This is a genomic window from Starkeya nomas, from assembly GCF_902703545.1.
Classification (GTDB): Bacteria; Pseudomonadota; Alphaproteobacteria; order Rhizobiales; family Xanthobacteraceae; genus Ancylobacter; species Ancylobacter moscoviensis.
In genome coordinates, this window is sequence record NZ_CACSAS010000001.1 from 371166 (window position 1) to 427372 (window position 56207).

49 protein-coding genes (1 of these 49 only partly in view) are annotated in these 56207 nt (G+C 68.8%); 25 read left to right on the top strand and 24 right to left on the bottom strand.

All coding sequences use genetic code 11. The features are described from left to right. Positions 1 to 55 precede the first annotated feature (55 nt). From STARVERO_RS01870 to STARVERO_RS01880, 3 genes are all read left to right on the top strand, one after another. Entirely contained in the window at positions 56 to 613 is a 558-nt protein-coding gene (locus STARVERO_RS01870; RefSeq protein ID WP_244616494.1) for an amino acid ABC transporter permease, read from the top strand. 16 nt (positions 614 to 629) lie between these two features. Further along, positions 630 to 1442: an amino acid ABC transporter ATP-binding protein gene (locus tag STARVERO_RS01875; RefSeq protein WP_144343934.1), complete on the top strand. Its 813-nt coding sequence runs from the start codon at positions 630 to 632 to the stop codon at positions 1440 to 1442. Between the two features lie 117 nt (positions 1443 to 1559). Beyond that, entirely contained in the window at positions 1560 to 2417 is an 858-nt protein-coding gene (locus STARVERO_RS01880) for a transporter substrate-binding domain-containing protein (protein ID WP_186291992.1), read from the top strand. Between the two features lie 90 nt (positions 2418 to 2507). Here the strand turns inward: STARVERO_RS01880 and hutC are convergent, their stop codons facing one another. After that, positions 2508 to 3254 (bottom strand): histidine utilization repressor, encoded by a 747-nt coding sequence (gene hutC / locus STARVERO_RS01885; protein WP_244616496.1) that lies wholly within the window; start codon positions 3252 to 3254, stop codon positions 2508 to 2510. A gap of 136 nt (positions 3255 to 3390) precedes the next feature. Beyond that, positions 3391 to 4290, bottom strand: a complete 900-nt coding sequence (locus tag STARVERO_RS01890; protein ID WP_159597717.1) for a LysR family transcriptional regulator — start codon at positions 4288 to 4290, stop codon at positions 3391 to 3393. Positions 4291 to 4388: 98 nt separating this feature from the next. Between STARVERO_RS01890 and STARVERO_RS01895 the strand changes: the two genes are divergently transcribed. After that, complete coding sequence (locus STARVERO_RS01895; protein ID WP_159597718.1) at positions 4389 to 5138, top strand: sulfite exporter TauE/SafE family protein; 750 nt, start codon at positions 4389 to 4391, stop codon at positions 5136 to 5138. A 32-nt stretch (positions 5139 to 5170) separates the two neighbouring features. Here the strand turns inward: STARVERO_RS01895 and STARVERO_RS01900 are convergent, their stop codons facing one another. Beyond that, complete coding sequence (locus STARVERO_RS01900; protein ID WP_244616497.1) at positions 5171 to 6151, bottom strand: LacI family DNA-binding transcriptional regulator; 981 nt, start codon at positions 6149 to 6151, stop codon at positions 5171 to 5173. Between the two features lie 184 nt (positions 6152 to 6335). Between STARVERO_RS01900 and STARVERO_RS01905 the strand changes: the two genes are divergently transcribed. The 6 genes from STARVERO_RS01905 (at position 6336) to STARVERO_RS01930 (ending at position 13120) form a co-directional block, all read left to right on the top strand. After that, positions 6336 to 7394, top strand: coding sequence for a sugar phosphate isomerase/epimerase family protein (locus tag STARVERO_RS01905; RefSeq protein WP_159597720.1), 1059 nt, complete (start codon positions 6336 to 6338; stop codon positions 7392 to 7394). Positions 7395 to 7402: 8 nt separating this feature from the next. Next, the gene (locus STARVERO_RS01910) at positions 7403 to 8542 is read left to right on the top strand and encodes a Gfo/Idh/MocA family protein (protein ID WP_244616499.1); all 1140 of its coding nucleotides are present in this window, start codon (positions 7403 to 7405) and stop codon (positions 8540 to 8542) included. Continuing rightward, positions 8539 to 10068, top strand: coding sequence for a sugar ABC transporter ATP-binding protein (locus tag STARVERO_RS01915; RefSeq protein ID WP_159597721.1), 1530 nt, complete (start codon positions 8539 to 8541; stop codon positions 10066 to 10068). Before STARVERO_RS01910 ends, STARVERO_RS01915 begins: the two co-directional genes overlap by 4 nt. Beyond that, complete coding sequence (locus STARVERO_RS01920; protein WP_159597722.1) at positions 10061 to 11062, top strand: ABC transporter permease; 1002 nt, start codon at positions 10061 to 10063, stop codon at positions 11060 to 11062. The genes STARVERO_RS01915 and STARVERO_RS01920 overlap by 8 nt, the downstream gene beginning before the upstream one ends. Before the next feature lie 26 nt (positions 11063 to 11088). Continuing rightward, positions 11089 to 12048: an ABC transporter substrate-binding protein gene (locus STARVERO_RS01925; RefSeq protein WP_159597723.1), complete on the top strand. Its 960-nt coding sequence runs from the start codon at positions 11089 to 11091 to the stop codon at positions 12046 to 12048. Positions 12049 to 12235: 187 nt separating this feature from the next. After that, positions 12236 to 13120: a glutaminase gene (locus tag STARVERO_RS01930; protein ID WP_418655062.1), complete on the top strand. Its 885-nt coding sequence runs from the start codon at positions 12236 to 12238 to the stop codon at positions 13118 to 13120. A gap of 116 nt (positions 13121 to 13236) precedes the next feature. On the opposite strand, the gene STARVERO_RS01935 is transcribed toward STARVERO_RS01930, so the two are convergent. After that, positions 13237 to 13422, bottom strand: coding sequence for a DUF2735 domain-containing protein (locus STARVERO_RS01935; RefSeq protein ID WP_159597724.1), 186 nt, complete (start codon positions 13420 to 13422; stop codon positions 13237 to 13239). A 451-nt stretch (positions 13423 to 13873) separates the two neighbouring features. On the opposite strand from STARVERO_RS01935, the gene STARVERO_RS01940 reads away from it, so the two are divergent. Next, the gene (locus STARVERO_RS01940; RefSeq protein ID WP_144343945.1) at positions 13874 to 14908 is read left to right on the top strand and encodes a glutamine synthetase beta-grasp domain-containing protein; all 1035 of its coding nucleotides are present in this window, start codon (positions 13874 to 13876) and stop codon (positions 14906 to 14908) included. A 312-nt stretch (positions 14909 to 15220) separates the two neighbouring features. Here the strand turns inward: STARVERO_RS01940 and STARVERO_RS01945 are convergent, their stop codons facing one another. From STARVERO_RS01945 to STARVERO_RS01960, 4 genes are all read right to left on the bottom strand, one after another. Beyond that, the gene (locus STARVERO_RS01945) at positions 15221 to 16654 is read right to left on the bottom strand and encodes a phospholipase D-like domain-containing protein (RefSeq protein ID WP_159597725.1); all 1434 of its coding nucleotides are present in this window, start codon (positions 16652 to 16654) and stop codon (positions 15221 to 15223) included. Positions 16655 to 16926: 272 nt separating this feature from the next. Continuing rightward, a complete protein-coding gene (gene lon / locus STARVERO_RS01950; RefSeq protein ID WP_159597726.1) occupies positions 16927 to 19380 on the bottom strand; it encodes an endopeptidase La in 2454 nt (817 codons plus the stop codon). A gap of 18 nt (positions 19381 to 19398) precedes the next feature. Beyond that, a complete protein-coding gene (locus tag STARVERO_RS01955; RefSeq protein ID WP_144343948.1) occupies positions 19399 to 19818 on the bottom strand; it encodes an Hsp20/alpha crystallin family protein in 420 nt (139 codons plus the stop codon). 129 nt (positions 19819 to 19947) lie between these two features. After that, the gene (locus STARVERO_RS01960; RefSeq protein WP_159601524.1) at positions 19948 to 21774 is read right to left on the bottom strand and encodes a heavy metal translocating P-type ATPase; all 1827 of its coding nucleotides are present in this window, start codon (positions 21772 to 21774) and stop codon (positions 19948 to 19950) included. 423 nt (positions 21775 to 22197) lie between these two features. On the opposite strand from STARVERO_RS01960, the gene STARVERO_RS01965 reads away from it, so the two are divergent. Further along, positions 22198 to 23229, top strand: coding sequence for a DUF2778 domain-containing protein (locus STARVERO_RS01965; protein WP_144343949.1), 1032 nt, complete (start codon positions 22198 to 22200; stop codon positions 23227 to 23229). A gap of 44 nt (positions 23230 to 23273) precedes the next feature. On the opposite strand, the gene STARVERO_RS01970 is transcribed toward STARVERO_RS01965, so the two are convergent. Beyond that, positions 23274 to 24233, bottom strand: a complete 960-nt coding sequence (locus STARVERO_RS01970; protein ID WP_159597727.1) for a LysR family transcriptional regulator — start codon at positions 24231 to 24233, stop codon at positions 23274 to 23276. Between the two features lie 181 nt (positions 24234 to 24414). Between STARVERO_RS01970 and STARVERO_RS01975 the strand changes: the two genes are divergently transcribed. The 8 genes from STARVERO_RS01975 to rpe all read left to right on the top strand — a co-directional run bounded on the left by STARVERO_RS01975 (position 24415) and on the right by rpe (position 33447). After that, the gene (locus tag STARVERO_RS01975) at positions 24415 to 25440 is read left to right on the top strand and encodes a class 1 fructose-bisphosphatase (protein ID WP_159597728.1); all 1026 of its coding nucleotides are present in this window, start codon (positions 24415 to 24417) and stop codon (positions 25438 to 25440) included. An 11-nt stretch (positions 25441 to 25451) separates the two neighbouring features. Further along, positions 25452 to 26327, top strand: coding sequence for a phosphoribulokinase (locus STARVERO_RS01980; protein ID WP_144343952.1), 876 nt, complete (start codon positions 25452 to 25454; stop codon positions 26325 to 26327). A gap of 14 nt (positions 26328 to 26341) precedes the next feature. Further along, positions 26342 to 28363 (top strand): transketolase, encoded by a 2022-nt coding sequence (gene tkt / locus STARVERO_RS01985; protein ID WP_159597729.1) that lies wholly within the window; start codon positions 26342 to 26344, stop codon positions 28361 to 28363. Between the two features lie 16 nt (positions 28364 to 28379). Further along, positions 28380 to 29465 carry a class II fructose-bisphosphate aldolase gene (gene fba, locus STARVERO_RS01990; protein ID WP_144343954.1) on the top strand — a complete coding sequence of 362 codons (1086 nt, stop codon included), beginning with the start codon at positions 28380 to 28382 and terminating at the stop codon, positions 29463 to 29465. Positions 29466 to 29553: 88 nt separating this feature from the next. After that, positions 29554 to 31023, top strand: a complete 1470-nt coding sequence (locus STARVERO_RS01995) for a form I ribulose bisphosphate carboxylase large subunit (RefSeq protein ID WP_159597730.1) — start codon at positions 29554 to 29556, stop codon at positions 31021 to 31023. Positions 31024 to 31178: 155 nt separating this feature from the next. Further along, positions 31179 to 31598 carry a ribulose bisphosphate carboxylase small subunit gene (locus STARVERO_RS02000; RefSeq protein ID WP_159597731.1) on the top strand — a complete coding sequence of 140 codons (420 nt, stop codon included), beginning with the start codon at positions 31179 to 31181 and terminating at the stop codon, positions 31596 to 31598. Between the two features lie 152 nt (positions 31599 to 31750). Then, positions 31751 to 32704 (top strand): CbbX protein, encoded by a 954-nt coding sequence (cbbX, locus tag STARVERO_RS02005; protein WP_159597732.1) that lies wholly within the window; start codon positions 31751 to 31753, stop codon positions 32702 to 32704. 62 nt (positions 32705 to 32766) lie between these two features. Continuing rightward, positions 32767 to 33447 (top strand): ribulose-phosphate 3-epimerase, encoded by a 681-nt coding sequence (rpe, locus tag STARVERO_RS02010; RefSeq protein ID WP_159597733.1) that lies wholly within the window; start codon positions 32767 to 32769, stop codon positions 33445 to 33447. 7 nt (positions 33448 to 33454) lie between these two features. Here rpe and STARVERO_RS02015 read toward each other — a convergent pair whose 3' ends face one another. After that, positions 33455 to 34318 carry a hypothetical protein gene (locus tag STARVERO_RS02015; RefSeq protein ID WP_159597734.1) on the bottom strand — a complete coding sequence of 288 codons (864 nt, stop codon included), beginning with the start codon at positions 34316 to 34318 and terminating at the stop codon, positions 33455 to 33457. Between the two features lie 368 nt (positions 34319 to 34686). Between STARVERO_RS02015 and STARVERO_RS02020 the strand changes: the two genes are divergently transcribed. Then, complete coding sequence (locus tag STARVERO_RS02020; protein ID WP_159597735.1) at positions 34687 to 35577, top strand: nickel/cobalt efflux transporter; 891 nt, start codon at positions 34687 to 34689, stop codon at positions 35575 to 35577. A gap of 26 nt (positions 35578 to 35603) precedes the next feature. On the opposite strand, the gene STARVERO_RS02025 is transcribed toward STARVERO_RS02020, so the two are convergent. Beyond that, the gene (locus STARVERO_RS02025) at positions 35604 to 36272 is read right to left on the bottom strand and encodes a DedA family protein (RefSeq protein ID WP_159597736.1); all 669 of its coding nucleotides are present in this window, start codon (positions 36270 to 36272) and stop codon (positions 35604 to 35606) included. A 162-nt stretch (positions 36273 to 36434) separates the two neighbouring features. Between STARVERO_RS02025 and STARVERO_RS02030 the strand changes: the two genes are divergently transcribed. The 3 genes from STARVERO_RS02030 (at position 36435) to STARVERO_RS02040 (ending at position 38807) form a co-directional block, all read left to right on the top strand. Beyond that, positions 36435 to 36704, top strand: coding sequence for a metal/formaldehyde-sensitive transcriptional repressor (locus STARVERO_RS02030; RefSeq protein ID WP_144343962.1), 270 nt, complete (start codon positions 36435 to 36437; stop codon positions 36702 to 36704). 102 nt (positions 36705 to 36806) lie between these two features. Further along, the gene (locus STARVERO_RS02035) at positions 36807 to 37787 is read left to right on the top strand and encodes an HlyD family secretion protein (protein ID WP_159597737.1); all 981 of its coding nucleotides are present in this window, start codon (positions 36807 to 36809) and stop codon (positions 37785 to 37787) included. Positions 37788 to 37790: 3 nt separating this feature from the next. Then, positions 37791 to 38807: an FUSC family protein gene (locus tag STARVERO_RS02040; RefSeq protein ID WP_159597738.1), complete on the top strand. Its 1017-nt coding sequence runs from the start codon at positions 37791 to 37793 to the stop codon at positions 38805 to 38807. Here the strand turns inward: STARVERO_RS02040 and STARVERO_RS02045 are convergent, their stop codons facing one another. The 4 genes from STARVERO_RS02045 to STARVERO_RS02060 form a co-directional block, all read right to left on the bottom strand. Beyond that, a complete protein-coding gene (locus STARVERO_RS02045; protein ID WP_159597739.1) occupies positions 38808 to 39143 on the bottom strand; it encodes a (2Fe-2S) ferredoxin domain-containing protein in 336 nt (111 codons plus the stop codon). A 152-nt stretch (positions 39144 to 39295) separates the two neighbouring features. Continuing rightward, a complete protein-coding gene (locus tag STARVERO_RS02050) occupies positions 39296 to 42475 on the bottom strand; it encodes an efflux RND transporter permease subunit (RefSeq protein WP_159597740.1) in 3180 nt (1059 codons plus the stop codon). Positions 42476 to 42517: 42 nt separating this feature from the next. Beyond that, the gene (locus tag STARVERO_RS02055) at positions 42518 to 43828 is read right to left on the bottom strand and encodes an efflux RND transporter periplasmic adaptor subunit (protein WP_144343967.1); all 1311 of its coding nucleotides are present in this window, start codon (positions 43826 to 43828) and stop codon (positions 42518 to 42520) included. A gap of 16 nt (positions 43829 to 43844) precedes the next feature. Then, positions 43845 to 44681 (bottom strand): alpha/beta hydrolase, encoded by an 837-nt coding sequence (locus tag STARVERO_RS02060; protein ID WP_186291993.1) that lies wholly within the window; start codon positions 44679 to 44681, stop codon positions 43845 to 43847. Between the two features lie 149 nt (positions 44682 to 44830). On the opposite strand from STARVERO_RS02060, the gene STARVERO_RS02065 reads away from it, so the two are divergent. Continuing rightward, on the top strand, positions 44831 to 45763 hold the full coding sequence (locus STARVERO_RS02065) for a LysR family transcriptional regulator (RefSeq protein WP_144343968.1): 933 nt from the start codon (positions 44831 to 44833) through the stop codon (positions 45761 to 45763). On the opposite strand, the gene STARVERO_RS02070 is transcribed toward STARVERO_RS02065, so the two are convergent. From STARVERO_RS02070 to STARVERO_RS02110, 9 genes are all read right to left on the bottom strand, one after another. Further along, positions 45760 to 46488: an amino acid ABC transporter ATP-binding protein gene (locus STARVERO_RS02070; protein ID WP_144343969.1), complete on the bottom strand. Its 729-nt coding sequence runs from the start codon at positions 46486 to 46488 to the stop codon at positions 45760 to 45762. The two genes, STARVERO_RS02065 and STARVERO_RS02070, sit on opposite strands and share 4 nt — an antisense overlap. Next, positions 46466 to 47125 (bottom strand): amino acid ABC transporter permease, encoded by a 660-nt coding sequence (locus tag STARVERO_RS02075; protein WP_144343970.1) that lies wholly within the window; start codon positions 47123 to 47125, stop codon positions 46466 to 46468. The genes STARVERO_RS02070 and STARVERO_RS02075 overlap by 23 nt, the downstream gene beginning before the upstream one ends. Before the next feature lie 10 nt (positions 47126 to 47135). Continuing rightward, entirely contained in the window at positions 47136 to 47807 is a 672-nt protein-coding gene (locus tag STARVERO_RS02080; RefSeq protein ID WP_159597741.1) for an amino acid ABC transporter permease, read from the bottom strand. Positions 47808 to 47894: 87 nt separating this feature from the next. Further along, positions 47895 to 48683: a transporter substrate-binding domain-containing protein gene (locus STARVERO_RS02085; protein WP_159597742.1), complete on the bottom strand. Its 789-nt coding sequence runs from the start codon at positions 48681 to 48683 to the stop codon at positions 47895 to 47897. A 4-nt stretch (positions 48684 to 48687) separates the two neighbouring features. Then, a complete protein-coding gene (locus STARVERO_RS02090; protein ID WP_159597743.1) occupies positions 48688 to 49437 on the bottom strand; it encodes a GntR family transcriptional regulator in 750 nt (249 codons plus the stop codon). A gap of 292 nt (positions 49438 to 49729) precedes the next feature. Beyond that, complete coding sequence (scpA, locus tag STARVERO_RS02095) at positions 49730 to 51898, bottom strand: methylmalonyl-CoA mutase (RefSeq protein ID WP_159597744.1); 2169 nt, start codon at positions 51896 to 51898, stop codon at positions 49730 to 49732. Beyond that, positions 51895 to 53769: a methylmalonyl-CoA mutase family protein gene (locus STARVERO_RS02100; RefSeq protein WP_159597745.1), complete on the bottom strand. Its 1875-nt coding sequence runs from the start codon at positions 53767 to 53769 to the stop codon at positions 51895 to 51897. The genes scpA and STARVERO_RS02100 overlap by 4 nt, the downstream gene beginning before the upstream one ends. Positions 53770 to 53793: 24 nt before the next feature. Then, on the bottom strand, positions 53794 to 55809 hold the full coding sequence (locus STARVERO_RS02105) for an acetyl-CoA carboxylase biotin carboxylase subunit (RefSeq protein ID WP_159597746.1): 2016 nt from the start codon (positions 55807 to 55809) through the stop codon (positions 53794 to 53796). 9 nt (positions 55810 to 55818) lie between these two features. Next, positions 55819 to 56207: the 3' portion of an acyl-CoA carboxylase subunit beta gene (locus STARVERO_RS02110; RefSeq protein WP_144343977.1), read on the bottom strand. It continues 1147 nt past the right edge of the window; only the last 389 of its 1536 coding nucleotides appear in the window; its start codon lies off the right edge, out of view — the gene reads right to left on this strand; its stop codon occupies positions 55819 to 55821.

The following is a 56207-nucleotide window of genomic DNA, read 5'->3' on the forward strand; positions in this document are numbered from 1 at the left end:
GCACCGGTCTCCTGCTCCTTCAGTAGTCCGATAATCTGCTCTTCCGTGAACCGCGATGGTCGCATCGTCCGTCTCCGTAATCGACGGACTCTACCCAAATCTGGAGGAAGTTCAGGGTCTCAGGTCACGGGGCACGCCGTTCCTGATCCAGCTCTTCGTGATCTATTACGGCGGCCCGTTCTTCGGCCTCGACCTGACGCCGCTCGTCGCCGGCGTCGCGGGGCTGGCGCTCTATGGCGGCGCCTATTTCTCGGAGATCTTCCGGGCCGGGTTCCTGTCCGTGCCGCCGGGCCAGATCGAGGCGGCGCGGATGATGGGCATCGGCCGGCTCGACATCGTACGGCACGTGCAACTGCCGCAGATGCTGGTGATCATCCTGCCCGCGCTCGCCAACATGACGGTGCTGCTGTCGAAGGAGACGGCGGTGCTGTCGGTCATCACGGTGAACGAGCTGACCTCGGTCGTGCAGTCCATCGGCTCGACCACCTTCGCCTTCGCCGAGACGCTGCTGTTCCTGGCGCTCGTCTACTGGGCATTCCTCGAAATCGTCACGGCGGCGGCGCGGCGGCTGGAGAAGCGGGTTGGCCGCTTCATGCTGCGCACGCAGGGCTGAACCGGAAAGGACGGACATGGCCGAGCGACCGATCATCGACGTGCGCGGCGTGTGGAAGCGCTTCGGCGACGTCGAGGTGCTGAAGGGCATCGACCTCGCCATCGCGAAGTCCGAGGTGACCTGCATCATCGGGCCGTCCGGCTCGGGCAAGTCGACGCTGCTGCGCTGCATCGCCTTTCTGGAGGAATACAGCGAGGGCGAGATCTACATCGAGGGCGAACTGCTCGGCTTCTCGCTGGAGAACGGCAAGCGCCGCCGGGTCTCCGATGCCGAGGTCGCGCGGGTGCGGCGCAATGTCGGCTTCGTGTTCCAGCAGTTCAACCTCTGGCCGCACATGACGGCGCTGGAGAACGTCGCCGCGCCCCTGAAGCTGGCGCGCGGCATTGCCCGCGAGGACGCGGAGAAGCGCGCCCGCCGCATGCTGGAGAAGGTCGGGCTGAGCCATCGCGCCGAGGCCTATCCGAGCCAGCTTTCCGGCGGCCAGCAGCAGCGCGTCGGCATCGCCCGCGCGCTCGCCATGGAGCCGCACATCATGCTGTTCGACGAGCCGACCTCGGCGCTCGATCCCGAACTGGTCGGCGAGGTGCTGCAGGTGATGCGCGATCTCGCTGGCGAGGGCATGACCATGGCGGTGGTGACCCACGAGATGGGCTTCGCCGCGCAGGTGGCCGACACGGTGGTGTTCATCGATCACGGGGTGATCGCCGCCTCCGGCTCGCCGCAGCAGGTGTTCCGCCACGAGGAGAACCCCCGGCTGCGCCAGTTCCTGCAGAACTACTTCGAGCGTAACGTGTTCTGGCAGGGCTCCGACGCGGCGCCGGCGTCCTGACGAAAGACGGCCGGTCGCGTGTTGCGGCGCGAAAAGGCTTATGTCTATACTTTTATTCATAAGGAAAGCCGGTGGCGCGGGAGCCACCCATAGCTTCCACGGGAACAGGAGAGACAGATGATCCAGCTTAGCCGGCGGAGCTCCGCCGTGATCCGCGCCGCGCGCTTCGCGGCGCTCGGCGTGGTGGCGTCCATGGCCTTCGCGGGCCTGGCGCGCGCCGAAGACGTGCTGGCCAAGGCGAAGGCCAAGGGCGAGCTCACCGTCGGCACCGAGCTTCAGTTCGCGCCGTTCGACTTCGTCGAGGACGGCAAGCAGGCCGGCATGAACAAGGAGATCTTCGCCGAGATCGGCAAGGAACTCGGCGTGAAGGTCACCTTCCTCGACCTGCCCTGGCCGAGCGTGCTGCCGGGCCTTGAGGCCGGCAAGTTCGACATGGTTGCCGGCCCGGCCACCATTACCAAGGCGCGCATGGAGCGCTACCGCTTCTCCTCGCCGATCGCCAATGCGACGGTCGCGATCCTGAAGAAGAAGGGCGACACCTCCATCACCAAGCCGGAAGACATCGCCGGCAAGAAAGTCGGCAGCGCCAAGGCGACCGCCCAGCTCGCGCAGCTGCAGGATTTCGCCAAGACGCTGAACCCGCCGCCCTCGGCGATCCAGGAATATGTCGACTTCAGCCAGTCCTATGCGGATCTGGGCGCCGGCCGCATCGTCGCGGTGGCGAACTCGCTGCCGAACATCGCCTACCTCGCCAAGACCAAGCCCGACGTGTTCGAGGTGGTGCAGCCGCCCTTCGGCAAGCCGGTCTATTTCGGCTTCATCGGCACCAAGGCCGAGGATTCCAAGTCGCTCATGGACGCGGTCGACGCCATCATCATCAAGATGAAGCATGACGGTCGCCTCGCGGCCCTGCAGAAGAAGTGGTTCGGCACCGAGATGGAAACGCCGGATCAGGTGACGGAAGCGAGCTTCTGACGCCCGGCGCGATCTTCGCGCCGACCTTTGAGAAACCCCGGATCGGCTGCCGCCGGTCCGGGGTTTTCATTTCCGGGAGCCGCTTCGGGGCTATCCCTGCGGCGAGAAGCGGGCGACGAGATCGTAGGCGTCGCCGCGGAAGAGCTGGCGCACCACGGTGACGGTCTCGCCGCCGCGCCAGGTCCGCCGCTCCAGGCTGAGGCACGCCGTGCCCTTCGGCACCCGCAGCGCCTCCGCCGCCCGCGCACTGGCGCCCACCGCGCAGATCCGGTGCTCGGCTTCCGTCCATGGCACATGCCGGAGCAGCCATGAGCCGGGCGGGGTCGCGGCGAAATCGGTCTCGGCCGCCTCGGGAACGCTGCTCAGGCTGATGAGGCGGTCCTCCAGCGCCAGCGGCCGTCCATTGGCCAGATGCAGGCAGGAGAGGTCCAGAACCTCGCGCGGCTGCCCCTGCGTCTGAAGGTCGGCCGGGTCCTTGGCGGTCGCGGGCCGGCGGCGGCGGCGCAGCAGCGTGTAGCCGTAGCTCTCGCCCCGGGCCGCGATCTCGCTGGGAATGTCGGGAATGTGCAGCATGGCCGAGTGCAGGCGCGGCTGCGCGACGAAGGAGCCGGCCCGGCGCCGCCGTTCCACCAGCCCGGCCGCGACGAGCCCGGCGATGACCTTGTTCACGGTCATCCGCGCGCAGCCATACTGCACCATCAGCTCGTGCTCGAAGGGAATGCGATGCCCCGGCGGCCATTCCCCGGAGAGGATCTTGGCTTCGAGGTCGGCGCGGATGCGCTGGTGCAGCGTCGGGACGGGGTCGGTAGCAGCCGGGATGTGCACGGTAGCGGTCACGCCGAATGCCCTTGTCTCGCCCGCCGGCGGCAGGATCGCGTCACCCGCGATGTCGTCACAGGATAGATATAGACATTATCATAGCCCGGCAGAATGGTGCGATGCCATCGGGGAGCGAGCTTGCCGAGGATAGCGGCTATCGGCGCTTCCTCCCGGCGGGTTGCGCCAGATGCTCGAAGAGGCTGCGCGCGGAAGGCGTCAGTTCCGGCTCGCTGCGGATGCAGACCGAAAGCCGCCGCGTGGCCCATCGGTCGGCGAGGGGAATGGCGGTGATCGGCGACGACCGCTGGCCGCGCCGCGCCGCCGTCGCCGGGATGACGCCGATGCCGGTGCCGTCTCCCGCCATCCGGCAGATGCCCTCGAAGGTGCGCATCTTCACGCGGATCTTCAGTCGGCCGCCGATATTCGCCGCCCGTGCGTCGAGATTGTCCTGCAGGGCGCCCTCCGCGAGGCCGATGAACGGTTCGCCCAGCAGCTCCGCGAACTGGAGCCGGTCCTTCGCCGCGAGGCTGTGGCCGCGCGGAACGACCGCGACCAGCCGGTCAATGGCGAAGGGGCAAAGATGCAGGCTGCCGGCATCCACGGCGTCCGACAGGATGCCGATCTCGGCGAAGCCCGCCGTGACGCTCCGGGCGATATCGAGGCTCTCCCGCTCCTTCAGCTCGATGTCGACCTGCGGATGCGTAGCCATCCAGAGGCCCAGCCGCTCCGGCAGGAATTCGGTGACGGCTGCGGTGTTCGCCAGCAGGCGAACGGTGGCGCGAAGCCCCCGGGCATAGGCGCCGAGTTCGCCGCGCATCTGCGCGATCTGCCGCAGGATGGTGCGCGCATGGTGGGCAAGCGCCTCGCCGGCCTCGGTGGGTCTCACGCCGCGCCGGCCGCGCTCCAGCAGCACGACGTCGCCGGCCGCCTCCATGTCGCGCAGCCGCTCGCTCGCGGCCGGCAGGGAGAGGCCGGCTTCGGCCGCCCCGCGGGTGATGCTGCCCGCATCCACCACGGCGAGGAACAAGCGGAGATCGCCGAGATCGAAGCGCATGCCGCCAATGATACCCCGTCACCGGCCTTCGGGAAAGCCGAAGTCTGGCTGCGGAACATCCGCATTGCCGGGGCGGGTGGATGGCCTAGGCGGAAGGCATGTTCGATCTTCCGCCCCCGCTTCTCGCCGCCGTCGCGGCGACCTTCTTCGCCGCCGGCTTCGTCAAGGGCGTCACCGGCATGGGCCTGCCGACCGTCGCCATGGGCGTGCTCGGCGCGCTGATATCGCCGCTCACCGCCGCGAGCCTGCTCATCGTGCCGTCCCTCGTCGCCAATATCTGGCAGCTCCTGGCCGGCCCGAGTTTCGGCCCGCTGCTGCGCCGGCTCTGGCCGATGATGCTGGCGATCGCGGCCGGGACGGTCCTCGGCACTTCCTGGCTCGCCAGCGGCGACACCCGCCTGACCACGGCGGCGCTCGGCGGCGCGCTCGTGCTTTATTCCGGCTACACGCTGCTGGCCCGCCAACTCAGCGTGGCCCAGCGCCTGGAGCCATGGCTGTCGCCGGTCATCGGCGCGGTGACCGGCATGGTGTCCGGCGGCACCGGCGTGTTCGTCATTCCCGCCGTGCCCTATCTGCAGGCGCTGGGGCTCGGCAAGGACGATCTGGTGCAGGCGCTGTGCCTGTCGTTCACCGTGTCGACCGTCGCGCTGGCGGCGGGGCTTGGGGTGCGCGGCGTCTTCCAGTTCGACAATCTGGCGCTATCGGCGCTGGCCATCGTTCCGGCGCTTGCCGGCATGGGGGCGGGGCAGGTCGTTCGCGGGCGGATCAGCCCGACGGCGTTCCGTCGCGGCTTCCTGTTCTGCCTGCTGCTGCTGGGCGTGGAGATGCTGGCGAGGGGATTGGCCTGAGACGACGCCGGGAAGTGGGATGCTCTCAGGGCTTAGACTGGCGTTTCCGACACGACCCCGGTGCTGCCGCGCCGTACCAGTTCCACCGGCAGCACCGTGTCGTCGGCCCGGTCGTCGCCGGCGATGCGGTCGAGCAGGCGCTGGGCGGCGCGACGGCCGATGGCCTCGCGCGGCTGGCGGATGGTCGAGAGCGGCGGCGTCATGTGCGCGACCAGTTCGATGTCGTCGAACCCCATGACCGAGACGTCGTGCGGCACCGTTATTCCATGGTGCTGGACTTCGCCGATGAAACCGCAGGCCATGGCATCGCTGGCGAGGAAGACGGCGGTCGGGCGCTCTGCCCGCGGCAGGGCGAGCCATTCGGCGCCGGCGCGGCGGCCCGATTCCAGCGTGAAATCGCCCGGGAAGATGCGCGGTGCCGGCAGGCCGTGCGCGGCGAGCGCCTGCTCGGTGCCGGCCAGCCGGGCCTCGCTCAGTACGTTGCCGGGCGGGCCGGCGACATGGGCGATCCTCTTATGGCCGAGTTCGATGAGGTGCTCGATCGCCATGACCGCTCCCTGCCGGTTGTCGATCTTCACCCGTGGCGCGGCGAGGCCGGGAATCCACTCGCAGGCGAGCACCACCGGCACGCGGCGGGACAGCCCTTCCGCCGGCAGCGAGCCGTCGAGCACGATCAGCCCGTCGGCCCGGCTCGGCTCGGCATAGGCGAGAAGCGATTCGCCCCCCTCGGCGCGGGTATCGGCCACCAGCAGATTGTAGCCAGCCGGCGCCAGCACCGAGGCGATGCCGGCGAGGATCTGCGAGAAGAACGGGTTGGACAGGTTGGGCACCAGCGCGACGACCCCGCCGGTCCGCCGGTGGCGCAGATTGCGCGCCGCCAGATTGAGCCGATAGCCGGTCTGCCGGATCGCCTCCTCCACCAGCCGCCGCGTTTCCGCGCTGACCACCTGCGGATTGGAGAGGACGCGGCTGACCGTGGCGGTGGAAACGCCGGCAAGGCGCGCTACATCCACGATTTTCGGTCTCTGGTGCTCCATTGCCCCTCCATAGACGGGCGGTGGGGCGGCTGGCAATCCGCCGGGATTGTCGGCGTTACCCCTCTTGCAACCGATTTCATAACTCCGCTACGCTGAATGCAACCGATTACAAAAAGAACGACGCCCGGCCGGTTACCGGCAGGGCGCATCGGGAGGAAAGATGCGGACGATCAAGGGGCCGGGCCTGTTTCTGGCCCAGTTCATCGGCGCCGACGCGCCGTTCGACAGCTGGAAAGCCATCACGCGCTGGGCGTCCGGCTGCGGCTATGTCGGCGTTCAGGTGCCCACCAACGACGCGCGCATCCTCGACCTCGACGCGGCCGCCGGCTCGCGGGACTGGTGCGCGCAATGGGCGGGGGAGGGCTCCGACAACGGCGTCGTGGTGACGGAGCTGTCGACCCATCTGCAGGGCCAGCTCGTGGCGGTGCATCCCGCCTATGACGCGATGTTCGACGCCTTCGCGCCGGCCGCCGTCCACGGCAAGCCGGCGGCGCGGCAGGAGTGGGCGGTCGAGCAGGTGAAGAAGGCGCTCACCGCCTCCCATAATCTCGGCCTCACCGCCATGGCGAGCTTCTCGGGCGCGCTGGCCTGGCCCTATGTCTATCCGTGGCCGCAGCGTCCGCCGGGGCTGGTTGAGGAAGCCTTCGACGAACTTGCCCGCCGCTGGCGGCCGATCCTCGACCATGCGGAGGAATGCGGCGTCGACATCTGCTTCGAGATCCATCCGGGCGAGGATCTGCACGACGGCGACAGCTTCGAGATGTTCCTCGACCGCGTGGGGCACCATCCGCGCGCGAAGATGCTCTACGATCCCTCGCACTACGTGCTGCAGCAGCTCGATTATCTCGATCACCTCGACATCTATGCCGAGCGCATCGGCATGTTTCACGTCAAGGATGCCGAGTTCAATCCGACGGGGCGCAAGGGCGTCTATGGCGGCTACCAGCCGTGGCTAGGCCGTGCCGGACGCTTCCGCAGCCCCGGTGACGGGCAGGTCGATTTCGGCGCCATCTTCTCGAAATTTGCCGCGATGGATTTCGAGGGCTGGGCGGTGGTGGAGTGGGAGTGCTGCCTGAAGCATCCCGAGGACGGCGCGCGCGAGGGGGCGGCCTTCGTGAAGAGCCACATCATTCGCGTCACCGAGAAGGCCTTCGACGATTTCGCCGCCGCCGGCACCGACCGCGCCGCCAATCGCCGCCTGCTGGGGCTGGACCGATGAACACCCCGATGCTCCACGCTCCGATCCGGCTGGGCATGGTCGGCGGCGGCAGCGGCGCCTTCATCGGCGCCGTGCACCGCATCGCCGCGCGGCTGGACGGCGAGTTCCAGCTTGTCGCTGGCGCCCTGTCCTCGACGCCGGAGAAGGCGCGTGCCTCGGCGCAGGCGCTGGGGATCGCGCGCAGCTATGACGACTTCGCCGCCATGGCACGGGCCGAGGCGCGGCGCAGGGACGGCATCGAGGCGGTGGCCATCGTCACTCCGAACCACATGCATGCCGAACCGGCGATTACGTTCCTCAAGCGCGGCATCCACGTGATCTGCGACAAGCCGCTGACCGCCACCCTGGCGGAAGCGCGAAAGCTCGCGAAGGTCGCCGGGCGCTCCGACGCGCTGTTCATCCTCACCCACAACTATACCGGCTATCCGATGGTGCGGCAGGCCCGCGCCATGGTTGCCGCCGGCGATCTCGGTGCGCTCCGGCTGGTGCAGGTGGAATATGCGCAGGAATGGCTGACCGAGGCGGCGGAGAAGCACGGCTCCAAGCAGGCGGAATGGCGCACCGACCCGGCGCGTTCCGGCGCGGGTGGTGCGACGGGGGACATCGGCACCCACGCCTACAACCTCGCCTGCTTCGTCTCCGGCCTGACGCCGGAAGCGCTGGCGGCGGACCTTTCCAGCTTCGTGCCGGGACGCGCGCTCGACGACAACGCCCATGTGCTGCTGCGCTTCGCCGGCGGCGCGCGCGGCATGCTCTGGGCAAGCCAGGTGGCGCCGGGCAACGAGAACGGGCTGCGCCTGCGCCTCTATGGCGAGAAGGGCGGGCTGGAATGGGCGCAGGAAGACCCGAACCGCCTGTGGTTCACGCCCTTCGGCGAACCCAGGCGCCTCGTCACCCGCAACGGCGCCGGCGCCGGGCCGGAGGCGGCGCGGGTCTCGCGCATTCCGCCCGGCCATCCCGAGGGCTATCTCGAAGCCTTCGCCAACATCTATGCCGAGGCGGCCCGCGCCATCCGCGCCCGGCGGACGGGTGAGGCGCCGCCGGCCGGCACGATCTATCCGACGCTGGCGGACGGGCTCGCCGGCATGCGCTTCGTCGAGGCCTGCGTGCGGTCCTCGCAGCGTAACGCCGCCTGGGTGACGCTATGAGCGCGGCGGATACTTCCCCGGTGAACGCCTCCCCGGGGCCGGTGCTGGAGCTGGTCGACGTCCGCAAGAGCTTCGGCCCGATCGAGGTCCTGCACGGGGTCGACTTCGCGCTCCGCCCCGGCGAGGTGCATGCGCTGATCGGCGAGAACGGCGCCGGCAAGTCGACGATCATGAAGATTCTCGGCGGCTTCCTCGCGCCGTCCTCGGGCGAGGTGCGGCTCGACGGCCGCCCCGCGCCCTATGCCAGCGGTGCGCAGGCCGAGGCGGCAGGCGTCGTGGTGATCCATCAGGAGTTCAATCTCGCCCCCGACCTGACGGTCACCGAGAATGTGTGGCTCGGGCGCGAGCTGGGCCGCGTCTTCCTCGATCATCGCGCCATGCGCGAGGGCACGCGCAAGCTGCTGGACGAGCTCGACAGCCGCATCGACCCGGATGCGCGCATCCGCGACCTGCCGGTGTCGGACCGGCAGATGGTGGAGATCGCCAAGGCTCTATCGCGCAACGCCCGCGTGCTCATCATGGACGAGCCCTCGGCGGTGCTGACGCATCGCGAGGTCGAGGTGCTCTTCCGCCAGATCGACCGGCTGCGCGCCCAGGGCGTGGCGCTGCTCTACACCTCGCACCGGCTGGAGGAAGTCACGCGCCTCGCCGACCGCGTCACCGTGCTGCGCGACGGCGCCGTCGTGCGCCGGGCGATGCGTGGGGAGCTGACCGAGGACGGCATGGCCACCGCCATGGTGGGGCGCGATCTCGAGGACATCTATCCCGCGCGCCGGCACGAGGCCGGCGAGCTGGCGCTGGAGGTGCGCGGCTTTTCCGTGCCGCCGCTGGTGCACGGCGTCTCCTTCACCCTGCGACGGGGCGAGGTGCTCGGCATTTCCGGGCTCGTCGGCTCCGGTCGCACGGAGCTTGCCGAGGGGCTGGTGGGCCTGCGCGCGGCGAGCGGCGAGATCCGGCGCAACGGCGCGCCGGTGCGCATCGCCTCGGTGCGGGAGGCGGCAGCACAGGGCATGGCCTATCTCACCGAGGACCGGAAGGAGCGCGGCCTGCTGCTCGACAAGAACCTGCGCGAGAACCTGACCCTTTCCACCCTGCCGCGCTTCGGCAGCCCCTTCATCTCCGCCGCGCGGGAAGAGGCCGCGCTCACCCGGGCGATCGGCGATTTCGATATTCGCGCGCCCCGCCGCGACATGGCGGTGGGCAACCTGTCGGGCGGCAACCAGCAGAAGCTGCTGCTCGCCAAGACGCTGCTGTCGGACCCGGAGATCGTCATCATCGACGAGCCCACGCGCGGCATCGACGTGGGTACGCGAAGCCAGATCTATGCCTTCATCGACCGCCTCGCCCGCGAGGGGCGGAGCGTCATCGTGATTTCGTCGGACATGCCCGAGATTCTCGGCCTGTCCGACCGCGTGCTGGTCATGCGGCAGGGTGCGATCGCCGGCGAACTGGCGGGCGAGCGCATCAGCGAGACCGATGTGGTCCGGCTGGTGATGGGCACAAGCGAGGAACGCGCCGATGTCTGACACCGCCCTTTCCCGCCCCGCCGGCGCCTCGCGCCTGCCGGCCCTCTCGGCCCTCGGCCCGCTGCTGGCGCTGATCCTGCTGGTGATCCTCGGCGCCGTGCTGAACGACAATTTCCTTTCCGCCGGCAACATCACCAACGTGCTGGCCCGTTCGGCCTTCATCGGCATGATCGCGGTGGGCATGACCTTCGTCATCACCTCCGGCGGGCTCGACCTGTCGGTGGGCTCGATGGCCGCCTTCATCGCCGGGGTGATGATCCTCGCCATGAATGCGCTGCTGCCGTCGATGGGCGTCGGCGTGCCGCTGATCCTGGTCGGCATGGCCATCGCGCTGGCGGTGGGGCTGCTGGCGGGGCTGGCCAACGGGCTTCTGGTCACGCGCGCCGGCATCGAGCCGTTCATCGTCACGCTCGGCACCATGGGCATCTTCCGCTCGCTGGTGACGTGGCTGGCCGATGGCGGAACGATCAGCCTCGACTTCGCGGTGCGCCAGCTCTACCGGCCGGTCTACTACTCCGGGCTGTTCGGTATCGCCTGGCCGATCCTCGTCTTCGCGGCCGTCGCCGTCGCCGGGCAGGTCGCCATGCGCCACACGCGCTTCGGCCGCTATTGCGAGGCCATCGGCTCCAACGACAAGGTGGCGCGCTACTCGGCCGTCGGGGTCGAGGGGGTGCGGTTGATGACCTACGTGCTGCTCGGCCTGCTCGTCGGTCTCGCCACCATCATGTACGTGCCGCGCCTCGGCTCCGCCTCGGGCTCGACCGGCATGCTGTGGGAGCTGGAGGCCATCGCCGCCGTCATCATCGGCGGCACCGCGCTCAAGGGCGGCCATGGCCGCGTCTGGGGCACGGTGGTGGGCGTGCTGATCCTCAGCCTGATCGACAACATCCTGAACCTTGCCGACCTCGTCTCGCCCTATCTCAACGGCGCGATACAGGGCGTCATCATCGTGCTCGCGGTGGTTCTCCAGCGCGGGAAATCATCATCCGCCTGAGAGCGGAGAAACGGGAGGAAACAACAATGGAACGCAGGACTTTCCTCGTCTCGACCGCAGCGGCGGTCGCGGCCGCCAGCCTCGCCACGCCGGCGATGGCGCAGGACAAGAAGGCGGTGATCGGCGTCTCGATCCCCTCCGCCACGCACGGCTTCATGGGCGGGCTGAACTGGCACGCGCAGGAGACCATCAAGCGGCTGAAGGCGACCTATCCCAACCTCGACTTCGTGCTCGCCACCGCCGGGGCGGTCGGCAAGCAGGTGAACGACATCGAGGACATGATGGCGACCCGCAACATCGACGCGCTGGTCGTGCTGCCCTTCGAATCCGAGCCGCTCACGAGCCCCGTCAAGGCGGTGAAGGACGCGGGCAAGTGGGTGACGGTGGTCGACCGCGGCCTCGCCCAGGCGGGGATCGAGGATCTCTACGTCGCCGGCGACAACACCGCCTTCGGCCGCGTGGCCGGCGAGTACTTCAAGGCCAACCTCAAGCCCGGCGCCAAGATCGTGGTCCTGCGGGGCATCCCCACCACGCTCGACAATGAGCGCGTCGACGCCTTCAAGGCCGCCGTCGACGGATCGGGGATCGAGATCCTCGACATGCAGCACGGCAACTGGAACCGGGACAAGGCTTTCTCGGTGATGCAGGACTACCTGTCCAAGCACAAGCAGATCGACGCCGTGTGGGCGGCCGACGACGACATGGCCATCGGCGTGCTGGAGGCCATCGCGCAGGCCGGCCGGCAGAAGGAGATGTGGGTCGTCGGCGGCGCCGGCATGAAGGAGATCGTGAAGCGGATCATGGACAAGGACCCGCAGCTCCCGGTCGACGTCACCTATCCGCCGGCGCTCATCTCCACCGCGCTGGAGATCACGGCGCTGCGCTTCGTCTCCAACACGCCGGTCTATGGGCGTTTCATCATCGGCTCGACGCTGATCACGCCGGACAACGCGGCGCAGTACTACTTCCCCGACAGCCCGTTCTGAGGCCGCCGCGAGGCGGGGCATGCGTCCCCGCCTCGCGGGCATCGGTGGCGCCAGACGGCGAACGGCACTGGCATTGCACGGGGCGTCTGCGCTATCCCGCAGCGTGCCGGCCTTGCCGGCGGCCAGCCGAAGGTGACAGAACACCGTGCCCGATCTCGACCTCATCGTCCGCGAAATCGCCGAAGAGATGCGCGCCCGCCCGGATCGCGGCGAGGTGGCGAGCTATATTCCCGAGCTGGCCGGCGTCGATCCGAACGCCTTCGGCATCGCCGTGGTCAGCGGCGACGGGCAGGTGGCCGTCGGCGGCGATGCCGACGTGCCCTTCTCCATCCAGAGCATCTCGAAGGTGTTCACCCTCACTTTGGCGCTCGGCAAGATCGGCGACCGGCTGTGGCGGCGGGTGGGGCGTGAACCGTCGGGCAGCCCGTTCAACTCCATCGTGCAGCTGGAGGCGGAGCACGGCATTCCGCGCAACCCCTTCATCAATGCCGGCGCCATCGCCGTCACCGACGTCATCCTCTCCGGCCACCAGCCGCGCGAGGCGCTGGGGGAGATCCTGCGCTTCATGCACTTCCTCGCCGAGGACGGCGGCATCGGCATCGACGAGGCGGTCGCCGCCTCCGAGCAGCGCACCGGCTTCCGCAACCGGGCACTGGCGAACTACATGAAGTCGTTCGAGGTGCTGGAGAATCCGGTCGACTTCACGCTCGGCGTCTATTTCCACCACTGCGCCATCGCCATGAGCTGCCGCCAGCTTGCCATGGCCGGGCGCTTCCTGGCCCATGGCGGGCGCAATCCGGCGACGGGGTTCTCGGTGGTGTCGCCGGAGCGGGCGCGGCGCATCAACGCCATCATGCTGACCTGTGGTCACTATGACGGCTCGGGCGAGTTCGCCTATCGCGTCGGTCTGCCGGGCAAGAGCGGGGTGGGGGGCGGCATCCTGGCCATCGCGCCGGGCAAGGCCTCGATCGCGGTCTGGTCGCCGGGGCTCGACGCCAGCGGCAATTCCCATCTCGGCCGCATCGCGCTGGAAGCGCTGACCCAGCGGCTCGGCTGGTCGATCTTCGGCTAGCGGGCGCTCGCCATCCGCCGGATATGACAAGAGGGCCGGACGGTCGGTCGCGGCCCTCTTGCGGAGGTATATCGAAGGCACTGTGCGCGAAACATCGTCATCGTCCGCCGATGACGTCAGTTCTTGCGGCCGGTGTCTTCCTGGATGGCCTCTTCGTGGTACCAGCTCCCGAAATTCACACGGGGCGATACCTTGAGGTCCTCGGAAGCACGCTGTTCGGCGCGACGGGCAGCGAGACCGGCACGACCACCGGTCGGGAACTGAACGATCTGGGCGCTTTCGCGCTGGATGTGGATACTCATTGCACGTTTCTCCTTTCCCGCTGCGCGTTCCCGCGTCAGCGCTCTGGATTTATATAACACCTTTTGCATGGCGTTTACGCAATATGCTTATTTTACGTTCACAATGAGCGTAGAAATTGTGCACCGCCAAAGCCGGCCCTAACATGCTGCCGGATAACGCGGCTTCCGCCCTTCCGGTTGCGTGTCGGGGTGCGGCGCAGCGGCAACACCGATCGCGGGGCGGGGCGTCAACTCCCGCTGGATTCAGGCGAATCATACCGCCGCTCGATCGGCTGATCCGGCCCGTCGCGTGCCTCCCGTCCCGGGAAAGCCCCTGTGCGCACGCGGTCTCTCCCCACTTGGCACGGTTAATGCTTCTAAGAACGTCAGCCGTTGGCGGTCGATCCTTCTCGCGCGGCCGGCAAAGCGACCTGGGGTGCTGCACCGGGTCATTAGCTATGAGAGACACGCAATGACGAAGTACAAACTCGAGTACATTTGGCTCGACGGTTACAAGCCGACCCCGAACCTGCGCGGCAAGACGCAGATCAAGGAATTCGACCACTTCCCCTCGCTTGAAGAGCTGCCGCTCTGGGGTTTCGACGGTTCGTCCACGGAGCAGGCCGAAGGCCGCAGCTCCGACTGCGTGCTGAAGCCCGTCGCGGTCTATCCCGACCCGGCCCGCAAGAACGGCGCCCTGGTGATGTGCGAAGTGATGATGCCGGACGGCGTCACCCCGCACCCGTCCAACGCCCGTGCGACCATCCTGGATGACGAAGGCGCCTGGTTCGGCTTCGAGCAGGAATACTTCTTCTACAAGGACGGCCGTCCGCTCGGCTTCCCCGAGCATGGCTATCCGGCTCCGCAGGGCCCGTACTACACCGGCGTCGGCTTCAAGAACGTCGGCGACGTCGCCCGCGAGATCGTCGAAGAGCACCTCGAGCTCTGCCTCGAGGCCGGGATCAACCACGAAGGCATCAACGCGGAAGTCGCGAAGGGCCAGTGGGAATTCCAGATCTTCGGCAAGGGCTCCAAGAAGGCAGCCGACGAAGTGTGGATGGCCCGCTACCTGCTGCTCCGCCTGACCGAGAAGTATGGCGTGGACATCGAGTTCCACTGCAAGCCGCTCGGCGACACCGACTGGAACGGCTCGGGCATGCACTGCAACTTCTCCACGAAGTTCATGCGTGAAGTCGGCGGCAAGGATTACTTCGAGGCCCTGATGGCGGCCTTCGCCAAGAACCTCGACGACCACATCGCCGTCTACGGTCCGGACAACCACATGCGTCTGACCGGCAAGCACGAGACGGCGCCGTGGAACAAGTTCTCCTATGGCGTGGCCGACCGCGGCGCTTCCATCCGCGTCCCGCACTCGTTCATCCGCAACGACTACAAGGGCTATCTCGAGGATCGCCGCCCGAACTCCCAGGGCGACCCCTACCAGATCGCTTCCCAGGTCCTGAAGACGATCTCGGAAGTCCCCGCCAAGTCCGCCGCTGCGGCGTGAGGAATTGCGCGGCGGGGTGGTGCGCTGGTGCGCTTTACCCCGTTGCCCGAACCTCCTGAGACGGACCTTCCGTCTCCTTCAAGCCAGTCCCGGTAACGGGGCTGGCTTTTGTTTTTGTGCTGGGTAAGCCCGTCCCGGTCCATGGCGCGCCTGCGCGAGGTCATCCCCGGGCTTGACCCGGGGATCCACAATGTGGGCCGGGCGCATGGATACCGAGGACGTGGATGACCGGACCGAGCCCGGCCATGACGGCGTTGACGCGGTATGGTCGTCGAGGAGGTCCGGTTCTGCGGAACCTCGCGGCCCGGCCGTTTACAGATAGGGCGAGGCCAGCCAGATGGCGCGGTTCCGCAGGCGCTTCAGGAAGGGGCGCGCGGCGAGCGTCTCCAGCGTCTCGGGCTTGCCCGCATCCATCATCGCCCCGATGCGCGCCTCGATCGCGCCGGCGATGGCGGGATCGTAGAGTTCGAGGTCCAGCTCGAAGTTGAGCCGCAGGCTGCGCGGATCGAGATTGGACGAGCCGACATAGGCCCAGCACCCATCCACCGCCATCAGCTTGGAATGGTCGAACATGCCGCCCGCCCGCCACACCGCACAGTCGCCTTCCAGCACCTGGTCGAGCTGGGCGGTCATGGCGTAGTCGACGAGCTTCAGGTTGTTGGCCGAGGGGATGACGACGTCGATGTCGATGCCCCGTCGGCCGGCCACGCCGAGCGCGCCGATGAGCTGCTGGTCGGGCAGGAAATAGGGCGAGCAGATGCGCACCCGGCTCTGCGCCATGGTGAGCGCGCCCATGATCATGTTGTGCGCGCTGGCGAGGTTGCGGTCGGGGCCGGAGGGCACCACCCGCACCGCCACCGATCCGCGCGGCTCGCTCTCCGGCGCTTCCTCCCAGGCCGGGCCGTCGAGGAATTCGTCGGTGGTGAAGGACCAGTCCTGGCTGAACACGGTGAGCAGCTGCTCCACCGCCGGCCCCTCGACGCGGAAATGCGTGTCGCGCGCGGGATCGTCGCCGCCGTAGCGGCTGGTGAACTGGGCGCGGATGTTCATGCCGCCGGTGAAGCCGAGCGTGCCGTCGACGATCAGCATCTTCCGGTGGCTGCGCAGATTGGCGTAGGGCAGGCGCAGGCCGATGAGGTTGCCCATGAACAGGTCGACCGTGACCCCGCCTTCCATCAGCCGCCCGACGATGGAGGGGCGCGAATAGCGCGCGCCGATGGCGTCGATCAGCACGCGCACAGCGACGCCGCGCCGGTGCGCCTCGATCAGCGCATCGGCGAATTCGACGCCGACCGGGTCATTGTCGAAGATGTAGCTGGAAAGCGCCACATGCCGCGTCGCTCCCCGGATGGCGGCGAGCATGGCGGGGTAGGCGGCATCGCCGCTGTCGAGCAGTTCGACGGCATTGCCGCTGGTCAGGGGAAAGGCCGCCACGCGGTCGCCGAGCCGCTTCATCGCCGAGAGGCTGGGCGAGAGCGCGACGGCGATGGGCGGGCGCTCATGGTGACGCCGCCGGTCCTGGCTGGCGCGCCGCCGGCCCGCGGCGGTCTGGCGGATGCGGTTGATGCCGGCGACGAGATAGAGGAAGGCGCCCACGAAGGGCGAAAGCAGGATGACGCCGACCCAGCCGATGGCGGCACGCACGTCGTCCTTGGTCATCGCGGCGTGGATCGCCGCGACGATGCCGATGGCCGTGCTGGCGACGAGCGTGATGTGCGGCCAGTAGGTCAACCAGAAACTGAGCATGATGCCGGCTCGATGGACCCATCGCCCGAGGGCCCTCCGCGTCCGGGCCGGCGCCCGGACGACAGGAAAGTGCTCTCGATTCAACAGACTGGAGCATTTCCTCCGCAACCGGACGATTCCGCCCGGCCACCGTCATGCTCTAGCCGGTAATCGGCGCCGCGTCATCCCCATGGTCGCAGGGCATGCCCCTGCGTCAGCGTCTTTCACGATGGCGGAGATCGAAAAGGGAGAGGCCGCCCCGGAAGCATTCCGGGACGGCCGTGAGGTGCGGATCAGCTCGCCGCCTTCAGCGGCAGCAGCGGTTCGTCGACATCGGCGGCCGGCTCCAGCGCATTGGCGATGGCCTCGTCCACCCGTTCCAGCCAGACGAATTCCAGCCGGTCCCGCGCGTCCTGAGGAATGTCCTCATAGTCGCGCCGGTTACGGGCGGGCAGCATGACGCGGGTGAGGCCCGCCCGTGCCGCCGCGACGACCTTCTCCTTGATGCCGCCGACGGGCAGCACCAGACCGCGCAGCGAGATCTCGCCGGTCATCGCCGTGTCCTTGCGCACCGTGCGCCCGCTGAGCAGCGAGACCAGCGCGGTGAACATGGCGACGCCCGCGCTCGGCCCGTCCTTGGGCGTCGCGCCCGCCGGAACGTGCACATGCACGTCGTTGGACGCGAACACCGCCGGATCGATGCCGAACTCGGCGGCGCGGCTCTTGACGAGGCTCATCGCCGCCTGCGCACTCTCCTTCATCACGTCGCCGAGCTGCCCGGTGAGGATCAGCCCGCCACGGCCGGGCACCTTGGTCGCCTCGATGAAGAGGATGTCGCCGCCGACCGGCGTCCAGGCGAGGCCGGTGGCCACGCCCGGAACGGAGACACGCAAGGCGACCTCGTCCTCGAAGATCGGCGGGCCGAGCAGCTCCGGCAGCGTATCGACGGCGATGCGCGCATGGGCGACGCTGCCGTCGGCGATGCCGACCGCGACGTGGCGGATGGCGCGCCCGATCTCGCGTTCGAGATTGCGCACGCCCGCCTCGCGGGTATAGGCGCGGATGATGGCGCTCAGCGCCTCATCCTCGACCTCGACCTGCTCCGGCCTGACGCCGTTCGCCTCCATCTGGCGGCGGACCAGGTAGCGCTTGGCGATCTGGAGCTTCTCGCTGTCCGTGTAGCCGGACAGCGAGATGATCTCCATACGGTCGCGCAGCGGGCCCGGTATGGTGTCGAGCATGTTCGCGGTGGCGATGAACACCACGCGCGACAGGTCGAACGTCACGCCGAGATAATTGTCCCGGAACGTCCCGTTCTGCTCGGGGTCGAGCACCTCCAGCATCGCCGCCGACGGGTCGCCCTGGATGCCGGAGCCCATCTTGTCGATCTCGTCCAGCATCATCACGCAGTCGCGGGTGCCCGCCTTGCGGATGCCCTGGATGATGTTGCCGGGCAGCGCGCCGACATAGGTGCGCCGGTGGCCGCGGATCTCCGCCTCGTCATGGACGCCGCCGAGCGACACGCGCACGAACTTGCGGCCCATGGCGCGGGCGATGGACTGGCCGAGCGAGGTCTTGCCGACGCCGGGCGGGCCGGCGAAGCACAGGATCGGCGCCTTGCCATTGGGCGCGAGCTTGCGCACGGCGAGGTACTCGACGATGCGGCGCTTGATCTTGTCGAGGCCGAAATGGTCCTCGTCGAGAATCCGGCGCGCCTCGGCGATGTCGATCGCCTTCTCCTCCGGCAGCTTCCACGGCAGGGCGATCAGCCAGTCCAGATAGGTGCGGATCATGCCGTATTCGGCGCTGGCGTCCTGCATGCGGCGCAGCCGGCCCAGCTCCTTGCGGGCCATCTGCTCCACATCCTCGGGCATGCCGGCATCGGCGATCGCCTTCTCCAGCTCGGCGATCTCCGCGCTGTTGCCGTCGTCCTCGCCGAGCTGCTTCTGGATCGCCGCCATCTGCTCGCGCAGCAGCACCTCGCGCTGGCGCTCGTCCAGCGACGCCTTGGTCTGCTTGCTGATCTCCTGCGACAGCCGCAGCACCTCGATGCGGTGCGCCAGCAGCCGGGAGACCTTGTTCATCCGCGCGGCGATGTCGACCGTCTCGAGCAGCTCCTGCTTCTCGTCGGGCGCGATGTCGACATAGGCGGACACGAGGTCGGTGAGGCCCGCGGGCGAGTTGGCGCCGCGCACGGCGGCGACCAGCTCGGCCGGCACCTGCGGCAACAGCTCCATCACCTCGTTCGCCTGGTTCTGCAGGTGGACGAAGCGCGCCTCGATCTCCGAGGTGCTCTCCTCGTTTTCCTCGATCCGGGTGACGCGGGCGGTGATGAAGGGCTTCTCGCGCACGAACTCGTTCACGCGGAAGCGCTGCTCGCCCTGGCAGACGAGGTGGTGCGTGCCGTCCGGCGCGGTGACGTAGCGCAGGATGTTGGCGATCACGCCCATCCGGTGCAGGTCGGTCGGGTTCGGTTCCTCCACGCTGCTGTCGCGCTGCATGAGGATGCCGACCGGCCGGCCCTCGCGCACCGCCTGCTGGGCGGCGGCGATGGAGGCCGGCCGCGCGATGGCGACAGGCATGACGACGCCGGGAAACAGCACGAAGCTGCGCACCGGCAGGATGATCAGCTGATCTTCCGGCACGTTGCCGTTGGAGGCGGCGGGCGCGCCGCCCGAAGCACCGCCGCTCGCGCCGGCATCGGCCATGCGCAACGGGGCATATCTGTCGAAATCGGGGTGTGTCATGGTTTCCGTCCCCCTTCCTCAAACCTTGCGCAGCACGATGGCGAGGCAGCCATTCACCACGCGCGGATGCGCCACCTCGTAGCGGCCGGGCGGCAGGGCGAGCTGGCGCTCGAAGCGGCCCTGCGGCAGCTCCATCCGATGGATCGTGGCGCGATGCAGTTCCGGCGGCAGCATGCGCTCGCCGGCGATGGTGAGCGTGCCGCCATGGATCGCGACGTTGATGCGGTCCGGGTCGACGCCGGGCAGCGCGGCGAGCACGAGCAGCTCGCGCTCGGTCTCCAGCATGTCGACCGGCGGCTCCCAGCACGGCACGCGATGGCGCGCCGTCGTCTCGGCGCGCTGCGCCGGCTGGAACATCTGCCGGTGCATGCGCTCCGCGCGGTTCAGCATGTCGATGGCTTCCGACCACATCCAGAGGCGGGGGTCAGTCTTCTTCATGAGGATCTCCTGGGCAGGCCGGTGGGACGTGTCCCTGGGGCCCGCGTCGCTCATATGGGTGAGCGGTCCCCACCGCGCTAGGGAGCCACGACGCCTCTCCGGGCGCTTCGGCAACGGGCACCCCCGCTGCTAGCCTGCGGCGTCCTGCGGCGGGTCGGCGATGGCGCGCAGCGCGTTGAGGATCACGGCCACGTCGATCAGTTCCTGCAGCAGCGCGCCCTCGACCGGCGCCAGCCAGCCGAAGGCGGCGGCGATCATGCCGAGCACCGACAGGCCGATGCCGGTATAGACGCTCTGCAGGGCGATGGCGCGTGAACGCCGGGCGATGCGCATGGCATCGGTCAGCCGGTCCAGCCGGTCGACGAGGATGACGACGTTCGCCGCCTCGGAGGACGCCGCCGAGCCGCGCGCGCCCATGGCCACGCCGATATCGGCGGCGGCAAGGGCGGGCGCGTCGTTCACCCCGTCGCCGACCATCATCACCGGGCCGTTGGCGTGCTCGGCGACGACGGCGCGGGTCTTGTCCTGCGGCATCATCTCGCTGACGACCGCGTCGAAGCCGAGGCCCTGGGCGATGGCATTGGCCCGCCGGGTCTCGTCACCGGTGGCGAGCAGAATACGGGAGACGCCGAGCCGCCGGAGCTGGCGCAGCACGCCGCCGGCCTCGCCGCGCACCTCGTCGGCGAGCATCAGCGCTCCCGCCAGCTCGCCGTCCACGGTGACGGCGACCGCCACGGTCCCGGGCTGCTGCGTCCAGTCGGCGATTTCGGCGTCGAACGAGCCGGTGCCGGTTTGCCGGGCGACGAAATCCCATCCGCCGAGCGCGATGCGCCGTCCGCCCACCCGGCCGACGATGCCGGCGCCGGGATCCTCGCGCACCTCCTCCGGCGGTTCAAGCGCGAGGCCCTTTTCCTGCGCGGCCGCGACCAGCGCCTCGGCGACCACATGGGCCGAGCCCTGGTCGAGCGAGGCGGCGAGGCGCAGCAGTTCGTCCGGCGTCAGCCCGTTGCGGGTGCGCACGGCGACGAGACGGGGGCGTCCGCCGGTCAGCGTGCCGGTCTTGTCGAGGAGGACGGTGCGCACCTTGGCGAGCCCTTCCAGCGCGCCGCCGTCCTTCACCAGCACGCCCCTGCCGGCGCAGCGCGAGATGCCGGAGATGATGGCGACCGGCACGGCGAGGATGAGCGGGCAGGGGGTGGCGATCACCAGCACGGCGAGCGCGCGCACCGCCTCGCCGCTGAACGCCCATGCGGCACTGGCGATGAGCAGCGTCAGCGCGAGGAAGCCGAGCGCGAAGCGGTCGGCGAGCCGCGCCATCGGCGCTTTGGACTGCTGCGCGGCCGTGACCAGCCGGACGATGCCGGCATAGGTGCTGTCCGCCGCCGCATGGGTGGCGACGAGGTCGAAGGCGTCGCCGGCATTGGTCGAGCCGCTGAGCACGGGCTCGCCATGGGCCCGCCGCACCGGCAGCGGTTCGCCGGTCAGCGCGGACTGGTCGAGCGCGGCGGAGGGACTGTCGACCGTGCCGTCCACCGGCACCACCTCGCCCCGGCGCACGAGAAGGCGGTCGCCGGGCGCGAGGTCGTCCAGCGGCACCTCGCACAGCCGCCCGTCCTCGTAGCGGGTGGCGGTGCGCGGCAGGCGGCCGAGCAGGGCGGTCATCTCGCGCGCCGCCCGGCGCTGGGCATAGGCTTCCAGCGCCTCGCCGCCGGTGAACATCAGGGCGACGATGGCGCCGGCGAGGTTTTCGCCGAAGGCCAGCGCGCCGGCCATGGCCAGTGCCGCGATCAGGTCGAGCCCGAACTCGCCCCGCCGCAGACTGCCGACGATCTCGACCGAGAGAACCGCAAGCACCGCCCCGGTGGCGGCGATCCACAGTGCGTCGGCGATATCGTGTCGGCCGGCCAGCCACGCGGCTGCGCTGATCGCCAGAACCAGCACGAGCGCCGGCAACATCGCGCGGCGCAGGGCCGTCCACGCGGCGCGCAGCCGGTCTGCTTCAGGATGGGTGGAAGAAGGAGAGGCCGCCACGAACGAACCTGACAATGAACCCGAATCGGCCGCCCGGCGTCGTGGCGACTCTTGTTTAAATCTATTCTAAAAATAACGGGGTGCCACGACAAAGCCCGCGAATTTCGCGGGCGGAGCTCTCCGCGCATGGCTTTGTGTGCGAATATGCGCCGCACGCGCCGGGCTCGGGTTGTCCGGTTGGCATTAATGAAATATTACGTAAGCTGTAATACTAACCGATCTGGCTTGGGGGCCATCGGCGGATTATGGCTTGGGCGTTGGGGTTCCTGATCGCAACCGAAGACTGACGCACGGCGCTTCATCGCGCCGCCTTGCCGTGCCCGCCCGTCACCTGTGCAGAGACGCCTAATGCGGCTTATTGGATCGTTCCTCATCGGCTCAGCCAGCTTCGTCGGCGTGGCGGTTGCCGTGGCTTGGGTGTCGAACGCCTCCGTTCCGACCCCGGCCGATGCGGCACGGGTCGATCCTGCGCTGCGGCTTGCTCCGGCGGCGCCCGAGGTGGCGAGCGCCGTGGTGGACGAGCCCTCGGCTCCGTTCGCGATGAGCGTGAACGACGTCCGCAATTTTCGGCCCGCCGGTCAGATCGCGCAGCCGGCCAGCTGGCTGTTCAACCCGGCGGTCATGCCGATCCGGCCGGCCACCGTGGCCGCCATTCCGGTGCCGGCGCCGACCTCCGAGCCGACGGTCGAGACGGTGAGCGCGGTGCCGCTGCCCATGGCCAACCCGCTCTTCGCCGGCCGCGTCATGGCGGGCGACGAGCCCGAGGATACGCTGACCCTCGCGCCGCTTCCGCCGAGGAAGCCGGCCGCGCCGACCGAGGTCGCCTCGCTGCCGCCGCCCATGGAAGAGGACGTCACGCCGGAGGAGGCGCCCGCCGCCGCGCCGGCCGCGCCCCCGGCGACCGAGCAGGCCGCCCCCAAGGACGGGCTGCGCTATCCCACCTCGGGCGACAAGTTCGCCGTCTACGACATCCGCGCCAAGAAGCTCTATCTGCCGAACGGCAAGAAGCTCGAGGCGCATTCGGGCTATGGCGACAAGTTCGACGACATCCGCCACGTCCGCGTGAAGATGCTCGGCCCGACCCCGCCGAACCGCTACAAGCTGCGCATGCGCGAGGCGCTGTTCCATGGCACCGAGGCGGTGCGCATGACGCCGGTCGGCGACCAGCCCATGTATGGGCGCAACGGCTTCCTCCTGCACCCCTATCTGCTGGGAGAGCGCGGCGATTCCAATGGCTGCGTCTCTGTGCGCGACTACGACGCCTTCCTTGCCGCCTTCAAGAAGGGCGATGTGGAGGAACTGGTGGTGGTCGAGGCCATGCCGGGGTCGTCCAAGCCGCTCAACCCGCTGCTCTCCTGGCTCACCGGCAAGCGCGACTGACGCACGCCGCCGACCTGTGTTCGGACTGATCGCCCCCGGCGCGCTCAGTCCGGCCGGTCGTCGGCGGGAGCCATCGCCCGCGCCACGCCCGGCAAATGCAGCGTGTCCGGCAGGAATTCCGGCCCGCGCCGCGACAGGAACTCGGTGAGCGCCGCCGCCGGAGGCGTCAGGCGCTTGGCGGTGCGCTTCACCACGAACCATTGCCGCACTTCCGGCAGCCCCTCGACATCGAGCACGGCAAGGCGTCCGTCCGCGACTTCCGCCGCGATGGTGTGGGCGGAGATGAAGGCGAGGCCGAGCCCCGCCATCACCGCCTGCTTGATGGTCTCGTTCGAATCGATCTCCATGCCGATGCGCGGATCGATGCCGGACTGCTGAAAGAACCGTTCCATCAGCCCGCGCGTGCCCGAGCCGGGCTCGCGCGACATGAAGGTCGCTCCCGCCAGCGCCGAGGCCGGGATACGCCGACCAAGCAGCGGGTGGTCGGCGGGGGCGATCAGCACGTGCGGATGATCGCCGATCAGCGTCTTGTCGACCTCCATGTCGAGTGGCGGTCGTCCCATGATGGCGACGTCGATCGTGTCGCCGCGCAGCCCGGCAATGATCGCCTCGCGGTTGCCCACCGTCAGCACCACGTCGATGCCGGGATGGGCGCGGGTGAAGGCGCCGAGCGCGGCCGGCACGAAATACTTCGCGGTGGAGACGAGGCCCACCGAGACGCGGCCGGAGCGCAGGCCCTTCATGGCGTCGAGGGCGGCGCCGCAATCGGCCAGCGCCTGTTCGATGCGGGCGGCGGCGGAAAGCACTTCCCGCCCCGCGGCGCTGGGCTGGAAGCGGTCCCCCGCGCGGTCGAGCAGCGGCAGGCCGAGATGCTGTTCGAGCAATTGCACCTGCATCGTCACCGCCGGCGGCGTGACGTTCAGCTTCTTCGCGGCGGCCGTGACGCTTCCGGTTTCGACGATGGCGGCGACGGCGCGCAGCTGCTTCAGTGTGGCATTACGCATATGGCATTACATTTCAGTTAAACTGAATTCTCAGGAAAGAATATTCGAATTTCCTTACGCCGACAATTCGTGCAGTCTGCCATCAACAAGAGGCGTCCGCCGCTTCGGGTTCCCCGCTCGAAGGTCTTACGGAAACGACACGCCAATGGGCACAAGCCCACGACTTAACTGGGGAAACGCCATGACACGCCCGACTTTGCAGGACCACCTGTCCAGGTGGTCGCAAGCCGATGACGTGCGCCGCGACGTCGCGAGCACCGTGCTCGCGCTTGCCGGTGCCGGTATCAAGATTTCCGAGCTTCTGGCCGCTGGGCCGCTGGCCGGCGCGCTCGCCGAGGTCCGCGGCCATCACGCGGACGGCGACAGCCAGAAGGAACTCGACGTCATCGCCGACGATCTGGTCCGCGAGGCGCTGACCGCCGCGCCCGTCGCCCTTCTCGGCTCGGAAGAGGCGGACGAGCCGGTCGCGCTCGACCCGGCCGGCACGCTGGCCGTCGCGGTCGATCCGCTCGACGGCTCGTCCAACATCGACAGCAACATGACGGTCGGCACGATCTTCTCGATCCTGCCCTTCGTCGGCGCGGAAGCGCTGCTGCAGCCAGGCTCGGCGCAGCTCGCCGCCGGCTTCCTGATCTACGGCCCCCAACTCGCGCTGGTGCTCACCGTCGGCGCCGGCACGCAGATCTTCATCCTCGACCGGGCGAGCGGCGATTTCCTGCTCGCCGAGGAACGCGCGCTGGTCGCCCCCGAGACCGCCGAATACGCCGTCAACGGCTCCAACCTGCGCCACTGGGATACGGCGATCCGCTGCTATGTCGAGGATTGCCAGGCGGGCGCCGACGGGCCGCGCGGCAAGGACTTCAACACCCGCTGGGTCGCCTCCATGGTGGCGGACGTCTTCCGCATCCTGGTGCGTGGCGGCGTCTATCTCTATCCGGGCGACGCCCGCCGGGGCTACACGCAGGGCCGCCTGCGGCTGGTCTACGAGGCGAATCCGGTCGCCTTCCTGATGGAGCAGGCGCAGGGCGCCGCGACCGACGGCCAGCGGCCGATCCTCGAACTGCGCCCCGCCCATCTGCACCAGCGCGTGCCGCTGGTCTTCGGCTCGCGCGGCGAGGTCGAACGCATCGCCCGCTACCACATCGATGCTACCGCCATGCCCGAGCGCTCCCCGCTCTTCGGCCGGCGCGGCCTGCTGCGCGCGTGAGGGAGAGGGTGATGTCGATCCACCATCCCATCATTTCCGTCACCGGTTCGTCGGGCGCGGGCACCACCTCGGTGCGGCGCATCTTCGAGCAGATCTTCCGCCGCGAGGAGGTTTCCGCCGCCTATATCGAGGGCGATGCCTATCACCGTTACGACCGCGCCGAGATGAAGCGCGTCATGGCCGAGGAGGCCGCGCGCGGCAATCACCACTACAGCCATTTCGGCCCGGATTCGAACCTGTTCGAGGAGCTGGAGGAGACCTTCCGTTCCTATTCGCAGACCGGCACCGGCAAGTTCCGCCACTATGTGCATGACGACAAGGAGGCCGCCGAGTATGGCGGCGCGCCCGGCACCTTCACGCAGTGGGAGCCGATCCCGACGCCGACCGACCTGCTCTTCTACGAGGGGCTGCATGGCGCGGTGGTGAGCGGCAACATCGACGTCGCCCGCTATGCCGACCTGAAGATCGGCGTCGTGCCGGTCATCAATCTCGAGTGGATCCAGAAGATCCATCGCGACCGCTCGCATCGCGGCTACTCGACCGAGGCCGTCACCGACACGATCCTGCGTCGCATGCCGGACTACGTGAACTACATCTGCCCGCAGTTCACCCACACCGACATCAACTTCCAGCGCGTCCCGACGGTCGACACCTCGAACCCCTTCGTCGCCCGCTGGATCCCCACGGCGGACGAGTCGATCGTCGTCATCCGCTTCAAGAGCCCGCGCGGGATCGATTTCCCCTACCTGCTCTCGATGATCCAGGGTTCGTGGATGAGCCGCGCCAATTCCATCGTGATCCCGGGCGGCAAGCTCGACATCGCGATGCAGCTCATCCTCACCCCGATGATCCTGAACATCGTCGAGAAGAAGCGGCGCGCCGCATGAGCCGGGAGGACAGCATGTTGACCAGCAACACCACGGCGCTGCGTCCGCACCAGGACCCCGCCGACATCCCCCACGACGACATGGCCAACGCCCTGCGCGCACTTGCCATGGACGCGGTGGAGCAGGCCAAGTCCGGCCATCCCGGCATGCCGATGGGCATGGCGGATGTCGCCACCGCCCTGTTCGCCCGCTTCGTGACGCTCGATCCGGGCCGGCCCGACTGGCCGGACCGCGACCGCTTCATCCTCTCCGCCGGCCACGGCTCGATGCTGCTCTACGGCATCAACCACCTGCTCGGCTATGCCGACATGGGCATCGACCAGCTCAAGCGGTTCCGCCAACTCGGCGCGATCACTGCCGGCCATCCCGAGCACGGCCATACGCTGGGGGTGGAGACCACCACCGGCCCGCTAGGGCAGGGGCTCGCCACGGCCGTGGGTATGGCGCTCGCCGAGCGCATGCTCAACGCCCGCTTCGGCGACGAACTGGTTGATCACCACACCTACGTCATCGCCGGTGACGGCTGCCTGATGGAGGGCATCTCCCACGAGGCCATCGACCTCGCCGGGCACCTGAAGCTCGGCAAGCTGATCGTGCTGTGGGACGACAACGGCATCTCCATCGACGGACGCACCACGCTCTCGACCTCGACCGACCAGCTCGCCCGTTTCAGGGCCGCCGGCTGGGACGTGATGCGGGTCGACGGCCACGCCCATCACGCGCTGGTTGACGCCATCGCCGAGGCACGCTCCACCGAGCGGCCGACGCTGATCGCCTGCCGCACCACCATCGGCTTCGGCGCGCCCACCAAGGCGGGTACCGAGGCGGTGCACGGCGCGCCGCTGGGAGCCGCTGAGATCGAGGGTGCCCGCGCCAGGCTCGGCTGGAACCATCCGCCCTTCGAGGTGCCGGAGGGCGTGCGTACCGCCTGGGCCGGCATCGCCGAGCGCGGCCGCCATGCCCGCGAGGCATGGGAGAAGCGGCTTGCCGCCTCCGGCCAGCGCGCTGCCTTCGAGGCGGCGATGGAAGGCGAACTGCCGGCCGATTTCGACGAGAAGCTCGCCGCCTACAAGCGAGAGCTGGCCGAGAGCGCGCCGAAGGTGGCGACGCGCAAGGCGTCGGAGATGGCGCTCGGCGTCATCAACGCGGCGACCGACCTCACGGTTGGCGGCTCGGCCGACCTCACCCACTCGAACCTCACCTACACCAAGGGCCTCGTGCCGGTGGCGCCGGGTGCGTATGGCGGCCGTTACCTGCACTACGGCATCCGCGAGCACGCCATGGCGGCGGTGATGAACGGCCTCGCGCTGCATCGCGGCTCCATTCCCTATGGCGGGACGTTCCTCGTCTTCTCCGATTACGCGAAGGGGGCCATGCGGCTCTCGGCGCTGATGGGCCAACGCGTCGTCTATGTGCTGACGCACGACTCCATCGGCCTCGGCGAGGACGGGCCGACGCACCAGCCGGTCGAGCATCTGGCCATGCTGCGGGCGACGCCGAACCTCTACGTGTTCCGTCCCGCCGACGCGGTGGAGACGCTGGAGGCCTGGCAGCTCGCCCTGCATGCCGAAGGCACCCCCTCGGTGCTGGCGCTCTCGCGCCAGAACCTGCCGACCTTCCGCACCACGCACAGCGAGGAAAACCTCACCGGCTATGGCGGCTATGTCGTCCGCAAGCCCAGGCGCCGGCGCGATGTGACTCTCATCGCCACCGGCTCGGAGGTCGAGCTCGCCTTCAAGGCGGCGGACCTGCTCGCCGAGCGAGACGTGGACGCCGCCGTCGTCTCGCTGCCCTGCTGGGAGCTCTTCGAGCGCCAGAGCGCCGACTATCGCCGCGCGGTGCTGGGCACCGCCCCGCGCGTCGGCATCGAGGCGGCCGGCCGCCTCGGCTGGGATCGCTGGATCGGCGAGCGCGGCCGCTTCGTCGGCATGGAGGGCTTCGGCGCCTCCGCTCCGGCAGGCGATCTCTACCAGCATTTCAACATCACGCCGGAGGCGGTGGTCGACGCGACCTGCGACCTCCTGACCTGCGCCTGAGCCGGGGGAAACGCCAATGGCCCGCATCACCCTTCGTCAGCTTCTCGACCACGCCGCCGAGCACGGCTACGGCGTGCCCGCCTTCAACATCAACAACATGGAGCAGGGCATCGCGATCATGGAGGCGGCGCAGGCCGTCGACGCGCCCGTCATCATGCAGGCGAGCCGCGGCGCCCGCTCCTATGCCGGCGACATCATGCTCTCGCGGATGATCGACGCCCTCGTCGAGATGTACCCGTCGATCCCGATCTGCATGCACCAGGACCACGGGAACAACGAGGCGACCTGCCTGTCCGCCATCCAGCACGGCTTCACCTCCGTCATGATGGACGGCTCGCTGAAGGAGGACGCCAAGACCCCGGCGGACTACGACTACAACGTCGCCATCACCCGGCGCGTGGTCGATGCCGCCCATTGGGTCGGTGCCTCGGTCGAGGGCGAGCTCGGCGTGCTCGGCTCGCTCGAGAGCGGGGCGGGCGAGCAGGAGGACGGCCACGGCGCGGAAGGCGTGCTGAGCCACGACCAGCTGCTCACCGATCCCGATCAGGCGGTGGATTTCGTCGCCCGCACCAAGGTCGACGCGCTCGCCATCGCCATGGGCACCTCGCACGGCGCCTACAAGTTCTCGCGCAAGCCCGACGGCGACATCCTCGCCATGCACGTGATCGAGGAGATCCACCGCCGGCTGCCCAGCGTCCACCTCGTCATGCACGGCTCCTCCTCGGTGCCGCAGGCGCTGCAGGACCTGTTCAACGCGTCCGGCGGCGAGATGCCCCAGACCTGGGGCGTGCCGGTGGAGGAGATCGTACGCGGCATCAGGCATGGCGTGCGCAAGGTCAACATCGACACCGACTGCCGCCTCGCCATGACCGCGCAGTTCCGCAAGGTCGGACAGGCGAACCGGTCGGAGTTCGATCCCCGCAAATTCCTCAAGCCCGCCATGGACGCGATGCGCGACCTCTGCCGCGAGCGCTTCGAGCAGTTCGGCACGGCGGGCCACGCCTCGAAGATCAAGGTGCTGCCGCTTGCCGCCATGGCCAAGCGCTACGCCAGCGGGGCGCTCGATCCGGTGATCGGCGGCGCACGCGCCGCGGCGGAATGAATCTCCCCCCTCGCGGGGACGACCTCAACCAGACCAGGGGGCGCGCGCTTTCGGCGCCGCGCCGACGGGAACGCACAGGAGAAGATCGATGAACGCGATCGACAAGACCAAGCCCGCCGAGGAGAAGCGCAGCCGCTACAGCGCCGGCGTGATGGAATACCGCAAGATGGGCTACTGGCAGCCCGATTACGAGCCGAAGGACACGGACGTCATCGCCGTGTTCCGCATCACCCCGCAGGACGGCGTCGACGAGATCGAGGCTTCGGCGGCGGTGGCCGGCGAAAGCTCCACCGCCACCTGGACCGTGGTGTGGACGGACCGCCTGACCGCCTGCGACAAGTACCGGGCCAAGTGCTACCGCGTCGATCCGGTGCCGAATTCGCCGGGCTCGTGGTTCGCCTATATCGCCTATGATCTCGACCTATTCGAGCCGGGCTCGATCGCCAACCTGTCGGCGTCGATCATCGGCAACGTGTTCGGCTTCAAGCCGCTCAAGGCGCTGCGCCTCGAGGACATGCGCCTGCCGGTCGCCTATCTGAAGACCTTCGACGGCCCGGCCACCGGCATCGTCGTGGAACGCGAGCGTCTCGACAAGTTCGGCCGCCCGCTGCTCGGCGCGACGGTGAAGCCCAAGCTCGGCCTGTCCGGCCGCAACTATGGCCGCGTGGTCTACGAGGCGCTCAAGGGCGGCCTCGACTTCACCAAGGACGACGAGAACATCAACTCGCAGCCCTTCATGCACTGGCGCGAGCGCTTCCTCTACTGCATGGAGGCGGTCAACAAGGCGCAGGCCTCGACCGGCGAGATCAAGGGCACCTATCTCAACGTGACCGCCGCCACCATGGAGGACATGTACGAGCGCGCCGATTTCGCCAAGAGCCTCGGCTCCAGCATCGTCATGATCGACCTGGTGATCGGCTACACCGCGATCCAGTCCATGGCGAAGTGGGCGCGGCGCAACGACATGATCCTGCACCTGCACCGCGCCGGCCACTCCACCTATACGCGGCAGAAGTCTCACGGCGTGTCGTTCCGCGTCATCACCAAGTGGATGCGCCTCGCGGGCGTCGACCACATCCACGCGGGCACGGTCGTCGGCAAGCTGGAGGGCGACCCCCACACCACCAAGGGCTACTACGACCTCTGCCGTGAGGACTTCGTGCCGCAGAACCTCGCCCACGGCATCTTCTTCGACCAGCCCTGGGCCTCGACCCGCAAGCTGATGCCGGTCGCCTCCGGCGGCATCCATGCCGGCCAGATGCACCAGCTCATCGACCTGCTCGGCGAGGACGTCGTGCTGCAGTTCGGCGGCGGCACCATCGGCCACCCGATGGGCATCCAGGCCGGCGCGACCGCCAACCGCGTGGCGCTGGAGGCGATGATCCTCGCCCGCAACGAGGGCCGCGACCTGCTCGGCGAGGGGCCGGAAATCCTCAAGGCGGCGGCCAGGCACTGCCTGCCGCTCAAGCAGGCGCTGGAGACGTGGAAGGACGTGACCTTCAACTACTCCTCCACCGACACGCCCGACTTCGTGCCGCAGGCCACCGCGGCGGAGTGATTGATCTGTGCCGCCTCACGACGTCATGGCCGGGCTTGGCCCAGCCATCCATGACTTCCCGCTTGCCGGAGGTCACAGGCGTGGATCCTCGGGCCAAGCCCGGGGATGACGGCGGAAGGCGGAGCCCGTCACAGCTAACAGAGCGAGACAAGACCATGCGCCTGACCCAGGGAGCCTTCTCCTTCCTGCCCGACCTGACCGACGAGCAGATCGGCAAGCAGGTCCAGTACTGCATCGACAATGGCTGGGCGGTGAACATCGAGTTCACCGACGATCCCCACCCGCGCAACACCTATTGGGAGCTGTGGGGCCAGCCGATGTTCGACGTGCGCGACGCCGCCGGCGTCATGTTCGAGCTGAACGAGTGCCGCAAGGCCTACAAGGGCCGGCATTACATCCGCGTCAGCGCCTTCGATTCCACCCACACGTGGGAATCGCTGCGCCTGTCCTTCATCACCGACCGCCCCGAGGAGGAGCCCGGCTTCGCGCTGGAGCGCCAGGAAGTCGACGGCCGGTCCATCCGCTACACGACGCGCGCCTATGCGGCCAACCGCCCGGAGGGCGCGCGCTACTGATCCGTCGGTCTCCCTAACTCCCCCGACGGTTATCGCGGTCGCCCGGTTTCCTCCCCGACCGCGAGGGACCGGTTCCGGAATGCCGCGCCCGGAACCGGTCCCCCTTTTCTCTTTCCTGGCGAGAGCCGGCCCGACGCGGCGGAGAGCGGATCATGGATGCCGTGATCGACGATCCGAACATTGTCCCGGACGCGAAGGCCCCCGTGCCGGGCGCCATCGACCTGCGTGCCGAGTTTTCGTCCAGCGGCCTTGCCGAGGTGTTCGACCAGCTCGACCGCGAGCTCGTCGGCCTGGTGCCGGTGAAGCAGCGCCTGCGCGAGATCGGCGCGCTGCTGCTCGTCGACAGCGCCCGCAAGCGCTTCGGCCTCGAAGCCGTGAGCCCGACGCTGCACATGAGCTTCACCGGCAATCCCGGCACCGGCAAGACGACGGTGGCGCTGCGCATGGCGGAGATCCTCCACCGGCTCGGCTATGTCCGCAAAGGCCACCTCGTCACCGTGACGCGCGACGATCTGGTCGGCCAGTACATTGGTCACACCGCGCCGAAGACGAAGGAAATCCTCAAGAAGGCGATGGGCGGCGTGCTGTTCATCGACGAGGCTTACTACCTCTACCGCCCCGAGAACGAGCGTGACTACGGGCAGGAGGCGATCGAGATCCTGCTGCAGGTGATGGAGAACCAGCGCGACGATCTCGTCGTCATCCTCGCCGGCTATGCCGACCGGATGGAGCGTTTCTTCACCGCCAATCCCGGTTTCCGCTCGCGCGTCGCCCATCATGTCGACTTCCCCGACTATTCGGCCGGCGAGCTCGACGCCATCGGCGGGCGCATTCTGGAGACGATGAACTACCGCATGGATGCAGGCGCGCAGGAAGCCTTCCGGCGCTATATCGACCTGCGCATGCTGCAGCCGCATTTCGCCAATGGCCGCTCGATCCGCAATGCGCTCGACCGTGCCCGGCTGCGGCAGGCCAACCGCCTGTTCAACGCCGAGCGGCCGGTGACGGCCGACGATCTGGTGACGCTCACCGCCGAGGACATCCTCGCCAGCCGGGTATTCTCCGGCGGCATCGACAGCTATCCGCCGCTCCATCCATCCAACTGAACGTCATGGCCGGGCTTGGCGCGGGGGTGACGTCGCGCCAGGTCCATACGTCAGGAGAACCCATGCCCCTCATCGCCCCTTCCATGCTGGCGTCGGACTTCTCCCGCTTCGGCGAGGAGGTGCGCGATGTCGCGAGCGCCGGCGCCGACTGGATCCATCTCGATGTGATGGACGGGCATTTCGTGCCCAACATCACCTTCGGTCCGGATGTCATCAAGGCGATGCGTCCGCATACCGATAAGCCGTTCGACGTGCATCTGATGATCGAGCCGGTGGAGCCCTATATCGAGGCCTTCGCCAAGGCCGGTGCGGACATCATCACTGTGCAGGCGGAGGCCACGCACCATCTCGACCGCTGCCTCCAGCACATACGCTCGCTCGGCAAGAAGGCCGGTGTGGCGCTGAATCCGGCCACGCATGAGAGCGCTCTCGCCTATGTCCTGGACAAGGTGGACCTGATCCTCGCCATGACCGTCAATCCCGGCTTTGGCGGTCAGGCCTTCATCCCTGACGTGCTGCCGAAGATCTATCGTCTGCGCGCGATGATCGGCGAGCGGCCGATCCATCTGGAGGTCGATGGCGGCGTCACGCCGGAGACCGCCGCCCTCTGCGCCGCGGCCGGCGCGAATGTGCTGGTGGCCGGCTCCGCCGTGTTCAAGGGCGGCGTGGAAGGCTATCGCGGCAACATCGCCGCCATCCGCGAGGCTGGCCGGCAGGCGCGCGGGCCGCGCGCCGCCGCCTGAGGCGCGCTCAGTTCAGCGCGTCCTCGGTCAGGTTGAGGATGAGGACCTGCCGCGCATTGGGCGGGATGGACGGCGAGGCGCGCAGCTCCATGTCGAGCCCGGGCCGCTTCCTCTGGATGATGCCGGCCACCTGGTTCGCCATGTCCTGCGTGGTGGAGTGGTAGGACAGCGTGTTGTTGGTCGTCTGCACGACGCCCGTATCCGACACCACGACATCAAACCCGGCGGCCTTCAGCGGGCTGGTGAAATTGTCGATCTTCGCCTTCGGCACGCTGTTGACCGGCGCGAAGATGCGCACCGTATAGCCGGCGCCCGGCAGGGCGGGCGTCGCCGGCTCGGCCTCCGCCGTGGGCGAGGCCGGTGCTGATGGCGCGGCGGCGCCGTCTCCGGGCGCTGCGTCGGATGGTGTGTTCATAGGGGTGGGGGGTACCGGCGTCGGCGATGCCGGTGCTTCGGCCGGAGCGGCATCTGCTGCGCCGGAGGAAGGCGGCGTTGCCGCCGGAGCCGCGGTGAGACGGGCGGCGATCTCGGTCTGGGCGGTGCGCAGCGCGCCGATCTCCTCGCGCAGGGTGATCACCTGCGAGGTGAGGAAGGCCGCCAGCGCCAGCAGCGCGACCAGGATCAGGCCGTACAGCACCGGCAGGGCCGGATGGCCGGTGCGCGGCGGCGGGGCCTCTGCCTTCTTGGTCTCCAGTTCGAGCCGGCGCATGTCGACCTTGAGCTGTTCGATGCCGAGCCAGCGCCGGAAAGCCTCGGGGTCGCTCGGCGGACCCTTGCTGCGGTTCGGCGGCGTCGTTGTGGTGGCGGCAGAATCCCCGTTGTTCGGGTGTGGCTTGGGTGACTCCAGCGAGGGTTCGCGCTTGTCCGTCATCTCTCACTCCTGCCCGACGCCGACATCGTCGCGCCGATCGTTCTGCCCGGTTCGGGGCGCCCGCCGCGCTGCAATCTACCGCAACGGGCGCGTCGCGCCGATCTTTCCCCGCCGATGTGGTTAAGCGGCGGAGCGAGCGCCAGCATCGCGCAGGAAAGTTCCAGAATTATGCCGCGCCCGTGCATCGGCGCCGGCCGTGCCCGTCGCATGGCTTTCGCGACATATAGATATACCCCCTATGCTATTGTCTTTGGCGGGGCGGAAGGCTAGCTTCCCGTTTGCGTGGACGCCCGCCGTTCGTCCCGTCGACAGGCAGGGGCGGCGCTCCCGACGATTTCTCACGCCAGCCCAGACAGATCGAGGCTCCCATGCCCACCTTCGCCGAGCTTCTCCAGCAGGGCGCTACCCATGGCTGGCTTTTCATTCCCAGCGCGATCCTTCTCGGCGCGCTGCACGGGTTGGAGCCGGGCCATTCCAAGACGCTGATGGCCGCCTTCATCATCGCCATACGGGGAACGGTGTGGCAGGCCGTGCTGCTTGGCCTCGCGGCCACGGTCTCGCACACGCTGGTCGTGTGGGCGATCGCCCTTGGCGGCGTCTATCTCTGGCAGGGCGTCGCGCCGGAGACCTTCGAGCCGTATCTCCAGCTCGCCTCGGCCGTGATCATCGTGGCGATGGCGGTCTGGATGATCTGGCGCACCCGCGAGGACACGCGGCTGGCCGCGGCGGAACATGACCACGATCACCACCACGGTCATGATCACCACCACGATCATCACCACGCCCATGACGACAGAGGGGGCGAGCGGATGCGCGAGATCGTTCTGGAGGTCGAGGGCTATCAGGACGCGCACGAGCTGGCGCACGCCGATGACATCCGCCGTCGCTTCATCGGTCGTTCGGTGACGAACTGGCAGATCGCGCTGTTCGGGCTTACCGGCGGGCTCATTCCATGCCCGGCGGCGATCACCGTGCTGCTGCTCTGCCTGCAGCTGCGGGAGTTCGCCCTCGGCTTCACCCTGGTGCTGGGCTTTTCGGTCGGCCTTGCCGTCACCCTCGTGGCGGTCGGCGTCGCCGCCGCGCTCGGCGTCCGGCACGCCTCGTCACGGCTGCCCTGGTTTGGTCGCGTGGCCCGCCGGGCACCCTATGTCTCGGGCGTGCTGCTGATCGTGGTTGGCCTCTATGTAGGCTGGCACGGCTGGGCCGGTCTGTCGGCGCAGGCCGCGCCGTCGGCCCTCACCCAGCCAGCGGCTCCGTGAGGCGGAGAGTGAAAATGCCGGCGCCGTCAGGCCGCCGGCGCGCGCTGCTGGCGCCGGCGGTTGCGCGGGCGCTTGGCGATCCGGCCCTTGATCATCTTGAGCGCGACGACCGTCAGCACCAGCATCACCAGGGTCACCCCGACCATCAGCAGCAGCCAGTCTCCCTGCTCGGTGGCGCCGAGCTGATCCGCGCTCTTGCCGGCAAGCCAGCCGGGGGCGAGCATGACCGGCGCCCAGACGATGGCCGAGGAGACGTTGGCGAACTGGAAGCGGCGCTGGTCCATCCGCATCATGCCGGCGACCAGCGGCATGGTGGCCCGCACCGGGCCGAAGAAGCGGCCGACGAATATCGAGGCGAAGCCAAAACGGCGGAAGAACAGCCGCGCCTGTGCCACCTGCTCGCGATAGCCCAGCAGCGGGCGGCGATGCACGACACGCGGGCCGAGCCAGCGGCCGAGCCAGTAGGAGACGACATCGCCCAGCACGGCGCCGACGATGGCGCCGACGATCACCGGCACGGGCGACACCACGCCGGTGCCGACCAGCCCGCCAATGGCGAGCATCAGGGCGGTGGCGGGAATGATGATGCCGACGAGCACCAGGGACTCGCCGAAGGCGATGATCCCGATGACGAGAGGGACCAGATAGTCATGGGCGTGCAGAAAGGCGGCCACGTCGGCGGTGAATGCTTCCATATCCTCACATGGCGGGAGAAGCCCGCCCCGAAATTTCCCCGCCCAATGTGAAGACGAACATGACCGGAGCAAGGCCCGCTCGCCGATACGTGTGCACGGGCCGCGCGCTAATCGTCGCGGGGCGCCGTGGCATGGCCGCCCGGATCGGGTATAGCTTGAGATATGAGTCATACCGTCAGGAATAAGACGCGGCTTATCGCCCGTGTCCGCCGGCTGAAGGGGCAGATGGAGGCGATCGAGCGCGCGCTCGAGAGCGAGGTCCCCTGTGCCGACATCCTCAACCAGGTCGCCTCGGTGCGCGGCGCGGTCAACGGGCTCACCGCGGAACTGATCGAGGATCATATCCGCGAGCACGTCGCGAAGGCGGAGGAAGGCGCGCGCGAGGAGGGCGTCGCCGAACTGGTCGACGTCATCCGCACCTATATGCGCTGATCGCCGCCCCCGCCGGAGGATTGAGCCCCGGCGGCAAAGCCGCGAATATGGGGCAGCCGCGCGCCGGAAAGGCGCCGGAGGGGGTGGGAGTTCCGCATTTCCATGTTGAGCCGTCTGCTGCGCCATCCGGTGGCGCTCATCATCGGCGTCGTGGCGGCGCTGTTCGCCCTTTACGAGATCAGCGTCCGCTTCCTCGCCTATACGGCGGACGCCTATGTGATGAGCGACATCGTCGTCATCTCCTCGCAGATCGAGGGTCCGGTCTCCCGTCTCGCTGTCCAGAACAACCAGCCGGTCGCCGCCGGCGATCTGCTGTTCGAGATCGAGCGCACGCCCTTCGCGCTGAAGGTGCAGGAGGCGCAGGCGACGCTGATCCAGGCGCAGGCCGATCTCGGTCTCGCCCAGGACGAGGTGAGGGCGGCGACGGCCAACATCACCGCCACGCAGGCGGTGCAGACGAACGCGCAGTCCCAGCTCGCGCGGGTGCGCACCCTGTCGGGCGAAGGCTACTCGCCCGAAGCGTCGCTGGACGTCGCGACCCGCGACGTCGCCACCGCCGGCGCCAATGTGCTGGCGGCACAGGCCCAGCTCGCCGTGGCGAGCCAGCGCGTGGCGGTGGCCACCGCCGCCATAGGCTCCGCTCAGGCGGCGCTCGCCAAGGCGCAGTACGATCTCTCCAAGACCGTCGTGACCGCGCCGGAGCCCGGCCGCATCGCGCCCTTCACCACAAGGCTCGGCGACTATCTTTCCGCCGGCAGCGAGGTGCTGGCCCTCGTGACCGAGCGCCGCCGCCGCGTGGTGGCGAACATGGGCGAGCGCCATCTCGCCCGCATCCGGCTCGGCCAGCGCGTGCTGCTCACCCTCGGCAGCGACCCGTGGGTGCTGCACTGGGGGCGGGTGAGCGGCATCGCCGCCGGCGTCGCCCGCTCGCCGCACAATCCGCGCGTGATCCCCTATGTCGAGCCGACGACCGACTGGGTGCGGCTGCCGCGGCGCTTCCCCGTCGAGGTCACGCTCGACGGCTGGCCGCCCGGCCTCGGCCTGTTCCACGGTGCCGATGCCCGCGTGCTGATCTGGTTCTGAGCGATGGACGAGGCCGCCCGCCAGGACGCGATCGACCGGGACGTCACCCGGCAGGCCTTCGCGACCGCCTGCGGCGTGCTCGCGGCGGTCTTCATCGCGCTCTGGATGGGACTTCAGCAGCCCTACTGGGCGGCGCTCAGCGTGATGATCATCGCGAATGTCGATCGCGACGCGCTGTTCACCAAGGGCGTGCTGCGCATCGCCGGCACCTTCGTCGGCGTCCTCGGCGGCTACTACATCGGCCAGTGGGTGGAGGGGCTGCCCTTCCTGCAGATCACCTTCGTCGTCATCGCCGCCGCCGTGGGAACCTATGGCCGCCAGCGCAGCGCCTATGGCTACGTCTGGTTCTACGGCGCGCTGACCTTCGCCCTCGTCATGCTCTACACCATGACGGAGCCGGGCCAGCTCTACGACTTCGCCCATTATCGCTGCTACGAGATCGTCATCGGCGTGGTATGCGGCACGCTGTCGAGCTGGGCGCTCGGGCCGCGCGCGGGGGAGCTGCACGCCCGTCTCGTCGCCCAGCCGAGCGCCACCACCGAGATCAATGCCGAGCGCCAGTCCATGGTGGCGGCGCTCGGGGCGCTGGTGATCGTCGTCACCTGGGCGCTGTTCGACCTGCCGCAGCTGCCGCAGGTGCTGATTTCCAGCCTCATCGTCGTCGACAGCGATCCGCTGGCGACACGTCATCGCGGCGCGCAGCGCATCTTCGGCTGCGTCATCGGCGGCACGGCGGGGCTGCTCGTCATCGCCATCGACGCGACCGATCCGTGGTGGTGGGCGGCGATGCTGTTTCTGGGCGTGTTCTCCTTCGCCCATATCCATCTCGGCAAGTCGGCGCAGGCCTATATCGGCACCCAGTCGGCCATCGCCTATCTGGTGACGCTGGTGAGCGCCGGGCCGCCCACCACGCTGGAGCCGCCGATCGACCGCCTCGTCGGCATCGTCATCGGCGTCAGCATCATGACCGTGCTGGTGTGGGCGCTCAATCCGGTGCGGCCGGCGGAAGAGGCGGCCTGATCAGTCGTCCCCGCGCTCGGGGGCGATCTCGTCGAGCAGCGCGCCGAGATCGGCGCCGCGCGGCACCGCGCGCCAGCGGCCGGGATGGCCTGCCGGCACCAGGATGGCCGCGCCCTTGGGGCAGATGTCGAGGCAGTCCACCTCGATCACGGCGACATGCGCGCCCTTGCGGCGCGGCTTCTTCATCGGCTTGCCGCCCTCGCGCCGGGCGATCTCCGCCCGCAGGGCCTTCGGCAGCGGCTGGTCGCCATGCGGCCCGAAGCCGCCGTCGAGCTTCTTAGCGCACTTGCGGCAGACCAGCACGACGTCCGTCCAGTCGGATTTGATCGGCTTCATCGCGCCTTCTCCTGCGCTGCATGTGGCATCGCCGGGGCGCGTTGTCGATGAGGCTGGCGGTCCGGGCTGATCGGGCAAGTCGACCGGGAAGCCGTGGTCCGGGCGTCGAGGGGGCAGACGACGCCTGGATTTCCGGCTTCCCGGCCGGTCGCTCACTCCGCCGCTGCGGGTGCGGGGAGGGCCTCGCCGTGCTGGCGCAGCGGGCGGTTGCCCGTCAGGCGGCGCAGCAGCACATAGAAGACGGGCGTCAGGAACAGCCCGAAGAAGGTGACGCCGATCATGCCGGCGAAGACCGCGACGCCCATCGCGTGCCGCATCTCGGCGCCGGCGCCGGTGGAGAGCACCAGCGGCAGTACGCCCATGATGAAGGCGAAGGACGTCATCAGGATCGGCCGCAGGCGCAGCCGGCTCGCCTCGATCGCCGCCTCGACCGGGTTGCGGCCGAGGAACTCCAGTTCGCGGGCGAATTCGACGATCAGGATCGCGTTCTTGGCGGAGAGGCCCACCAGCACCACGAGGCCGATCTGGGTGAAGATGTTGTTGTCACCCCCGCCCAGCCAGACGCCGAACAGCGCTGCCAGCAGGCCCATGGGCACGATCAGGATGATCGCGATGGGCAGCGTCAGGCTTTCGTACTGGGCCGCCAGCACCAGGAAGACGAGCAGCAGGGCCAGCGGGAAGACGAGCCCCGCCGAGCTGCCCGCCAGGATTTCCTGATAGGTCAGATCGGTCCATTCGAAGTCGAAGCCCGGCGGCAGCACCTCGGCGGCGATGCGCGCGGCCGCGTCCTGCGCCTGCCCCGACGAGAAGCCCGGCGCGGGCGCGGCGTTGACGTCGGCGGTGAGGAAGCCGTTGTAGCGCTGGGCGCGTTCCGGTCCCGCCGTCGCCTCGACCTTCAAGAGCGCGGCGAGCGGGATCATCTCGCCGCTGTTGGAGCGGACCTTCAGCTTGCCGATGTCCTCCTGGCGCGCCCGGTAGGGGGCGTCGGCCTGCACGCGCACCGAGTAGGTGCGGCCGAACTTGTTGAAGTCGTTCACGTAGAGCGAGCCGAGATAGACCTGCAGCGTCTCGAACACCGCCTGGATCGGCACGCCGAGCTGGCGCGCCTTGGTGCGGTCCACGTCGGCGAAGATCTGCGGCACGTTGATCTGGAAGGTGGTGAACTGGCCGGTGAGTTCCGGCGCCGCCATGGCCTTGGCCATGAAGGCGTTCGTCACCTCGCTCAGCGCCTCGTAGCCCTGTCCGGCGCGGTCCTCGATCTGCAGCTTGAAGCCGCCCACCACGCCGAGGCCCTGCACCGGCGGCGGCGGGAACATGGCTATGAAGGCATCCTTGATCACCCCGTATTTCTGGTTCAGCGAGGCGGCGATGGCGCCGGCGCTGAGCGAGGGATCCGTGCGCTCCTCGAACGGCTTCAGCACCGAGAAGACGATGCCCGCATTGGACGAGTTGGAGAAGCCGGCGATTGACAGGCCCGGGAAGGCGACCGCGCTGGCGACGCCCGGCTCGGCGAGGGTGATCTCGCTCATGCGGCGGATCACCTCTTCCGTGCGGTCGAGCGTGGCGCCGTCCGGCAGCTGGGCGAAGCCGACGAGATACTGCTTGTCCTGCGCCGGCACGAAGCCGGAGGGCACCGCCTGGAACAGCCACCAGGTGGCGCCGAGCATGAGGGCGTAGAACACCATCACCACGCTCTTCGCCTTCAGCACCCCGCGCACGCCGCCGCCATAGCCGTTCGACCCGCGCGAGAACACCCAGTTGAAGCCGCGGAAGAACCAGCCGAGCAGCGCGTTGATGATCCGCTGGAAGCGGTCGGGCGGTGCATGGTGGCCCTTCAGCAACAGCGCCGAGAGCGCTGGCGACAGGGTGAGCGAGTTGATCGCCGAGATGACGGTCGAGATGGCGATGGTGAGCGCGAACTGCCGGTAGAACTGGCCCGACAGGCCGGTGATGAAGGCCAGCGGCACGAACACCGCGACCAGCACCAGCGCGATGGCGATGATCGGGCCGGACACCTCGCTCATCGCCTTGTAGGAGGCATCCAGCGGCGACAGGCCGTTCTCGATGTTGCGCTCGACGTTCTCCACCACGACGATCGCGTCGTCGACGACGATGCCGATGGCGAGCACGAGGCCGAACAGGCTCAGCGCGTTGATCGAGAAGCCGAAGACGTACATCACCGCGAAGGTGCCGACGATGGAGACCGGCACCGCCAGCAGCGGGATGATGGAGGCGCGCCAGGTCTGCAGGAACACCACGACGACGATGACGACCAGCACCACCGCCTCGAACAGCGTGTGCACCACCGCCTCGATCGAGGCGTCGACGAAGCGGGTCGTGTCGTAGACGATGTCGTAGTCGACGCCTTCCGGCATCGTCTTCTTGATCTCGTCCATCGTCGCGCGGACGTTCTCGGCGATCTCCAGCGCGTTGGAACCGGGCGCCTGGAACACGCCGATGCCGACCGCCTGCTTGTTGTCGAGCAGCGAGCGCAGCGCGTAGTCGGCGGCGCCGAGTTCGATGCGCGCGACGTCGCGCAGGCGCACCACCTGCCCGCTGTCGCCGGTCTTCACGACGATGTCGCCGAACTCCTCCTCGGTCTCGAGGCGTCCCCGTGCGTTGACGGAGAGCTGCAGGTCGACGCCCGGCGCGGACGGCGAGGCGCCGACGGTGCCGGCCGCCGCCTGCACGTTCTGCGCACGGATCTCGTTGGCGACGTCACCGGCGGAGAGCCCGTGCTCGGCGATCTTCTGCGGATCGAGCCAGACGCGCATCGAGTAGTCGCCGGCGCCGAAGATGTCGATCTGGCCGACGCCGGAGATGCGCGCCAGCCGGTCCTTCACGTTCAGCACGGCGTAGTTGCGCAGATAGGTGATGTCGTAGCGGTCGTTCGGCGAGATGAGGTGCACCACCATGATGAAGTTCGGCGAGCTCTTCGCCGTGGTGATGCCCAGCGCGCGCACTTCCTCGGGCAGGCGCGGCTCTGCCTGTCCGACGCGGTTCTGCACGAGCTGCGTCGCCTTGTCGGGATCGGTGCCGAGCTTGAAGGTGACGGTCAGCGTCATCACGCCGTCGGTCGTCGCCTGCGAGGACATGTAGAGCATGTCCTCGACGCCGTTGATCGCTTCCTCGATGGGCGTGGCGACGGTGGCGGCGATCACCTTCGGGTTGGCGCCCGGATAGGTGGCGCGCACGATGACCTGCGGCGGCACGACTTCGGGATATTCGGAGATCGGCATCACCCGCAGGGCCAGAAGCCCCGCGAGGAAGATCAGCACGGAGAGGACGCCGGCGAAAATCGGCCGGTCGATGAAGAACTTGGACAGATTCATGGCGTCCTCCCCCTGAGGAGGCGATGCGTCGGCGGCTTCGGATCAGCGCGCGGCGACGGAAGTGGACGGGTCCGTCGCGGAGGCGGCGGAAGCGGTTTCCATGGGGACGATCTCGGGGGCCAGCAGGACACCGGGGCGCACGCGCTGCAGGCCGTTGACGACGATGCGCTCGCCTTCCTTCAGGCCGTCCAGCACGACGCGCAGACCTTCGCTCGGCGGCCCGAGCTTGACCTGCCGGTAAATGGCCTTGTTCTCGGTATCGACCACGAAGACGAACTTCTTGTCCTGGTCGGTGCCGACCGCACGCTCGTTGATCACCAGAGCCGGCTCGGCCTTGGAGCGGCCCATGCGCACGCGGGCGAACTGGCCCGGCACAAGGCGCCCGTCGGCATTGGCGAACACTGCGCGCAGGCGGAAGGTGCCGGTCGAGGTGTCCACCTGGTTGTCGACCAGCTGGAGATGCCCGCGCACCGGCTTGTCGGCGGTCGTGGCGGTGGTGATCTCGACGGGGATGCGATCGATGGCGTCGAGTGCCTCGGTCTGCTCGCCAAGCGTGGCCAGCGCCTCGGCGACCGCGTTCTCGTCGGCGTCGAAGCTGACATAGATCGGATCGACCGAGACGAGGCTGGTCAGCACCGGCGAGGAAGCGCCGGCCGCGACGAGGTTGCCGACGGTGACTTCCAGCCGGCCGACACGCCCGTCGACCGGAGCGCGCACCTCGGTGTAGCCGAGGTCGAGCTTGGCGGTCTGCACGGCGGCTTCCGCCGCGCGCAGATTGGCTTCCGCCTCGCGATAGGTGTTGGTGCGCTGGTCGAGATCGCGCACCGAGACGACACGGTTGTCGACGAGCTGCTTGCCGCGCTCCAGCTCGCTCTTCGAGAACTCGACCTGCGCGGCGGAGGCTTCCTTCAGCGCCTCCGCGCGGTTGAGCGCAGCGACGAAGGGCTCGGGGTCGATGGTGACGAGCAGGTCGCCCTGCTTCACCAGCGCGCCCTCGCGGAAATGCACGGAGTGCACGGCACCGGCGACCCGCGAGCGCACCTCCACCACCTCGACGGCGCGCAGGCGGCCGGAGAACTCGTTCCACTTCATGGTGTCGCGCGCCTTCAGCACCGCGACCGAGACCGGCATGGCCTGCGGGGCGGCGGCTTCCGCCGCCGGGTCGGTGGCGAGCGCCCGGCTGCTCGGCCAGGCGAGGAACACGGCCACCCCGGTCGCCAGCGCCGCCAGCGTCAGCGCGATGCCGGCCTCGCGCCAGCGGCGGCGCGGACGGACGGCAACCTCATCGCGGGCGATTGCGGCGTGTACGATATTACCGGAGGCGGCATCGGTACCGAATGCGTCGTTGCTCATGGCGATCTCCCGGCCCTCAGGCCCGAACGGTACGAACAGAGGTGGCGGACTGCTCCGCCAGAAACTGGTGAAACATGTCGCGCAGCGGGGCTGCCCACTGCGGAATGGCCTCGATGCTGGCATCCAGGCTGTCGGGCAGCGGGTCCGGCTCCTCGGCCGGCACGTCCAGCACGCGGCTCTCGACGGCGACCCCGCATTCGCCGAGACGGCGCGCATAGGCGAGGCTCTCGTCGCGCATCGGACAGTCCGAGACCGTGACGATCAGCGCGGGCGCCACGCCGCCGAGCCGGCGGGAACCGAACGGCGCGGCGTAGGGATGTGCCGCCCGGTCGGCGCTGCCGAGATAGAGATGCCAGCCATCCGCCCATTTGCAGCCGGCGGCGCCCGCCGCGGCGGCGTGGATCGAGCCCGAGGCGAGGCGCGGGTCGACCATGGGCGAGATCAGGATCTGCCCGGCGATCGGCGGCGCCTGCTGGTCGCGGGCCATCAGCGCCAGCGCGGTGGCGAGATTGGCGCCGGCCTCTTCGCCGGCGACGAACAGCCGGGCGCCGCGACCGGCCCATTTGGCCCGCTCGGCATGCAGCAGGCCAAGCGCGGCGAAGGAGGCGTTGAGCGCCGCGGGGAAGGGATGCTCCGGCGCCAGCGGATAATCGACCGAGACGACGACCGCCCCGGCCTCCGACAGCAACTGGCAGACCTTGGCGCTGCAATCGAGGTCGCCATTGGTGAAGCATCCGCCATGCAGATGCAGCACCAGCGGCGTCGGACGCACGGACGCGCGGCCGCGATAGACGCGGACCGGCAGCGCCGCCCCGTCGATCTCCAGCCTGTCCTCGGTCCACAATGCCGTCATGGCGCCCACCATCGAAATGCGGACGGCCTGCGCCACCCGATTTCGCTCTATTGCAGTGCGGCGAAAATTAGTATCGTCTCGGAACTGAAAAAATAGCCGTTCTGTGATTTCATTATTCACATATGGAAATAATGACGCGGTAACAGACCATGGATCAGATCGCCGCCATGCGGGCGTTCGTCCGTGTCGTCGAAGCCGGCAATTTCACCCGTGCCGCCGACCTCATGGAAATGCCCAAGCCCACCGTCACCAAGCTGATCCAGCAGCTGGAAGGGCACCTGCGCACCAAGCTGCTCAACCGCACCACCCGGCGCGTGCGCGTCACCCCGGACGGCGCGGCCTATTACGAGCGCGCGCTGGCGCTGCTGTCCGATCTCGACGAGCTCGACGGCTCGATGGCGCGCGCCCAGACCAGCCCGGCGGGGCGCCTGCGCGTGGACATCGGCACCTCGCTCGCCCTCAACGTCATCATTCCCGCCCTGCCGGACTTCCACGCCCGCTATCCGGACATCCTGCTCGACCTTGGCGTTTCCGACCGCCCGGCCGATCTCGTCGGCGAGAACATCGACTGCGCCATCCGCGGCGGCGATATTCTCGATCCCAACCTCATCGCCCGGCGCATCGGGCAGGTGGACCTCGTCATGTGCGCGACGCCGGGCTACATCGCGCGCCACGGCATGCCGCAGCACCCCCGCGATCTCCTGGAAGGCCACCGGGTCATCGCCTATTTCAGCCCGCGCACCGGGCGGCGCATGGCCTTCGACATGGTGCGCGGCGAGGAGAGCTACGAGTTCGATCTGCCCTATGCGCTGGCGGTCAACGATTCGACCGCCTATCAGGCCGCCGTCCTCACCGGGCTCGGCATCGCCCATGCCGTCGAGCCGCTGATCCAGCCCTATCTCGCCGACGGCACGCTGGTGCGGGTGCTGCCGGAATGGCGCAGCGAGCCGATCGTGCTGCACATCGTCTACGCTCCCAACCGGCATCTGAGCAGCCGGCTGCGCGTCTTCGTCGACTGGGTTGCCGAGCTCTTCGCCTCCAGCAACGTCTACCGCCTCGGGCCGCTCCCGCCGCCTTCCTAGTGCGTGACGCCGAGGAACTGCTTCAGCTCCGGCGTCTTCGGATCGGCGAACACCTCCTCCGGCGGACCGATCTCGTGCACGCGGCCCTGATGCATGAAGACGACGCGCGAGCACACGTCGCGGGCGAAGCGCATCTCGTGCGTCACCATGATCAGCGTCATGCCCTCGCTCGCTAGCTCCTTCACCACGGCGAGCACCTCGCTCACCAGTTCCGGATCGAGCGCCGAGGTGATCTCGTCGCAGAGCAGGGCGATGGGCTGCATGGCGAGCGCGCGGGCGATGGCGACGCGCTGCTGCTGGCCGCCGGAGAGCTGGTCCGGGTAGGCGTCGAACTTGTGGGCGAGGCCGACCCGTTCCAGCATCCTCTTCGCAATCTCCTCGGCTTCCGCCTTCGGCGTCTTCTTCACCACCATCTGCGAGAGCATCACGTTGCGCCCGGCGGTGAGGTGGGGGAAGAGGTTGAACTGCTGGAAGATCATCCCGACCTTCAGCCGGAGCGCCTTCAGATGCAGCTCGTCCGGCAGCAGCTGGGCGCCGGCGACGGAGATCGAGCCCTCGTCGATCGTCTCCAGCCCGTTGATGCAGCGCAGCAGCGTCGACTTGCCCGAGCCGGACTTGCCGATGATGGCGATCACCTCGCCCGGAGCGACGTCGATATTGATGCCCTTGAGCACTTCGTTGTCGCCGAAGCGCTTCTTCACCTCAGTGATTTCGATGAGCGACATTGAGCTTCCTCTCGAGGATCTGGGAGGACTTGGACAGCGGCCAGCACAGGCAGAAATAGATGAGGGCGACGAGGCCGTAGACCTTGAAGGGCTCGAAGGTCGCATTGGTCACGACCGTCCCCGCCTTGGACAGCTCGACGAAGCCGATGATCGAGGTCAGCGCCGTGCCCTTCACCACCTGCACCGAGAAGCCCACGGTGGGCGGCACCGCGATCCGCAGCGCCTGCGGCAGCACCACATGACGCATCTGCTGGACGTACCCCATGCCGAGGCTGGCGGAGGCTTCCCATTGCCCGCGGGCGATGGATTCCACGCAGCCGCGCCAGATCTCGGTGAGGAAGGCGGCGCTCCACAGGATGAGCGCCACGCTTGCCGCCAGCCAGGCCGGCACGTCGATGCCGAACAGGCCGAGCCCGAAGAAGGCGAGGAAGAGCTGCATCAGCAGCGGCGTGCCCTGGAACAGCTCGACATAGGTCTTCACGAAGGCCGGCCCCGCCTTGCCCTTCGCCGTGCGGGCGAACAGCAACAGCGCGCCGACGATGCCGCCGCCGATGAAGGAGACGAGGGAGAGCAGGACCGTCCAGCGCGCCGCCAGCAGGAGGTTGCGCAGGATGTCCCAGGTGGTGAAATCGCTCATGCCCGCCTCCTCACCGCGCCGTGCGTTTTGGGAAAAGCGTCCAGCCAAGGCCGCGCAGCAGCTGGCGCAGGGCGATGGCGAGGGCGAGATAGATCAGCGTCGCGACGAAGTAGCTCTCGAAGGCCCGGAAGGTGCGCGACTGGATGAAGTTCGCCGCGAAGGTCAGGTCCTCCGCCGCGATCTGCGACACCGCCGCCGAGCCCAGCATCACGATGACGATCTGCGAGGACAGCGCCGGCCAGATGCGCTGCAGTGCCGGGATCAGCACCACGTACCAGAAGGTCTGGAGGCGGCTCATGCCGAGGCTCGCCCCCGCCTCGAACTGGCCATTCGGCGTCGCCTGGATGCCGGCGCGGATGATCTCGCAGCCATAGGCGCCGAGATTGACCACCATGGCGAGGTTGGCGGCCTGCAGTTCGCTCATGCGCAGGCCGAGCGCGGGCAGGCCGAAGAAGATGAAGAAGAGCTGGATCAGGAACGGCGTGTTGCGGATCAGCTCGACATAGGCCGCCACCACTGGGCGCAGCCAGCCCGGCCCCAGCGCCCGCGCCCAGGCGCAGGCAATGCCGAGCGCCACGCCCAGCACGCCGCCCACCAGCGTCAGCTCGACGGTGATGCCGATGCCTTTCAGCAGGACCGGCCAATACTCGATCAGCCAGCCGAAATCGAACGTGTAGTTCATGCCGGCGAACTCCCGCTGGTGGAAGGATGGGCGGACGGTGGGAACGCGCCCTCTCCCCGGCGGGAAGAGGGCGGAAGCGGCAGGACGTCAGATGTCCGCCGGCAGCTTGGCGCCGAGCCACTTCTGCGAGATGGCGTCCAGCGCGCCGTCCTTCTTGGCCGCGCCGATGATCGCATCGACCTTGGCGAGAAGGGCGGGTTCGTTCTTGTTGAGGCCGATGTAGCAGGGCGAGTTCTTGATCAGGAACTTGATCTCCGGCTTCTTCGGCGGGTTGCGCTCGAGGATCGCGGCGGCGACCACGTTGCCGGTGGCGATGAGGTCGACCTGGCCGGAGAGGAAGGCGGAGATGGTGCCGTTATTGTCCTCGTAGCGCTTGATGGTGGCGTCGGCCGGGGCGATCTTCGTCAGCTCCAGATCCTCCACCGCGCCGCGCGTGACGCCCACCGTCTTGCCGGAGAGGTCCTTGGATTCCTTCACCGCCGCATCGGCCGGGCCGAACACCCCGTTGAAGAAGGGCGCGTAGGCGACCGAGAAGTCGATCACCTTCTCGCGCTCCGGATTCTTGCCGAGCGAGGAGATGACGAGGTCGACCTTGTTGGTCTGCAGGTAGGGGATGCGGTTGGCGCTCGTCACCGGCACCAGCTCCAGCTTCACGCCGAGCTTGTCGGCGATCAGCTTGGCCACGTCGACGTCATAGCCCTTGGGCGCCATGTCGGCGCCGACCGTGCCGAAGGGCGGGAAATCCTGCGGCACGGCGATGCGGATCACCTTGTTCGCCTCGATGGCGGCGAGGGCGTCGGCGGCGGCGGGGAGCGGGGCCTGCGTGGCGGCGAGCAGCGCGCCGGCGGCGAGCGCGAGGAGGGTGCGGCGGTTCATGCGGTCAGTCCTCTGGTTTGCCTGACGGGGAATGGGCGTGGGGATGCGAATGCGCATGCGGTACGGAAGGGGCGTTGCCGGCGAAGGTCGACGGCGACAGGAGTTCGCGCAGGCCGGCGAGCGGATCGGGTCGGGCGGTGAGATCCAGCCCCGCCTCGACCTTGCCGATGTGCTCGTCCATCAGCCGGGCGGCCAAAGCGAGGTCGCCCGCCTCCATGGCCGCGACGATATCTTCATGGTCGTGGCTGGATTCCTCGGCCTTCTCGGTCGGCTGGTAGAGCATCGAGATCAGCGTGGTGCGCGCGGTGAGGTCGCGGATGATCTCGGTGAGCAGCCGGTTGCCGAGCGCGTCGGCGAGATGGATGTGGAAGTCGCCGAGCAGGCAGGCGCGGGAGGAAACGTCGCCGGTCTGGATCGCCTCCCGCTCGATGGCGACATGTTCCTTGAGGCTGGCCAGCACCTGCGGCGGCACCTCGCGCACGGCCTGCAGCAGGCCGGTCTCGATGACGCGCCGGGTCTGGAACGCCTCGCGTGCTTCCTCGGCCGAGGGCTCGACCACGTACCAGCCGCGCCGCGCGCTGACCTGCACGACGCCGCGCGTCTCCAGCCGCATCATCGCCTCGCGCACCCGGGTGCGGGAAACGCCGAACAGGTCGGCGAGCTTCTGCTCGCCCAGCCTCGTGCCGGGATCGATGCGGCCGGCAAGGATGGCCGAGAGGATCGCTTCCTCGATATTGGCGGCGGCGGGGTTCATCACGCGCTCTGCACTTGCTTACAAACTTGTATACAAGGCTGTAAGCAAGCGACGTGCCAAAGGGCGGCGGGTGAGCCGACCGCACGCCGTCATGGCCGGGCTTGACCCGGCCATCCACGTCTTCGGCCCGTCGTGATCGTCGAAAAAGGCGCGGATCCCCGGGTCAAGCCCGGGGATGACGGCCTATCGGCGGGGTTCGGAGCGCCGATGCGTGGCCGGGCCGGCGCTGGCCCGCGACCAGAATGCCGCTTCCTTGATCAGCAGCCTGGAAGCGGCGCAAAAATCGACGCCGCTATTCCGCCGCCTGCTTCTTGTGGCCGAGCCGCTCGGCCAGCTTGTCGAGCAGCTGTCCGGCGGCGTCGGCGATCACCGTGCCCGGCGGGTAGATCGCCTCGGCGCCGGCCGCGAAGACGGCCTCGTAGTCCTGCGGCGGCACCACGCCGCCAACCACCACCATGATGTCCGGCCGTCCCTCGGCGGCGAGCGCGGCCTTCACCTCCGGCACGAGGGTGAGATGACCGGCGGCGAGCGAGGAGATGCCGATGACATGCACGTCGTTCTCCACCGCCTGCCGGGCGGCTTCCTGCGGCGTGGCGAAGAGCGGGCCGATATCGACGTCGAAGCCGAGATCGGCGAAGGCGGAGGCGATCACCTTCTGGCCGCGGTCGTGGCCGTCCTGACCGACCTTGGCGACAAGGATGCGCGGGCGCCGGCCTTCCTCGTGCTCGAAGGCTTCCACGCGCTCGCGCACATGGGCCACCTTGTCGGTCATGGCTCCCGCCTCCCGCTTGTAGACGCCCGAGACCGCGCGGATTTCCGCCCGGTGCCGGCCGAAGACGCGCTCCAGCGCATCGGAGATCTCGCCCACCGTCGCCTTGGCGCGGGCGGCGTCGATGGCGAGCGCCAGCAGGTTAGCATTTCCGCGCGCGCCGTTCTCCAGCGCGGTCAGCGCCGCGGCCACCGCCTGCGGGTCGCGCTCCGCCTTCAGGCGCTTCAGCTTGTCGAGCTGGGCGGCGCGCACGGCGGAATTGTCGACCTTCAGCACGTCGATCGGGGTCTCGCTGTCGGGCCGGTACTTGTTGACGCCGACCACGGTCTGGCGGCCGCCGTCGATCCGCGCCTGGGTCACGGCGGCGGCTTCCTCGATGCGCAGCTTCGGGATGCCGGCCTCGATGGCCTTGGCCATGCCGCCGAGTTCCTCGACCTCGCGGATATGGCCGAGCGCGCGCTCGGCGAGATCGGCGGTCAGGCGCTCGACATAATAGGAGCCGCCCCACGGGTCGATGGCGCGCGTCGTGCCGCTTTCCTGCTGCAGCAGGAGCTGGGTGTTGCGGGCGATGCGGGCGGAGAAGTCGGTCGGCAGGGCCAGCGCCTCGTCGAGCGCGTTGGTGTGCAGCGACTGGGTGTGCCCCTGCGTCGCAGCCATCGCCTCCACCATGGTGCGCATGACGTTGTTGAACACGTCCTGCGCCGTCAGGCTCCAGCCGGAGGTTTGCGAATGGGTGCGCAGCGGCAGCGACTTCGGGTTCTGCGCGCCGAGGTCCTTCATCAGCTTCGCCCAGATCAGCCGGGCGGCGCGCAGCTTGGCGACCTCCATGAAGAAGTTCATGCCGATCGCCCAGAAGAACGACAGGCGCGGCGCGAAGGCGTCGATCGGCAAACCCGCCGCCATGCCGGCACGGGCATATTCCACCCCGTCGGCGAGCGTGTAGGCGAGCTCCAGATCTTGCGTCGCTCCCGCCTCCTGCATGTGGTAGCCGGAGATCGAGATCGAGTTGAAGCGCGGCATCTCCCTCGACGTGAAACCGAAGATGTCGGCGATGATCCGCATCGAGGGCCCGGGCGGGTAGATGTAGGTGTTGCGGACCATGAACTCCTTGAGGATGTCGTTCTGGATGGTCCCGGAGAGCTGGGCCGGCTTCACGCCCTGTTCTTCCGCCGCCACGACATAGAGCGCGAGGATCGGCAGCACCGCGCCGTTCATGGTCATCGACACGCTCATCTGGTCCAGCGGGATGCCGGAGAACAGCGTGCGCATGTCGTAGATGGAATCGATGGCGACGCCCGCCATGCCGACATCGCCGACGACGCGCGGGTGGTCCGAATCATAGCCGCGATGGGTGGCGAGGTCGAAGGCGACCGAGAGGCCCTTCTGCCCGGCCGCCAGGTTGCGGCGGTAGAAGGCGTTCGAATCCTCCGCCGTGGAGAAGCCGGCATATTGCCGGATCGTCCAGGGCTGGGTCGCGTACATGGTCGGGTACGGACCGCGCAGGAACGGCGCGATGCCGGGGTAGCTGTCGACGAAGCCGAGGCCGGCAATGTCGTCCGGCCCGTAGAGCGGCTTCACCGCGATGCGTTCCGGCGTCTCCCAGGCCTCGCCGCCGATGGCGGGCGGCGCGACGCGCGGGGCGCGCCAGTCGAGCGTCGAGAAATCGGGAATGCGACGAGCGGAGCCGGTCATTGCGTGCCCTCCCGCGTTGCGGTGATGCCGAGCCGGCGATGCGCGTCCTGCAGGAGCGCGAGCAGGTCGCCGCCGGCCGAGAGATAGACGTCGATGCCCGCTGCCCGCCACGCCTCCTCGTGCTCGCCCGGTCGCCCGGCGAGGTAGAGCGCGGCGGCGCCGGCCGCCTTCAGCCCGGAGGCGGCGTCCGTCGCGGAGGCGGCGTAGAGATCGTCCGAGGAGCACAGGCAGGCGATGCGCGCGCCCGAGGTACGGAACGCCTCGGCCAGCGCCGTCATGTCGGTGAAGCCGTCATTGGCCGGCGCCATGATGCCGCCCGCCTCGAAGGCGGCGCGGGCGAAGCCCGAGCGCGCGGTGAAGTCGGCGGGCGTGCCGAGATTGGCGAGGAAGACCACGGGACGCGGGTTCGTCGCGGCCGCAGCCTCCCGCAGGCGTTCATAGGGTTCGGTGAGCCGATGGCCGGTGAGCGGCTCGCCCAGCAGCGCGCCCTCGGCGGGCGGCGGCGTGTTCACCCGGCGGGCGGGGGCGAGCACGGTCGGCACGGTTTCGCCGAGCAGCGGGAACTCCGAGGTGCCGGTGATCGGCAGGCGGCGGGTGGCGATGTCCTTCGCCCGCGCCGCGCGCGCCGCCGCGATCCGGCCCTGCCAGGCGCCTGAGGTCAGGCTCTCCACCATGCCGCCCTCGCGCTCGATCTGGCGGAACAGCTCCCATGCCGTCGCCGCCAGCTTCTCCGTGCGTTCCTCGATGGCGCCCGCGCCGGCGCCCGGATCGGCAACGCGATGGACGTTGGATTCCTCGATCAGGATCACCTGCGTGTTGCGGGCGAGCCGGCGGGCGAAGCCGTCCGGCAGGCCGAGCGCCTGCGTGAACGGCAGCACGGTCAGGCTGTCCGCCCCGCCGACGCCGGCGGCGAAGGCGGCGACGGTGCCGCGCAGCAGGTTCACATGCGCGTCGTGCCGGGTCAGCGAACGCCAGGCGGTCTCCATATGGATCGCCACCGGCGCCGCCTCGATGTCGCACGCGTCGAGTGCCGCCGCCCAGAGCTGGCGGAAGGCGCGCGGCTTGGCCTGCGTGCCGAACTGGTCGACATCGGCGGTCAGCGTCACCTCGATGGCGGCGGCCGCGTCCTCCAGCGACAGGCCGGCGGCTGCCAGCGCGCGCAGATAGGCCATCGCGGTCGCCAGCACGGCGGCGAGTTCCTGCGCGTCGGTGGCGCCGGCGGCGTGGTGCAGGTGCCCGTCCGCGCGCACCATCGGCGCCGTGAGCCCGCGCCCGCGCAGCGTCGATACCGTCTGGCCGAGGCGGGCGGACAGCGCGTCCCACTCTATGGGTGCGGCGCCGAGCGCGGCGAAGTCGCTGATCGGATCGAGCCCGAAGCGGATGTCGAGCGTCGCCGGGTCGCGCTTCTCGTAGAGCCGGGCGATGGCGAGCGCGATGTCGCGGGCCTGGTAGGCTCCGGCCTCGACGCGCAGCGTCACCAGATCCGGCATCACGCCGTCGAGCACCGTGACCAGTTCCTCGAAGCGGTTCGGCAGGCCGAAGCCGCCGGCCGAGGGCGCGGAGGCGAAGACCAGCGTGGCGCCGTCCGCCCCGCCGTTCAGGTCCTCCAGCAACTGCGCATTGGCGGCCGCCGGGTCGTCATGGTCGATGCGGGCGACGATCCGCCAGGGCGCGCCGGCGGGCCGCCCGGCGAGCGGCGCCGCCTCGCGCCGCCGCTCGGGCAGGGCGTCCAGCGTGTAGCCGTCCGCCGCGCGGGTGAGCATGCGCTTGTCGTAGGCGCCGCCCTTCAGCACCCCCTCGACCAGCTTCAGCCAGTCCGCGCGGGTCGCGGCCGGGAAGGTGGCGAGGTCGAGATCGAGGGGCTGGTCCATGGCGCGGCTCTCCCTGTGGTCCGCTCAGGCGAATTCGAGGATCACGGCATCGACGGCGAGGCTGTCGCCCGCCTTGGCGAGCACCTTGCTGACCGTCGCGTCGCGCTCGGCGCGCAGCACGTTCTCCATCTTCATGGCCTCGACCACCGCCAGCGCCTCGCCGGCCTTGACCTCCTGGCCTTCCGACACGGCGATGGAGACGACGAGGCCGGGCATCGGGCAGAGCAGCTGCTTGCCGGCGCCGGACTGCTGCTTCACCGGCATCAGCGCCGCGAGTTCCGCCTCGCGCCGGGTGTAGACCAGCGCGTCCACGGCGACGCCGCGATGGGCCAGCAGCGCGCCGTTGAGGCGCGGGCGTACCTGCACGCTGATCGCCTCGTCGTCGAACACGCCGCTCCACACCGGTTCCCCGGGCTGCCAGCCGGAACGCAGCTCGTGCGTGCCGTCCGGCTCGCCCTGCTCGTTCAGGAAGGTGACGATGAAGCCGCCCGCCGCGCGGTCGACCTCGCAGGGCAGGCTCAATTCGCCGAGCCGCACCACGCGCTGATGCTCGAACACCACCGCCCGGCCGGCGAGCTGGTCGGAGATCTTGCGCTTGCGGGCATTGCCCACATTGTCGATCACCGCCGCGACCGCCGCCAGCCGCCGCGCCAGCACCGGGCTCGGCTCGGTGGCGTGGAAGCCGTCGGGGTATTCCTCGGCGATGAAGCCGGTGGAGAGCCGGCCGGCGCGCCAGCGCTCATGCGCCATCAGCGAGGCGAGGAAGGGGATGTTGTGCTGGATGCCGTCGATGGCGAAGGCGTCGAGAGCGTCCGCCTGCGCCTCGATCGCCTCCTCGCGCGTCGGCGCGTGGGTGATCAGCTTGGCGATCATCGGGTCGTAATAGAGCGAGATCTCCCCGCCCTCGTAGACGCCCGTGTCGTTGCGCACGGTGACGGCGTTCTTCACGCCTTCCGCCGGCGGGCGGTAGCGCGAGAGCCGGCCGATGGAGGGCAGGAAGCCGCGATAGGGGTCCTCTGCATAGACGCGGCTCTCCACCGCCCAGCCGTTCAGCTTCACGTCCTCCTGCCGGAGCGCGAGCTTCTCGCCGGCGGCGACGCGGATCATCTGCTCGACGAGATCAATGCCGGTGACCAGCTCCGTCACCGGGTGCTCCACCTGCAGGCGGGTGTTCATTTCGAGGAAGTAGAAACTACGGTCCTGCCCGGCGACGAACTCCACCGTGCCGGCGCTGTCGTAGTTCACCGCCTTGGCCAGCGCGACGGCCTGCTCGCCCATCTTCCGGCGGGTGGCCTCGTCCAGCAGCGGCGAGGGGGCTTCCTCGACGACCTTCTGGTTGCGGCGCTGGATCGAGCATTCGCGCTCGCCGAGATAGACGACGTTGCCGTGCTTGTCGCCCAGCACCTGGATCTCGATATGGCGGGGCTGGACGATGAACTTCTCGACGAAGACGCGGTCATCGCCGAAGGACGACTTCGCCTCCGAGCGGGCGCGGTCGAAGCCGTCCTGCACCTCGGCGCGCGAATGGGCGATGCGCATGCCCTTGCCGCCGCCGCCGGCGGAGGCCTTGATCATCACGGGATAGCCGATCTCGTCGGCGATCTTCGCCGCGTGCTCGGCATCCTCGATGACGCCGAGATAGCCGGGCACGGTCGAGACCTCGGCGGCGGCCGCCGCCTTCTTCGATTCGATCTTGTCGCCCATGGCCTCGATAGCGCCGGGGTTCGGGCCGATGAAGACGATGCCGGCGTCCTTCAAGGCCTGCGCGAAGCTGGCGCGCTCGGACAGGAAGCCGTAGCCGGGATGCACCGCCTCGGCGCCGGTCGCCTTGCAGGCCGCGATGATCCGGTCGGCGAGCAGATAGGACTGCGCGGCCGGGGCGGCGCCGATATGCACCGCCTCGTCCGCCATCTCGACATGGAGCGCGTCCTTGTCGGCGTCGGAATAGACGGCGACCGTCGCGATGCCCATCTTGCGGGCGGTCTTGATGACCCGGCAGGCGATCTCGCCACGGTTCGCGATGAGTATCTTCTTGAACATGGCTGGATCTCAGAGCGGCAGGTTGTCGTGCTTCTTGAGCGGCGCCTCGACCTTCTTCGAGGCGAGCATGGCGAGGGCGCGGGCGATGCGCTTGCGCGTGGTGCGCGGCGTGATCACCTCGTCGATATAGCCGCGTTCGGCCGCCACGAAGGGCGAGAGGAAGCGCTGCTCATATTCCTTCGTCCGCTCGGCGATCTTCTCGGGGTCGTCGATGTCGGCGCGGAAGATGATCTCCACCGCCCCCTTGGCGCCCATCACCGCGATCTGCGCGGTCGGCCAGGCGTAGTTCACGTCGCCGCCGATATGCTTGGAGGCCATGACGTCATAGGCGCCGCCGAAGGCCTTGCGGGTGATGACGGTGACGAGCGGCACCGTCGCCTCGCTATAGGCGAAGAGCA

What these genes read in the sequence shown, in the direction of transcription:
- STARVERO_RS01870 (WP_244616494.1), top strand. Translation starts at nt 56, where the DNA reads ATGGTCGCATCGTCCGTCTCCGTAATCGACGGACTCTACCCAAATCTG.
- STARVERO_RS01875 (WP_144343934.1), top strand. Translation starts at nt 630, where the DNA reads ATGGCCGAGCGACCGATCATCGACGTGCGCGGCGTGTGGAAGCGCTTC.
- STARVERO_RS01880 (WP_186291992.1), top strand. Translation starts at nt 1,560, where the DNA reads ATGATCCAGCTTAGCCGGCGGAGCTCCGCCGTGATCCGCGCCGCGCGC.
- STARVERO_RS01890 (WP_159597717.1), bottom strand. Translation starts at nt 4,290, where the DNA reads ATGCGCTTCGATCTCGGCGATCTCCGCTTGTTCCTCGCCGTGGTGGAT.
- STARVERO_RS01895 (WP_159597718.1), top strand. Translation starts at nt 4,389, where the DNA reads ATGTTCGATCTTCCGCCCCCGCTTCTCGCCGCCGTCGCGGCGACCTTC.
- STARVERO_RS01905 (WP_159597720.1), top strand. Translation starts at nt 6,336, where the DNA reads ATGCGGACGATCAAGGGGCCGGGCCTGTTTCTGGCCCAGTTCATCGGC.
- STARVERO_RS01910 (WP_244616499.1), top strand. Translation starts at nt 7,403, where the DNA reads ATGCTCCACGCTCCGATCCGGCTGGGCATGGTCGGCGGCGGCAGCGGC.
- STARVERO_RS01915 (WP_159597721.1), top strand. Translation starts at nt 8,539, where the DNA reads ATGAGCGCGGCGGATACTTCCCCGGTGAACGCCTCCCCGGGGCCGGTG.
- STARVERO_RS01920 (WP_159597722.1), top strand. Translation starts at nt 10,061, where the DNA reads ATGTCTGACACCGCCCTTTCCCGCCCCGCCGGCGCCTCGCGCCTGCCG.
- STARVERO_RS01925 (WP_159597723.1), top strand. Translation starts at nt 11,089, where the DNA reads ATGGAACGCAGGACTTTCCTCGTCTCGACCGCAGCGGCGGTCGCGGCC.
- STARVERO_RS01930 (WP_418655062.1), top strand. Translation starts at nt 12,236, where the DNA reads ATGCGCGCCCGCCCGGATCGCGGCGAGGTGGCGAGCTATATTCCCGAG.
- STARVERO_RS01935 (WP_159597724.1), bottom strand. Translation starts at nt 13,422, where the DNA reads ATGAGTATCCACATCCAGCGCGAAAGCGCCCAGATCGTTCAGTTCCCG.
- STARVERO_RS01940 (WP_144343945.1), top strand. Translation starts at nt 13,874, where the DNA reads ATGACGAAGTACAAACTCGAGTACATTTGGCTCGACGGTTACAAGCCG.
- STARVERO_RS01945 (WP_159597725.1), bottom strand. Translation starts at nt 16,654, where the DNA reads ATGCTCAGTTTCTGGTTGACCTACTGGCCGCACATCACGCTCGTCGCC.
- lon (WP_159597726.1), bottom strand. Translation starts at nt 19,380, where the DNA reads ATGACACACCCCGATTTCGACAGATATGCCCCGTTGCGCATGGCCGAT.
- STARVERO_RS01955 (WP_144343948.1), bottom strand. Translation starts at nt 19,818, where the DNA reads ATGAAGAAGACTGACCCCCGCCTCTGGATGTGGTCGGAAGCCATCGAC.
- STARVERO_RS01960 (WP_159601524.1), bottom strand. Translation starts at nt 21,774, where the DNA reads ATGTTGCCGGCGCTCGTGCTGGTTCTGGCGATCAGCGCAGCCGCGTGG.
- STARVERO_RS01965 (WP_144343949.1), top strand. Translation starts at nt 22,198, where the DNA reads ATGCGGCTTATTGGATCGTTCCTCATCGGCTCAGCCAGCTTCGTCGGC.
- STARVERO_RS01970 (WP_159597727.1), bottom strand. Translation starts at nt 24,233, where the DNA reads ATGCGTAATGCCACACTGAAGCAGCTGCGCGCCGTCGCCGCCATCGTC.
- STARVERO_RS01975 (WP_159597728.1), top strand. Translation starts at nt 24,415, where the DNA reads ATGACACGCCCGACTTTGCAGGACCACCTGTCCAGGTGGTCGCAAGCC.
- STARVERO_RS01980 (WP_144343952.1), top strand. Translation starts at nt 25,452, where the DNA reads ATGTCGATCCACCATCCCATCATTTCCGTCACCGGTTCGTCGGGCGCG.
- tkt (WP_159597729.1), top strand. Translation starts at nt 26,342, where the DNA reads ATGTTGACCAGCAACACCACGGCGCTGCGTCCGCACCAGGACCCCGCC.
- fba (WP_144343954.1), top strand. Translation starts at nt 28,380, where the DNA reads ATGGCCCGCATCACCCTTCGTCAGCTTCTCGACCACGCCGCCGAGCAC.
- STARVERO_RS01995 (WP_159597730.1), top strand. Translation starts at nt 29,554, where the DNA reads ATGAACGCGATCGACAAGACCAAGCCCGCCGAGGAGAAGCGCAGCCGC.
- STARVERO_RS02000 (WP_159597731.1), top strand. Translation starts at nt 31,179, where the DNA reads ATGCGCCTGACCCAGGGAGCCTTCTCCTTCCTGCCCGACCTGACCGAC.
- cbbX (WP_159597732.1), top strand. Translation starts at nt 31,751, where the DNA reads ATGGATGCCGTGATCGACGATCCGAACATTGTCCCGGACGCGAAGGCC.
- rpe (WP_159597733.1), top strand. Translation starts at nt 32,767, where the DNA reads ATGCCCCTCATCGCCCCTTCCATGCTGGCGTCGGACTTCTCCCGCTTC.
- STARVERO_RS02015 (WP_159597734.1), bottom strand. Translation starts at nt 34,318, where the DNA reads ATGACGGACAAGCGCGAACCCTCGCTGGAGTCACCCAAGCCACACCCG.
- STARVERO_RS02020 (WP_159597735.1), top strand. Translation starts at nt 34,687, where the DNA reads ATGCCCACCTTCGCCGAGCTTCTCCAGCAGGGCGCTACCCATGGCTGG.
- STARVERO_RS02025 (WP_159597736.1), bottom strand. Translation starts at nt 36,272, where the DNA reads ATGGAAGCATTCACCGCCGACGTGGCCGCCTTTCTGCACGCCCATGAC.
- STARVERO_RS02030 (WP_144343962.1), top strand. Translation starts at nt 36,435, where the DNA reads ATGAGTCATACCGTCAGGAATAAGACGCGGCTTATCGCCCGTGTCCGC.
- STARVERO_RS02035 (WP_159597737.1), top strand. Translation starts at nt 36,807, where the DNA reads ATGTTGAGCCGTCTGCTGCGCCATCCGGTGGCGCTCATCATCGGCGTC.
- STARVERO_RS02040 (WP_159597738.1), top strand. Translation starts at nt 37,791, where the DNA reads ATGGACGAGGCCGCCCGCCAGGACGCGATCGACCGGGACGTCACCCGG.
- STARVERO_RS02045 (WP_159597739.1), bottom strand. Translation starts at nt 39,143, where the DNA reads ATGAAGCCGATCAAATCCGACTGGACGGACGTCGTGCTGGTCTGCCGC.
- STARVERO_RS02050 (WP_159597740.1), bottom strand. Translation starts at nt 42,475, where the DNA reads ATGAATCTGTCCAAGTTCTTCATCGACCGGCCGATTTTCGCCGGCGTC.
- STARVERO_RS02055 (WP_144343967.1), bottom strand. Translation starts at nt 43,828, where the DNA reads ATGAGCAACGACGCATTCGGTACCGATGCCGCCTCCGGTAATATCGTA.
- STARVERO_RS02060 (WP_186291993.1), bottom strand. Translation starts at nt 44,681, where the DNA reads ATGACGGCATTGTGGACCGAGGACAGGCTGGAGATCGACGGGGCGGCG.
- STARVERO_RS02065 (WP_144343968.1), top strand. Translation starts at nt 44,831, where the DNA reads ATGGATCAGATCGCCGCCATGCGGGCGTTCGTCCGTGTCGTCGAAGCC.
- STARVERO_RS02070 (WP_144343969.1), bottom strand. Translation starts at nt 46,488, where the DNA reads ATGTCGCTCATCGAAATCACTGAGGTGAAGAAGCGCTTCGGCGACAAC.
- STARVERO_RS02075 (WP_144343970.1), bottom strand. Translation starts at nt 47,125, where the DNA reads ATGAGCGATTTCACCACCTGGGACATCCTGCGCAACCTCCTGCTGGCG.
- STARVERO_RS02080 (WP_159597741.1), bottom strand. Translation starts at nt 47,807, where the DNA reads ATGAACTACACGTTCGATTTCGGCTGGCTGATCGAGTATTGGCCGGTC.
- STARVERO_RS02085 (WP_159597742.1), bottom strand. Translation starts at nt 48,683, where the DNA reads ATGAACCGCCGCACCCTCCTCGCGCTCGCCGCCGGCGCGCTGCTCGCC.
- STARVERO_RS02090 (WP_159597743.1), bottom strand. Translation starts at nt 49,437, where the DNA reads ATGAACCCCGCCGCCGCCAATATCGAGGAAGCGATCCTCTCGGCCATC.
- scpA (WP_159597744.1), bottom strand. Translation starts at nt 51,898, where the DNA reads ATGACCGGCTCCGCTCGTCGCATTCCCGATTTCTCGACGCTCGACTGG.
- STARVERO_RS02100 (WP_159597745.1), bottom strand. Translation starts at nt 53,769, where the DNA reads ATGGACCAGCCCCTCGATCTCGACCTCGCCACCTTCCCGGCCGCGACC.
- STARVERO_RS02105 (WP_159597746.1), bottom strand. Translation starts at nt 55,809, where the DNA reads ATGTTCAAGAAGATACTCATCGCGAACCGTGGCGAGATCGCCTGCCGG.